Source organism: Bradyrhizobium niftali (assembly GCF_004571025.1).
GTDB lineage: Bacteria > Pseudomonadota > Alphaproteobacteria > Rhizobiales > Xanthobacteraceae > Bradyrhizobium > Bradyrhizobium niftali.
The window spans coordinates 57672-115342 of record NZ_SPQT01000005.1 but is presented as its reverse complement, the minus strand read 5'-3'; the positions used below and the strand labels follow the sequence as shown (position 1 = coordinate 115342).

Below are 57671 nucleotides of genomic sequence, written 5' to 3'. Positions count from 1 at the left end.
CGCAGAACTCGGGCTAATCCTCCGCGTCCTCGATGCTCTTGGCATTAAGCTCGATGCAGACAGCAATCCCTCCGCGGGCCGCGGCGTCCCGAAAACCGCCGTCGATCTGGACGCCATCGTGGCGAAAGCCAAAAAAGGCAAGCCTTAATGGCCGAGCTCATTGCACTCTTGGACGGCAACGAAGTCGGTCGTGTCCGAAGTGATGCACGCGGCCGGCTGACCTTTGTCTATGACAATGCATGGCGCAACGCTGAGGGAGCCTATCCTCTCTCGCTTTCGATGCCGCTTGCCGCTGAGGAGCATGGTCCAGCCGCCATTCAGGCCTTCCTGTGGGGGCTGCTTCCCGACAATGAGCAGGTGCTCGAGCGTTGGGCCAAGAAATTTCAGGTATCAGCGCGCAACGTGTTTGCTCTCATCTCGAACGTCGGTCAGGATTGCGCAGGCGCCGTTCAGTTTGTCACCCCCGATCGACTGGAGGCCCTGAAAACGGGCCGAGATGACAAGATCGAATGGCTTGACGAGCCGGAAATAGCAAACCGGCTTCAAGCCTTACGCGAGGATCATGCTGCCTGGCGTCTGCCCGGCGATACGGGTCAATTCAGCCTTGCGGGCGCCCAGCCTAAAACTGCTCTTGTCCTCAAAGACGGCAAATGGGGCATTCCGTCCGGCCGCATACCGACCACCCACATTTTGAAACCGCCGACAGGCCACTTCGATGGTCACGCCGAGAACGAGCATATCTGCCTGCAGCTCGCGCGAGAACTCGGGCTGCCGGCCGCTGAAACCAAGGTGATGCGCTTCGAAAAGGAAATCGCAATCGTCGTTGAACGCTACGACCGACAAGTTAGCGGGAACGACATTATTCGGATTCACCAGGAAGATATTTGCCAGGCCATGGGCATCCTGCCGACTAAGAAATACCAGAACGAGGGAGGACCAACGTCTGCTGACGTGATCGAGCTCTTACGGACATACTCGACGGACCGCGACGCTGACCTTGAGACGTTCGTCAGCGCTTTGGGCTTCAACTGGCTCATTGGCGGTTCCGACGCTCACGCCAAGAACTATTCCTTGCTTTTGGCTAGCGGCCCGCGCGTACGGCTTGCGCCGCTCTACGACATAGCTAGTATTCTTCCTTACGATCATGTCGACCCGCGGAAGGTTAAGCTCGCCATGAAAGTCGGGGGCGAGTACAAGCTCGACCAAATTGGCTTGCGTCAATGGCAGAAGTTCTCGCGCGAAACGCGGGCTGATGCGGATGTGGTCACTGCTACTCTTATCTCCATGGCTGGGCAGATCCCCGACCTCGTTAACGACATCCGCGCGCGCGCGCAAAAAGAGGGATTGGAGAACGCCGTTATCGAGCGATTGGCAGCGGCTTTGACCAAACGAGCTCAGGACTGCGAACGCGTTCTGAAGGGAACGTAATTTTGGGAGCTAGCAGATCGATCCGCACGGGCAGCACCAGCCGCGGCATGTTGATCGTCGGCCTCGGCATCGATGTCGACAGCGCGATCATCGCGCCCATGATGGCGTCGGTGGCACCGGCGCCGGAAGGCCGGACCGCGATCATCGGCGCGCCGATGATCAGCAGCAGCAGCGGCAGCAACACCAGGCCGGCGCCAGCCATGATGACATGCCTCCGTATTGGCCTGATAGCTCTGGGGAGGCTGATACGGCCCGCACTTGAGATGCTCGAGAACGGGCTGAGTCTCGCTATTAGGGACCCGCTTTCCGAACATCCAAATAGGCCGAACCCAGGACAAAAGGGAAGGATGGGGAGGCTTGGGAAACTCTGGGAGCGATCTCGACGCGACATAGCACGACATGAGGTCGCTTTCGGAAGATCATTGCAATTCGGGCGCAGCAACTATACGCACCACCTCCTAAAAGTACTGAGCTTTTTAGGATTTGCCTGACCAACTTTTGGGGCGTAGCCAAGCGGTAAGGCAGCGAATTTTGATTCCACTCGGAATGCCCGCTTTTGCGCGTTTCAGCCCTACCAATTTTTCCAAAACCTCAACAAGTACAGACGAAATCTGCAAATCCTTGCGCCGAATTCCGATGCAGAGTGGTTTGCAAAAATTTCCGTTTAGTTTCAAGGGCTACCAAGCTGTCGCGGCGGCTCCACGCAGCATAGACGCAGCATGAAATGGAATGCGCTGCGTTCGTGATCAGCTAAAGTGATGAGAAATGAGCAGCCGGACCCGCATCATCAAGAATACGAGGATCGAACGTCAGCATCGGGGTGACGTGTTCGTGGTGCTCATGATGATCGTAAATGACATGAGTATCGTGAATGAGTCTCTTCGGGAGTGGAGCGAGACAACGGAGAAGCGCCGCGTCGGCCGAAAGCATGGCGCTCGAGCATTTTTCGTTCGAGTTCAGATGGCCGATGTTTACGAGGCGCTACTGCTCATCGAGATAATTCGAAAGGACGAGGCCCTAAAAGCCGAAATTGCCAAATGCGAAGACAAGACCCGCGCTTGCTTTGATGAAGTCTGCAAATTCTTCGATACCGACGACTACAAAAAACTTATTCGAATTCGCAACAACGTCGGCTTTCACTACGATGTTAAGCTCGCCGGCCGCGGTCTCAAGGAAATCGCGGATAAAATCCCGGACGATAGTTCTAAAATGTCGCTCGGCAGCGACACTCTCGATTGGTATTTCCAGCTTGGAGATAAAGTGACGGATCGCATTGTGGTGCGACACATTTTTGAAGTGCCTGAAGGCGCTGATGCCAGCGAAGAATCGGACAAAATCGCGCATCGCATTTTCGACGTCGCGGAAAAGCTGGCCGAGTTCGCTGGATATTTTGTTTGGGAACGCACTTCGCTCTGATCCCACCAAAGCCCCTCACCGGTTGGGAAGACCGTTTAGGGCAGCGACACTGCCGCTTTCCGAAGCTCTTCGCCCGACTGCCCGCCCGATTGGCGGAATTCCTGTGGGCAGCCAATGTTCTTATATTGTTCTGTGCAATCATTTCGTGCAAAATGACCGCCATCAGTATCCTGGTTGTTATTTTTTTTGGTCGGCATGGTCATCAAGCGAATTGCAAAGCTCTTGGGCCGAAGATCCAAGCGCTCATTGAAAGCCGAACCAGCCCCTGCGCCGGTCCCTGTTCCGGCACCCCAACGTGCTCTCGCGCGGAGCCAAAACGCGTTCACGACATGGGAATCCGAACTGCGCGCTATCGCGGCCGAGGCTGCGGCTTGGTCGATCGAGACCGGCGGCGATCTCTTTGGTCGGTGGACTGGTTCACCTGTGATCTTTCTGGCTACGAAGGCCGGCCCTAAAGCACAGCGCGACAACGCTCACTTCCGCCTTGACGTCGACTATCTTAGACAACTCAGCGAGCCGCTCGCCGAAGATTGGAATCTTCGTTACTTCGGTGACTGGCACTCGCATCACAGGCTTGGCCTTTCCGAACCCAGCTCTGGCGACAAACGCCGTATTCGACAGCTCGGCGCGCGAAACAGTTTTGCCGGTATGGCCGAGATCATCGTCACGACCGAGGGCTCTCAAGATAGGCCAATCGTTCGAGTACATCCATGGCTCTACGATCTCACAAATGAGGACGAACCAACTGCACTGAGCTTCCGGGTGCTTCCGGGCTGCAGCCCAATCCGTCAGGCGTTGATCGCGGCTAATGCACTGCCCGAGCAGGCGCTCCGAGGTTGGGAAAGCGTTCCGCTCGATCGTGTCCGGCTCTCACGCGAGACCGCGCCGCCTCAAGTAGAGGCCACAAGCGACGTCGATCTGATGACGCGCGAAAAAGCAATGGCTCGGTTCGTCAACGCTCTTCGCGACGCTAGTGGCGCTCCGATCGAAGTGCACTCCGCCGCATTCGGCAACATCGTGGTTGCCGCGCTCAACGAGCCTTTGCATCTTGCTTTCGCGATCGACAGCAAGTGGCCTCTGTCGGTTCTGGAAGTTCATCGCCTTGATCGCAACTCTGGCTCTACCGAGCCGATCGACCTCGTCGACGGCCTGACAGCGCTCGATGTCCAGAAGGCGATTGAGGTCTTTCACGCAGCCAAAAACGAACAGCGAGCCTAATATGTGGACCCAAGGTCAGCGCGACAGGCTCGCAGTCGAACATCAGATCCTTCAGAACGAGGGGTTCACTCAGTTCAGCGTCTATCGCAATCCTTCGGACGATACGTACTACGCGTCAGGCTACGCGACTTCGAACGCGGGTCGGAATTACTTCTTATACATGCCAATCCCTTCAGGATTTCCAGCTCAACGCCCGCCACTCTATATCACCGACCCGATACCGCTTCTGACTTACAATGGGACGCCGATATCAAGCCTCGGCGTCTCCCATGCGATGCATACGCTTACTCCTCATGCCGGCGGCTGGGTCCAAGTTTGCCACTGGCGAGACGCTCGCTGGCATTCTGGTATCGTGCTGCAAAAGGTCTTTTTGAAAGCACTTATCTGGATCGAGGCATATGAACAGCATTTGGCGACCGGTCGCGACCTGGCCGATTTCGTTCGCAGTATGGCGGAAGTAGCATGACCAACGATCCTAATCAGAAGGCAATGATCCGCGACGCGATGCAGGCGATCGCCTCGCGTAAGCCTGGCCGCTCGAAACTCGTCTACGACAAGACGAAACGAACGATTGTGGCCGTCGCCGAAGGCGCGCAAGTGACGAAAGCTCTCAATATCACGGCTGACGACGCCGATATGTTCGGCGTCGTAACACTCTCCTCCGAGTGGTTGCGTGCAAATTGGCCCAACCTTGAACGTGCGGGCTCTTTACCAACCACTTTTAGCTCTTGGGATGATGGCGATGCACTAACGCATTCCGAACTCTGCGTTCAAAAGAGTCCTCAGACCGTGTCGGGGACTGTTTTCCTGGAAAAACCCAGCGGGCCCGAAACTGACCTCGGCATTGGACTAGAACCCGCGCCGAACGGCCGTTCTGGTCCCGGCAAATTTCTATCCACCGACGGCGTGGCCTATATTGGTCGCGTCACAGACGGGAGCTCTAGCCTGTATCACGGCTCCGATGTTGTGTTTGCGGATGTTGAACCGCAGTTGGATACCCGGCGGGCCGGCATCCTCGAAACGACCATCCTTAAAGACAAAACGGTTCTCTGCATTGGCCTTGGCACCGGGGGCGCACATGTCGCCGTCGAACTCGCTAAATGCGGTGTCGGTCGCTTTCTGCTCGTCGACCGCGACCGTCTCTCGGTCGGGAATGTCGTGCGACACCCAGGCGCTATTTCCCAAGTCGGGCGCTTCAAGGTCAACGTCATGCGCGATTTGATCCTCGAGAAAAATCCGAGCGCAAAAGTAGAGGTTCATCGCGTCGCCGTTAGCTTCGACAATCGCGATGTTGTTGCTGAGTTCATTGGCGCGTCCGATCTCGTCATCTGTGGCACAGATAATCGTCAGAGTAAGCTTCTCATCAACGAGCTTTGTGTTTCCGCAAATGTCACGGCCGTCTATGGCGGGGCATTTCGCCGTGCCTACGGTGGTCAGATCTTACGCGTTAAGCCGAAGCACTCACCGTGTCATCAGTGCTTCGTAGCAGCCATGCCGGATGAAGCGTCAGATGTCGAGATTTCATCAGGTGATGATGCCGCTGAAATCGCTTATTCTGACCAGCCCGTTGCAGTCGAGCCGGGGTTATCGCTTGATGTGCTGCCGATCGCAAACATGCTTGCAAAGCTAGCGCTGCTCGAGCTTCTGGCCGACAAATCATCGCCCCTAAATGGGCTAAAGCGCGATTTCGATGCGCCATGGTATCTTTGGCTCAATCGCCCCGAGCCAGGAACCCAATACGCCGATCTCCCACCCTTGAGTGAGAGTAGCGACGAAATGACCATCAATCGATGGTATGGCATTTATTTCGATCGCGACGAAGCTTGCCCCGTATGCGGCGACTTTGTAGGCGGCCTAGCCGCTTCCTACGGCCTCGATCTTTCATCGCTGCCGCCCTTGCCCGTCAAGGAGTGAGCTTTGGAACTCTCAAGCGATTTCAGCCGGTATTTGAGCTCTCTTCAGCCTGACGAGGATGCTGTTGCGGCCGCCAAGGCCGCACATGAAAAGGTGCGTGAGCGTTTACGCACTGACGATGATACGAAGGACGCTCACAAGGACACCTTCCTGTCCGGCTCCTACGCCCGGCATACGGCCATTCACGATATCAATGATGTCGACGTCATCTGCATTGTCGACATCGACCACACGATCACGGAGCCAGAAGTTGTTCTGAGTTGGCTTCAAGGCGCATTATCAAAATACTACAAGGAAACTCGCCTCCAAGGTCGGTCGATCGGCGCCAGCGCCGCCAAAGGCGTATGGCTCGATATCGTGCCAGGCACCCCCAAGGCGGCTGATGATGGACCGCTCTGGATTCCTGATCGCGATGCGAGCCAGTGGGTGGAGGCGCATCCCAAGGGCCAAATCTCGGCCGCGACTGCCAAGAACAAAGCCACTGATGGCTTTTACGTGCAGACCGTGAAGCTGCTGAAATCTTGGCGGGATCGCTTCTCGACGGAGAAATCCAAACCCAAATCCTACATCCTCGAGACGCTCGTCCACCAATCGATCGGCACCCCGACATCCCACGCTCAAGCCGTGGTCAACGTGCTCGAAGGTATTCAAGCCAACTATGGCTGGTATCGAGGGTCGGGTATCGTGCCCACCATCTCCGATCCAGGGTACAGCACAGTAAATGTTGCCAAGCGATGGGAGTCAGGTGATTTCGACGCCTTTCTCGACCGCGTAAAGCCGGCGGCTGAAACAGCGCGAAAGGCGCTCGACAATACGGACGAGACTGAGAGTCGTAAGCTTTGGCGACAGATTTTCGGGTCCACATTTGGCGCGTAGGTAAGATCAATGAGCAAATCGCCTTCAACTCCTGATGCTGACGCTGGCTCCCTGGTTTCGCCTGCAGGCATGGGTGGTATCGTCGGTGGCAAGGGCTTTGACTTCCAAACCCGCTACATCGTCTGTCACTTGCCCCTGTGGATGACGGATGGCGCTTTCCATCAGATCTTCACCGAAGGTACAGGCGATATTGACATCCGGTATGTTGTTGATGCGACCTCGAAACGCAAACATATTCAGATCAAAGATCATGACGTTACGCCGAGCGAGTTCAAGGAGGTCATCGAAACCTTTCGCGCCTTCGATGCGGCAATGCCCGGCATCTATCAGCAATTCACCTTGGCGTGCCCGGGATTCTCGCCGCAGTTAAGGCCCATAGAGACAGGACTTGCCCGCTTGCGCGGCGCTGCCTCGTTCTACGACGATACGAGCGACGCTCTTGCACTTACCAAGAGTGACGTGGATGAGCGCTTACGCAAAAATGGCCTTACTGATGAGCAGATGCAGTTTGTCTACGACAAGGTCGGCATCGAAATTGGTCATGGCGACCTCGCGCATGATGAACGTGCGCTTGATATTTTTGTGGCGCGACTCCTCAAACATCCGGAGTTCGCTGGCAAGATAAGGGCAATGGTGCAGCCCGCCTATGCCGAGCTCTTACGTAGAATTAGCGCTAGCAAAGGCGTCACGCTCGACAAGGCGACTCTTGAATCCATCTTGCGCGCTTCCGTGCTCGCGAACCTTTCCTCGGAACAAAGCGTCACATTGTGGCTTCACAACTGGACGAAAGAAAACTTCGACCCGCCCGCCGACTACGAATTGGACTGGACGGAACACTTTGATAGGTCCTCAAGGCGTGTCCCGCCCCCTAACACATGGAATGACGACCTTGTGCCGCGGCTCGATGCGCTGCGCAAGGACATTATGGCAACGGGTCCGGTTCGAAATATTCGTCTGCGTGGCAAGTGCACCTTGTCGACCGGGGTCGCGCTCGGTGCCGTCATGCCGCTGGTTGGTGGCTGGGTTTTCGAAATTCCTCAACCGCCCGCAAAGGGAGCCTGGAGGTCGGATGCAGTGCCAACGCCTGGCTACGCGCTGCAGACTGAAATTGTTGAAGGAAGCGTCGATGGTTCAGATCTTGTCGTCGGTCTAAATATACGTGGCGATGGGCGTGCCGAGATCATCAGCTTCATTGAATCGACGGGGGAGTTACCTCAGGCTTATGTTTTCATGTCGCCACCAAGCCAGGGTTCTCAATCTATTGGTGGCCCCGAAGATGCGACGGCCATGGCGTTGGCGGTGAGAGATAATCTCGGCGCGATCTTGAAGGCACGGCAGCTGCGCAAGACCAAACTCTTCTTTTATGGTCCTTTTGCGTTGTCTGTATTTCTTGGTCAGCAACTAACTTCGATCGGCCAAGTTCAGCTGTTTGAATACCAAAATCCAGGCTATGTTCCGAGCTGTCTCCTGCGCACCTAATCGACGATGCCAAATTATCTGTATCGCTTTCGCCCACTTTCGCGTTTGCTTGAAAAGAACGAGCTCCGAAACCAAGAGATCTTCTTTGCTAGCCCGGAAAGCCTGAACGATCCGATGGAAGGCTTTCGCGATGTGTTCTGGAGTGGAGACGAGATTGTCTGGACAAATCTCTTTCGCCACTATTTGCTCTGTCTTGAATGGGCGTATTCTTTCGCCTCGATTAGCGCCGGCACGGAGTGTCTTTCTTGGCAAGACGTTCCCGTCTTCGATATCATCGATCGCGCACCGACGCCTCAACAGCGCCTCAGACTCGAAAAGCTAACCTCATCGTTTCTGAACCATAAGGCCATCAAGGCTCTTGTTCAGGTGCTTTCCGGGCGCCCTCATCCTGTCGGCCGCGACGAGCTGACCGCCTATTTTCATCCGGTCCACGCGCTGGCTTTGTGGGTCATCCAACAGAACTACGGCGAATATGGTCTAGGAAAAGAAATTAAAGAGGATCCGGAAGTTGAAGCCTTCCTTGCACGGTCTCTCGCTCAGGCGAGAGCCATGCTTGACCATGTCGTAAGCCTGCCTAAAGGACCGGATTCAGAACGCATCATTGCTGCGATGTTTTTGACGCACCGAAGCATGGTCGAAGAAATCGGATTCCTTCATCGTTATAACAATCGGGCAACGCCGATCGAACCTAATCGCTCTTTCGTCCTATTCGAGTTTCCCAATCAGTACGTCACGCAGCTTGAAACGCTAACATACCCAGACTGGTACACTGCCTGCTTTATGAACGAGTGCCGCAATTCCTCAATTTGGGGGCAGTATGGCGAAAACCACACCGCCGCTTGCCTCATTTTCGATGCCGGCGATGACGACAGACAGCTCTCGCTTCAGTTGGAGCGGATCTACGCCTTCGGCAATGATGGACCTATCAAGGGTTACGTTCCGCACCATTTCCAGAAGGTCGTTTACGGCGAGAAATATCCGACTGTCGATTTTTTCCGATCGCTGGGGCAGCTGCCGATCCCCTTGTTATCGCGCACTTGGTATGTGGGCCCGGCTGGCAAGCGAAGCTCCTGTGTGGATGATATGTTCAACGATGAAAATGCTTGGCGCGATCGCTATTGGACAACCTTCAATCAGAGTGTCGTGGGCAAACTAGAGGCTTGGCAGCATGAGGGAGAACAGCGGCTCATCCTCCACGGAGGTGACTACTCGGATCCTGTGAGCCGTGTCACTCATTACCAATTTAGGGATCTCACAGGCATCATCTTTGGCATTAAAACGCCAATCGAGAAGAAGATCGAAATCGCCGAAATCATCGAAGAGAAATGTCGGGCGGAAGGCCGGACCGACTTCAAGTTCTACCAAGCATACTATCACCGGGATAACGGGTGCATCGAGCACCGAGAACTGAGTCTGCTGAAGTACAAATTTTGACGAAACCAAGCGATTGCAGGACAGACGGTAAGGCTACAGCCGTTCTGCCCAATTAGAAATCTCGGCAAGTATCTGCTCGAACGTCGGCTTGTCTGCGTAATAGAGCGCGCTGCTACGCTCGTAGGCGTCTGCGTATTGTGCTCGCGTTGTTGCGCCGCTCAGGATGAAGGCATCGTTCTCGGCGATGTTTTGGTTTTCGCTGCGAAAGCGTGCCTTCTTGTGGGCTTTGTAAGCATCTGTGCCGATGAAGTCCTGAACCTCTTTGCGTCGGAGGAGTTCGTAGACATCATAGTAGTGGCGCATGAACCCCACCGGATCGCTGCCGTCCGCTTGCTGTTTGCGGAATTTCGTCGAAACGGTCTGGAGCTTTTCAACGAAGGTATAGCCGGCATCATAGCAAGGTACCTCCGTGGCGCGGTTGTCGATGACGTCGACGTTGCTCGCAGCCGCCCTGTCGTAAAGCCACGAACTGATGTCCTTTGGCGTGTTCGGAGCGACCGTGTCGAAGCCGACCTCCAGCAGAACGCCGTCTCTGAGTCCTTCCATGGCCTCGACGACTGTCGTGTAATTCAGCTTGATGCCGGCGCTTCGATATTGCGGCAAGTCGTCGAACTCGGTGTCCCGTTCGACGTTCGAAATGCCGCTAATCCTGATTTTCTGCGTCAGCCAATCGTAGAAATCCTTTCGCGACTTGATGTGGGTTGGTTTGTCGTGGTTCTTGCCGACTCTTACATCCTGGCCGGAAGAGGGCTGAATCAGAATATCGATGTCCTCTGAAAACCGGCTAATGATGCCATGCCCTTTTGAGAGGGACGTCCCGCCCTTCAGCTGAAAGGTAAAGCCGAGCTGCTGAAGACCATAGAGGCAATGCACGATCCAGTAGTCTTTTTCGACCAGCGCTGGATCAATGCCCTTTTCTTCCGCCACAATCCGGATCAGATCCGCCAACTGCGGGTGATTGTGAAGAAAATCATGCGGCATGCAATTCGCTCGCTCTCAGCGCGCGTTCGAAAAACTTCTTCGCCCGTTCACTTCCGTACTCACGCACCGCGCGCTGCAAACGCTTCGGATCGGCGTCAGCTGCGCGCTCCGCTATGCGCTTTAGAACTTCGTCCTTGGCCTCGGCAAGCTGATCGACGTTATTGACGAGATCGACAAGCAGAAACTCCTTCGTCAACGACTTCGGAAAGCGCGGCTTCACGCGGAAGGCATACTTGCGATTACCGAGCTGAAACTCGCCATGACGCTTATGATTGTAGACGACGGTCTTGTCGTAGAGCTGCGTCGTTCCCACGCCGAGGCTGTTGTAGGCGTTGGGGGAGGCCAGCAGAAACGCGTCATCCTTCAAGAACGCGCATACGACATCATTGTCGGATGCCGGAGCTGGTCCGAACACAGTCTCCTTTGGATAAACATAGAGACCGCCCGAGAGCTTGTTGAGCGTGCCGTCTGCAACCAATTGCTTCAGATGCCGATCAACAGACGTAGACCAGCGGGCCAAATCCGCCCGTCGATAGGCTTGGCCTGGCTTTAGGTGGCGTTTGAGTTCTTCAAGCTTCGTCATGCCGGCAAATATAGGCTCAGAAAGGCTCTTCTGCAAGAATTTTCATTGACAATTCATGCAAATATATATGTAAGTTATTGATTTATAAAGAACTTGACGTCAAGCAGATCGCCGGAGTATCGACCGCAGATCGCTCCCAGGCCTTCATTGCGATTGCGGGGACTTTCCACCTGTCCAAATCGGTAGCAGGATGTCGGCTCGACCGAGGGCTGTGAAGGGCGCCGTCCTCAATTTTTTAATGGGACATCTGCCCGCATGGCCGGTTCGACTTTTCAGACCAATCCATTTGATCTGCATAAGCTGCTCGATGATTGCCAGAAAGGCGTCATGCAACTTCCCGACTTCCAGCGTAGCTGGGTTTGGGACGAGGATCGCATCAAGAGCCTCATCGCCTCCATCTCGAGGGCCTTTCCCGTCGGCGCCTTGATGTCTCTTGACACCGGCGGACCGGTCAATTTCAAACCGCGACCGGTCGAAGGGGCTCCTCCCGAGGCCCGCGGCGTTACTCCCCAATCGCTCCTGCTGGATGGCCAGCAGCGCATGACCTCGCTTTATCAAGTCACGATACGCGACAAGGTGGTCGAAACCGAAACGCCGAAAAAGAAGAAGGTCAAACGCTGGTTCTATTTCGACATTCGCAACGCCGTTGATCAGACCGTCGATCGCGAGGACGCTATCATTGGCGTCCCCGAGGACAGGATCGTCCGTGGCAATTTCGGTCGTTCCGTAGACCTTGATCTTTCGACGCCACAGCTGGAATACGCGCAGCTGATGTACCCCGTCACGAAGGTGTTCGATTGGGATAAATGGCAGGACGGGTTCGACGCCCATTGGCGCGGCGATCAGCATGAGGCCGTTCGCGACGAGTTTCGCAAGTTCAAACGGGACGTGCTCGAAAACTTCAAATACTACCGCGTCCCGGTCATCGCCCTCGACCGGTCCACCTCCAAGGAGGCCGTTTGCGTCGTCTTTGAAAAAGTAAACACGGGCGGAAAACCTCTCGACGCATTCGAGCTCGTCACCGCCATGTACGCGGCGGATGGGCATGAGCTGCGCAAGGACTGGTACGGTGATGAGCACACGGAAGGCCGTCATCACCGATTTGTGGAAGCACTGCGGCCGGCTGGTGCCAAAAAAGGCATTCTAGCCGAGGTGAGCAATACCGACTTCCTGCAAGCCGTCTCGCTTTTCTACACGCGCGATTGCCGGCGAATTGCGGAAGCCGATGGAAAACAGGGCAAGGAATTGCCCGCCGTCTCCGGCAACCGGCAGGCCCTGCTCAACTTGCCCCTGGCCGAGTACAAGAAATACGAGAACAAGGTGGAGCTTGGCTTCGTTCAGGCGGCCAAGTTTCTTCACATGCTCCACATTTACCGAATTTATGATCTCCCCTACCAGTCGCAGGTCGTGCCACTTGCCGCGATCCTCGCCGACATCAGCGATGCCTGGGAACACGAGGCGGTGCGCGCCAAGCTGGAACGCTGGTACTGGAATGGCGTCTTCGGCGAGCTGTACGGCTCAGCGGTTGAATCACGCATCGCACGCGATTTCATGGAAGTGCCGCCGTGGCTTCAAGGCGGACCGGAGCCATCGACGGTTAGCGAAGTCGTCTTCCGCGCGGACCGGTTGAAGTCCATGCGGATGCGTCTCTCGGCCGCATACAAGGGTGTCAATGCCCTGCTCATGAAGGTCGGCGCGGAAGACTTCCGTTCGGGCCAGAAGTTCGATCATACGGTGTTCTTCGGAGAGAACGTCGATATTCACCACATCTTTCCGCAGGACTGGTGCAAGAAACGGAATATCTCGCCGAAGATCTACGATTCCATCATCAACAAGACGCCGCTCTCCTATCGCACCAACAGGATCATCGGCGGCATTGCGCCATCCGACTACCTGGCCAAGCTCGAAAGAGGAAGCGACACAACGCCCCCTATCGATGGCCAGCGCTTGGACGGCTATCTGAGAACCCACCTCATCGATCCGTCACTCCTGCGGGAAAACCGCTTCGACGAGTTCATGGCCGATCGCCAACGGCAACTACTTTCCTTGATCGAGCGCGCGACCGGGAAAGCTGCTTACGCCGGCGCCATGCCCGACGAAGGGGTGGATGTCGATAGCGACGAGGAAGACGCCGAGGCAGAATATACAATCGCCGCGGGATAGCTGGGCAAGCGTCTCGCGGACGAGCCTCGCTCGCCACCATGCCCTCCTCCCGAACAGCGATGTGGGCGAGAAGCACGGACTGCCGCCCCTGCTCAAGCCCGCGCCGGCTGCCGAACAGACCGATAGCCAATCGTAAGGAAGGGCCGTCATTCGCGGTTATCCCTTGGGCTCGATATCATGTTGCTTTGCTGTTTTTTACCGGTCTCGTCGCTGCACTCGTTTCGCGTGCCGGCTGCTCCGTCGCTATGCTCACGCGGCCCGTGTGCCCATTTCTGATGTCAGATTGAGCTATGATCCGTCGCGCGACAGCCGTAGTTATCCCACTGGTATGGTCCTCGTGGCAATCGTAAGGAAAGCGGCGGCACGCCGGCGATGGAAAACGCACAGCACGATGATCGTCGGAGCTAATTGGGATATCGGAAAGGAAGACGATGACCGCGATGATAGTGATTGTGATCGGTGTGGTGGGAAGCGTTGCGTCGATCATAAGTTTGCTGTTGCCTATCGAGATCTTTAAGACACGCTACTATCATGCTGCTTACTTGTTTGCCGTGGCAATCCTAGCCGGGATTGCGACTTATGAGGCCACGAAGTACGCCCGCCTTAACGACATCGCTATTGCGTCCGAGCGGCTGGCGGCCGATCGAGCAAGCGGATACACAAGCCGCGGATATGTGAACGCGGTTCTTGCGTTTCTGGAGAAAAACAAGGATCTTTTTCCCGACACCTACGCCCGTGCGCAGGCCTCGTGCAAGGCGTTCAAGTGCGATGATCCTGCCGCGGACGTCGATATGGTCGAGCTGTCCTATTCGTTTGATGGTATCGTGAAAGGGATGGGGGCGATCTCCAAGTAGAACCTTTCAAGTGCCGTATTAGAAGCATGCGCGCTTGGCACATGGGTCGGAGGGCGCGATAGTCATTCTCACCGCCCTGATATGGAGCGGGGCGCCGATCCCGGCGCTCCTAGGCAAGCCCTTACGTCCGGAATGAGCAGAAAGTACTTCTTTGTTTTGATGGCCGCAGTCTGTGTTGGGGGCGTTGTTCTAATCGTTTCGATCTTTTAGAGGCTTCCGAATACAGTCCAAGCTCAGAGATGAGCCAGACTGATGGGGCTGTCGATTCGGCAAAATGGCTAAATCGACGGCGGCGCAGACCATTATTCACGTGTCGCGGAACTGCGGAACTCCGGCGCCGCTCTAAGAATCAGACCGTTTTAGGCTCCTTGATTTCGGAATTGCCTTAATCGTAAAATCGATTTATGGGAAACCGAAATATAATTGTAGCCAATGAGCATCGTTCCTCCTCAATACAAAAAACCGCATGACGTGACGAGTTCAACTGATGGCTCGTCCGAAATGGCGAAGCTGGTTGATAGCCCCAGGTCTAAAAGGCCCAAAAGATTAACCAGAGGGCTGGAGAGGGTTACAAAGCTTTTCAAAAAGCAGGAAGGCAAATGTTATTTGTGTGGGGCCGAGATGAAGTTGCCAATAGACTTCTCCGAACGAAATGTCAGAGATCCGCTCGAGGCTACAATCGACCATGTCATTCCGCGTTCGCTTGGTGGAAGCAACAAAAAGGAAAACATCAAGGCGGCACACGCGGAATGCAACAAACGGAAACGTAATACGCTGCCTCAATCTACCTGAATCCGCGCCTTCACATTCAACGTGTCGATGTGCAGATCCGGGATATAGATGTCCCGCACCTTCCTGATGGGGACGTCGCCGCGAGGGTCGGGACTGCTGGAATGCCGGGCTTCGTCGCCGCGGCCGGCGGGAAGGACAAAGGCTCCGTTGCTACCACCGACGCTATTCAGCAGCTCGGTTTCATCGAGCAGATGTTCGGCAATCAGATGGACGACGCCATTGGCGCACTGAACCTTGCCCCGGACGGTCATCATCTGTGCGCCCAGAATGGTGCGGCGCAGCTTATCAAACAGTGACGGCCAGACGATCAGATTGGCGATGTCGGTTTCGTCTTCGAGCGTGATGAACATGACGCCCTTGGCCGATCCCGGCTTCTGGCGCACGAGGACAAGGCCGGCCACCGAAATCCTCGAGCCATCCCCGGCTGTCTGGAGATCGCGGCATGGGCTGATGGCTCGGCGCGTGAGTTCTTCGCGGAGGAAGGCCAGCGGATGGGCCCGCAACGTGAGGCCATGCGAGCGATAGTCCTCGACCACCTCACGGCCCTTGGTCATCGGCGGCAGGGCGACCGGTGTTTCCGTGATCTCAGGCTGGATGCCCTGCTCACGTTTATCGGCTTCAGCAAACAGGGGAAGCGTGTCCGACCGCAGGGACTTGATCGCCCAGAGCACAGCCTGCACCTCTTCACGGAGGATATGGTGGCCGTCAATCAGACCATCGTATTCCGGGTCGAAACCTTTGAGCCGGCGAAAGACTTCAATCCTGCGAAGCCCTACAAGACCCGGCTCAAATGGCGCGACCTCATGGGTGCCGAACAAAGCAAGCTGCTGCTGACAGACCCGCAAGCAGTGATCCAGGACCTTCTGAAAATCAAAGTCACGACACGGCCGGCGGTGTCCACCAAAGCACGGCGCCCTGCTCGTGGCCGCAATGGGTCCCGCCGCATGGAGGGTTTCCAGAGTTAGTGCACCCGAATGATTGAAGAAGACGAAGCCCTGTCGGTTATTGCCGGCAGGGCTTTTTCTTTGCACATGAGATCTCGCCCGTACCGAGGCAATATCATGCGCCGGGCGCGCTGATGCTGCCTGCCGCTATTAGAAGTGCAAGCGGCGCATGCCGATGACCCGGCGGATGTTCTGCAGCGACGTGAGCACTTCGTGTCTCTTTGCCGTGCCGGGGCCGAACTGGCCAAGAGCATGCCGCAGGTTTGCATCGAGTCCGCAGAGCTCTTCGCGTGTCATGTGCATCAGTTCAGTGACCGTCCAGGATATCATCGTTTCCTCCATCGTCCGGACCGCGCCAATCGCGGCCTTCTGACGGAGGCCCTTGCAACGCAGGAGGCAGGGCACACCTCTGGCGGGAGCGAAGCGGACGAGCGCAAGGCGGTTGGGCCATGCCGAGGCCGATGCGAAGGTGCCAGAGTGGAAGGCCATTGCGCGGCCCACGATCACGGAAATGATGATGGTCTGGCGGGCGCGTCCGCTGATGCGGACTGGGCTCTACAGGCTGCGTCTGCCGGGTCTTCGCCCCGGCCCATTCGGGTAACGATCCCTCGCGCAAGATCCGAGCTTAATCCCTCAAAGCCGTGGCCCGCGAGGGACGCTTACGCAAGTTTCCCAAGGCTGTAACGATACCCGTCATAGTGGAGACTCGTTTTCGCTTATCGGTTCCTTGGGACCCAGAACCGCCAACAATATTGTGTCCTAATTCTTGAGCTGCGATCGAGGTATTTGTGCATAAGTCTGCACGATTTTAGAAAAATATCCTACGTTCCACTTGAACAGTTCCCGGGCGTTCCCAAATCGTTCTTCACTTGTGGGATCACTCGCGCGAGGCCTCCAGCTCATCAGGTTCACCAACGACCGCCCCGTAGGGCGGCCGAACGCGGGAGTATGCCTTGCCTTACGAGATCGATTTTCTGCGTGCCGGCGATAGCAACGGCGACGCCATCATCCTTCGCTGGGGAGCCACGAAGGAAAGCCCGTTCTTTATCAACATCATCGATGGCGGTTTCGCCGATACCGGCGACCAGATCATCGAGCATGTTGAGCGCTATTACGCCAAGCCGGCCAATATCGCCAACGTCGTTCTCTCGCACGCCGATAACGATCACGCGACCGGCCTGATCAAGGTGCTTGAGCATCCGCGGTTCACGATCTCGACGCTCTGGATGAACCGTCCCTGGGACTATGTCGACGAGGTGATCGACAGCTTCCACGGCGCCTATACCCGGGAAGGGCTCATCAAGCGCATGCGCGAGATGCACCCCTACTTGATCGAGATGGAAGAGATCGCCACGCGGCGCGGGATCACCGTCAAGGCGCCGTTACAGGGTGCCGCGATCGGTCCCTTTACGGTGCTGGCGCCGAGCCGCGCCCGGTATGTGCAGCTGATTCCCGATCTCGACAAAACCCCGACCGCCTATGGCAGCAACCTGAAGGGGGGCTTCGGAAGCGCTCTCGCAAAAGCGTTTGTCGACGTCGCCGAGAAGGTCTTGGAGCGGCTCGATTTGGAGACGCTCGACGATAACCCGCCGGCGACATCCGCTTCTAACGAGACCTCGGTTGTGCAGTGGGCCGTGATCGATGGCAAGCGGATTCTGCTGACCGCCGATGTCGGGCCCGAGGGCCTCGCCGAGGCCGCACAATATGCCGAGAAAATCAGCCTCTCGATCCAGCCCCATCTCGTGCAGATCCCGCATCATGGCAGTCGGCGCAATGTGACACCGACGGTGCTCAATCGCTGGCTGGGCAACTATCCGGCGTCCTATCGGGGCGACGCCATCGCCTCGATCGGCAAGAACGCCGATATCTATCCGCGCAAGAAAGTCGCGAATGCTTTCACGCGACGCGGCTACAGCGTTTACGCCACGCGCGATTCATGGATCAATTTCCACGAGGGATACGAGCGTCGCGCGGATATGGGCTATGCCCAGGTCATCCCGTTTACTTCCGATGTCGAGGATGACTAAGACCATGCCCAAGTTTGATAAATACACGCTGCTGGCGCGCCTGCTTCCGGCCGTGATCGCGGTCGCACCTGCATTTGCGCTTGTGTGGGTCGTCATCACCTCCGGAACCGAGTTGAAATTGGTGCACGGTATTGCCGGCACGGCACTCGCCGCCCTCCTATGGGCCTTTGCCGACGCCGCACGGCGGCGCGGGAAAGCCATCGAGCCGAAATTGATCGAAGGCATGGGCGGGTTGCAGAGCATCGTGATGCTCCGGCACCGCGATACGACATTCGATGCGACGATGAAAGCGCGCATGCAGGCGTTTCTCGCCGGGAAAATTTCCGAGGTGGCACCGACTCGGCAGCAAGAAGCGGACAATCCCGAGGCGGCCGACGCATTCTACAAACGGGCGGGAGATTGGCTGCGCGAAAACACCCGCAGCCAGAAGAAGTTCGGCATCCTCTTCAATGAGAATGTCAGTTATGGCTACCGGCGCAATCTTTACGCGTTGAAATGGCAGGCGCTGGCGCTTAACGTCCTTATCGTCGCGGGCTGCCTCGCGCAGTACCTGGTCCGCTGGCCTTTCTCGGCCGATATCGGGCTGGCACCCGTGTTCGTCATCGCCTTCTTGCACGCGAGCTATCTGCTCTTCTGCTCGACACGAGCCGCGGTCTTCGAGGCCGCGCGCATTTACGCGCGTCAACTCCTGCTGAGCTTTGAATCTCCCCATCTACGAAAACAAGAAACGCCAACCAAGCCGCGGGCCAGAAAGGCGCAAGCCGGCTGAACCATCCCATCCAAGAGAGAGCGAGCAGACGGCCATGTCGACCATCAAGAGCTTCGCCGTTGGAAACGGCGATACGTTTTATATCCGGCATAATTCGGACAACTTCACGATCATCGACTGTGATCTCAATGAAGACAACGCCGAGGCAATCATCGGCGAATTAAAAACGCAATCCGCGGATAAAGGCATTACGCGGTTCATCTCGACCCATCCGGATGACGATCATTTCGGCGGTATCGAAAAGCTCGATGCCGAAATGCCGATCGCCAATTTCTATGTCGTGAAGAACAAGGTGATCAAGGATGATGAAACCACATCCTTCAAACGCTATTGCCAGCTTCGTGACGACACCTCGAAGGCGTTCTATATCTACAAAGACTGCTCGCGCCGGTGGATGAATGAGAGCAACGAGGAGCGCAGCACTTCTGGCATTAGCATTCTGTGGCCTGACAGGTCGAACGCAGACTTTAAGGAAGCGCTCGCCGAAGGCGAGGCGGGGACTAGCTATAACAACATGTCCGCCGTGATCCGCTATGAACTCGAGGGCGGCGCAAGCTTCCTCTGGCTCGGCGACCTCGAGACCGCCTTCATGGAGGCGATCACCGACCACATCAAGTTGACGAAAACGACCGTGGTCTTTGCCGCCCACCATGGCCGCAAATCGGGCAAGATCCCGGATGCCTGGCTCGAAAAACTCGATCCGCAGATCATCGTGATCGGTGAAGCGCCGTCGCGGCATCTTCACTACTACACCGGCTATCAGATCATCACGCAGAACAAGGCCGGCGACATCACCTTCGATCTCGAAGGCGATAAAGTCCACATCTATTCGTCGGATCCTAAGTATTGGCATTCGGAATTGGACGATGAGCAGCAGAGCAAATTTCCGAACTATGTCGGAAGCATTACGGTCGAGACGGAGTATACGCTCGAGTCTGCCGCTTAACGCCAAGACATGACGTGATCACCCCAAGACGAGAGAGCGAATATGGCCAAGAACGAATTTTTTATCGAGCAACGGCCCGACGGCCGTTACAACGTGTCGCGCCCGAACGCGGATCGGGCAAGTGCGACAACGAACACGCAAGCCGAAGCGATCGACAAAGCCAAGGCTATCGATCCCAATGCCACGATCCATGTTGAGCGGGTGCGGGATATCGCCTGGACGCGACAAGTGGCGCAAACTTTAGCGTTGTGCCGGCAATCAGTGATGCTGCCGGCTGCGGCCCTGTGAGCATATTGGGCAGTTATCGACTTAAAGGTCATGAACCTCATGGATTACGCGGCATCCGTTGCGCGCATCTTTGATCACCTGGAGAATGACCGCGTCGAAAGCGCGGTGATGGCGTGCCTGCGCATCGCGAGGGCCGCGCAAGACCATTTTTCGGCGGCGCTCTTTCTTCGTGAGCTTTATCCGAATAAGGCCGAAGTGGCACGGGCTCTTGCCGACGAGACCCAGCACCTCAATAAAGAGTCAAAGAGATTTCTCTATGAGCGCTCGCTCGAACGTTGGCTCAGCCTGCATACGATCGACGGTATCGACGATGATGGCGATAAGGACGAGGGCGAGCGCGCTAACGTGCTTATGGTTGCCGTTGGCGAAATGGAGGCCGAAATTGAGCGGTGGCGGGGTACGCTCAGTGATTTGACCGTTCCACCCGGGATGGCAGCCTTCGACACCGCGGCCTTTGCAGCGGCCTTGCCTGCCCAACGCGCCACAATCCGAGCCCGCATTGCGGGGCTTCATACTGTTAAAGCGAGGTTGAAGTCCCGTTGCCTCAACTATGCGATTTCGATCGAGCACGAACTGAATGCCGCAACACGAAATGAACATTTCTTGCATGGCGTGCAAAACGAGGTTCACGGTTACTTCAAAGGCCGGGCGGATGACGTTGTGCAGAAGCTAGTCAAAGCAAGCCAGCTGGCAAGTTCAGCGGACAGTGAAGACTCAGCACTGCTGCTTACCGAGGTGCGTCGCGTGCTCAAAGCGTCGGCGGATCTGTTCTGGCCAGTTAAAACCGAAGAGCCCGTGAAATGTGCCGACGGTCAAACGCGAAAATTGGGCGACCAGCAGCATCTCAATCGGCTTCAGGAGTTCGTACGGGTTCGCCTGCGTAATTCGACGGCGCGCGATCTGTTGGCCGTCGAGCTCGATCATCTCGAAGCCTTCTTTCGTCGATTGAACGATCTTGGCTCAAAAGGCGTGCACGCTGAAGTGACGCAAGCGGAGGCACGACAAGGATTGGTCGGCGTCTATTTTTTTCTATCCAACCTTATCCGGCATCTCACTGCGGTTGGACCCGAGCCGTCGGAAAGCTAGGGCAAGAAGCGCACAAAAGTCCAGCTTTCCGACGATGTTGCCATCATACGTACTTGAAAAATTCAGCTGGAGCGCGTCCGCCGTTGCGGACCGGGCTCTACAGGCCGCGCCTGCCGGGCCTTCGTCCCGGCCCATTCGGGTGACGATCCCTCGCGCAAGGCTGAAGTGCTCCTCGCCGGGGGCACTCGCTGACGCGGCCCGGCGGCAAGCCGCCGTCGTTATCACTGCCGCGTTAGACGGGTGCCCTTTTAACCGGTCTCGTCGCTGCACTCGTTCCGCGTGCCGCCCTCGCTTTCGCGAGGGCGTCGCTATGCTCACGCGGCCCGGGTGCCATTTCACAAGGCGATGCGCTCCGCGCACGCCTCCGCCGATCAGATTTGAGATCGTGTCGTGATGTTGCATCGAAATCGTGATGCAATTTTAAGCGCTATTCGGCCGTTGACAAAATTGCCTATTGCTCGAAACTTCAAACGGCTATTCGAGAGGAAAATTTCATTTTTCGAATTTGGCGACTTCCGTTACAATTGGGAGAAATTCGTAGTGACCCGTCTGATCGAAGCCGCCGCGTCTTCAAGCGTTTTCGATCGCCATCGATTTATCCGCCGGGACATGCTTGAGCCTGGCGATGTCTTGCTGACGCGTGCTGCCACTCTTCAGGGATTTGGGATCGCCACTGCGACAGTTGGCCGATTCTCACATGCCTCGCTCTGGCTCCCCTTTCGGAGCAATGAAGAAAAACTAGCAAACACCGTCCCCGACCACGGTCAATTACTTCTTGCGGAGGCCGATAGCGCCGGCATCGGGTTCTCGCACTACGGACTCGAGATCGTGGAGCTCGTGAACGGTCAAAAGGTCACCGTGGTGCCAGTGTTTGACGTCAGTGCGGCAATCCTGCTTAGGCATCCGTCGCTGAAGGCGCGCGGGCTATCGGCCATTTTCGAGGCGTCTGATCTGCTTCAGAAAGATGAATTCCATCTTTCCTATTCGTCACTGCCACGCCTAGCCGATGCAGTGAACATCCCGAAAGCCATTCGTCCCTTCATTCGACGAACCCTTCGCAAGTACGAAACTCCCGATGAAACCACGCTGTATGGCTCGTTCTGTTCCGAACTGGTCGCAAAGTTTTTTAAATATCTAGGACTGACGCTTCTTGATGACAATCGGCTGCCGGAGAAAATATCGCCGAATGATTTGAATAGATCGCGATTGAAGAGCGTTGCGGATGCAGTGCTATCCCGCAGAGACCTTATCGTTTCGCTGGGGTGGTCTCCAAGAAGGCCGACGGAGATTTATTCACGAGAGAAATCGTTGGGTCCGATCGTACGCTGGCGAGCCCAGAGCTTTCATACCGACAGGCAGATTGCCGGGTTGATCGATCAGGCCAACAAAGGCAGCGACGTCGACCTTCGGAATATTATCAGGACATGCCAAATCAACGTTGCGAACATTTCCGATGCAATTGCGCTTGCGGAGCAATGGAGCGACTGGTCATCGAAAGCTCGGTTTGAGAAATACCTTGAGCTCTTGTTGGCCGCCGAGGCGTTACTCGAAGAAGTGATCCGCCGACGCTACGGTCGAACAGACGTAAGCGAGAGACGGAAATTCAATCTGGCTGAAGCCAAGGTTAAGGACCAAGCGTGTGCGCTCAGTACCGATGCGATGGCGGCTTTTAACCGGACCCAAGGCCTGATGGCAATTCGGCACGTTCGAGTGAAAATGAGCGACAGGGAGGAGTATGAACGTCACCGCCGAAAAATACTCGCGGCTTGGGCTAGCGGCCGCAAGACCCGGGCCCTGGTCAACCCGATGCTGGAAAGATTGCGTGAGTATTCACGGATCGATCCGCCGGTCGACTTGGAAGGGGAGATCGCGGAAATCATCGCTTCGGCGTTTGCCAAGGCTGGCATGATCTAGCCAGACGCGTTCAAGCTCGAAGCGTACTCCTCGCTGGGGGGCACTCGGAAAAAGGGCTCGCCTTCGGCGACCGCTATCACTGCCCCGTTCCCGGTGCCCCTTTGACCGGTCGCATTGCCTCACCCAGAATGTTACTGGACAACTTCTCGCCGATGATTGGGTCGGTGCCATCGAATTGGTTCGGTGGCGTCTATGGCGGGAAAGATCAGCATGGGCGCGCGGCGCGAGGTGGTGTCGGCGGTAACTGAGCGTTACCGGTCGGCCAAACGAGCGGAGAAGGGACGGATCCTCGACGAGCTGTGCGCGACGACGGGCTGGCATCGCAAGCATGCGGTGCGGGCGCTCCGGCGACGCGAGACGGTTGGACCGGGCGAGGTCGAGGCAACAAGAAAGCGAAGACGCAGATATGGCGCGACGATCAAGGACGCGCTGACGGCGTTGTGGGGGGCGTCGGATCGGGTGTGCGGCAAGCGGCTCAAAGTGATGATCCCGACCTTGCTGCCTGCCCTTGAGCAACATGGCCGATTGCAGCTTGGCCAATCGGACCGTGATCGCGTTCTGGCTATCAGCGCCGCCACCATCGATCGCCTGCTCGTCGATGTGAAGATCGTGGCGAGCGGCGGCAGGCGGCGCCGTGCTGGATTCCATTCGGCAATCCGGCGTGAGGTCCCGATCCGCACGTTCAATGACTGGAACAGCCCGGTGCCCGGATTCTGCGAGGTTGACATGGTCGCCCATGGCGGCTCGTCGGTGGCTGGCTCGTTCATCCAAACCCTCACGATGGTCGATGTCGCCACCGGCTGGACGGGGTGCCTACCGTTGCTGACGCCGGAAGGTTCGCTCGTCGTCGAGGCGATCAACCGCGCACAGAGCCTGTTCCCCTGGCTGTTGCGCGGCGTGGACTTCGACAACGACAGCGCCTTCATGAACGATGTCGTCGTGCCATGGTGTCGCGAACAGAAGCTCGAAGTCACTCGCTCGCGCGCCTATAAGAAGAACGATCAGGCGTTTGTCGAGCAGAAGAATGGTGCCGTCGTCCGCCGCCTCATGGGCTATGGCCGCTTCGATGGCGTCGAGACGGCGCGTATGATGGGCCGCCTTTATGCGGCGGCACGGCTCTACGTCAACTTCTTCCAGCCGTCGTTCAAGCTGAAGGAGAAGCGTCGCGAAGGGGCTAAAGTGATCAAGCGCTATCATCTCCCATCGACGCCCTATGAGCGTGCCTTGGCGCATCCTAAGGTGACCGCGGCCGTGAAGAAACGGCTACGCGATCAGTATCGCTCGCTCGATCCGGTCGCGCTGTTGGCGGAGATTCGCACAACCCAAGAAGAACTAGGCAATCGCGTCGATCGTCGTGCCGGACATGCGCGCGGCCTGCAACCCGCTCGCACTAGCATCCTACCAGCGACCGCGGCGACGTTCGCGAAGACGCTCGGCAAGACCGCGACGGTCGGCGAGCCGCGTGCCACGCACCGGCGAACTCGTCGGCCCTATAAGACCAGAGTTCGCATGCCGTCCAAGCTCGACCCGCATATTGCCGCGATCGAAGCGTGGCTCGCAGAGCAGCCGCAGCTGACGGCGCTCGCAATTGTCGGCCGGCTGCGCGAGAAATACCCCGAGGAGTTCGGAAAGAAACAGCATTCGATTGTGCAACGTTTGTTGAGGGCGCTCAGACGGAGGGCTGCCGAACGGTTGGTCGCCCAGGGCCCGCTCGACGACGCCACGACCGCTGCCCCATTGCCCGGGGTTATGGACGGCTCGGGCTATGTAGGGCCCGACCCGCCCACAGCCCCTCTCGTCGAGCAAGCCGGGAAAGCCATCTGGCGCGACCGATTAATCGACATCGGATCGTCATCGGCAATGGCGCCATCAGGGTAACATTCGCAGATGCGGCAATACGCCGGTCTCGTCGCTGCACCCGTCCGCGTGCCGGCTTCGCCGTCGCTATGCTCACCCGGCCGCGGGTGCCATTGCAGTGGGGTGATGGGCCGTTGGCGCACGCCGCGCTCTGTGGATCTCGCCGAGCGACTTACTAAGTGAGTGAGCGAATAACCGCTTTGCGGAGAACAGGAACGAATCCTACTCTCGACAAAAGTCCGAAATTTCAAGTAGATAAAAGTTACGATTGTATCTCCCTCCTTGCTTGGTACTATTAGTTGATGACTGGATCACGCAGGCTAAGGGGCGTTGCGGCAGTCGCGCTTGTCGGCGCATCGCTGACGGCGGGCGCGGCAGCTGTTGATCGATATCGCGATCACCCCGCTACGGCCGTCACCGCTCTCCGCGTATGTGTTGAACAGGAATTTCGGCGAACCGGCTTTCAGGTTCTACATGCCGGCGGCACTTCGTTTGATGGGTTTGTAACTGGTCGTACAGCCGGCGGACCAACTGTAACGGTTGCCTTTGAGAAGCCTAGTTCAGCCGCCCGTTTGTCGTTCGACGATCGCTCGCTACCGCTCGCTGAAGTATCAGGTAGCTTTAGCGCCATACAAGAATTGTCAGTACAAATCCGGGATGAGTGCAGCGAATTTCTTCTACGTCAGCAGCCCGATCTTGCGCCCCGCTAACGCGTTGATGCCGTGACCTGACAGCCCTTCGTCAATAAATTGGCGTGCGACATCTAACGCGAACTCCGGGGCGGCACCGAGCCGATCATACAGTTTGAGCACAAATTCACTGCTGTAAGAGCCTTGTCGTACCGATCGGAACGCCAGCGCGAAATCAGAATTCAGACCGCTCCACGGAAGGCGAAAGAATTTGTCGCCCGTCGTATAACAGACGTGGTCGGCCGGCAGCCAAAACGCGGTCTCCTTGGGCGTCACCGCGAGCATGACCGCAAAGCGCATCATTGACAGTCTGATCTCTTCGTCGCGATTGTGCGACTTGCGAAAGTTATTCGCTCGAAGAAAATGACGGAGCGCCATCAGCGTCTGTCCGGTCCGAGCAATGTCGTCAAGCCTGACGCCGAGGATGCCGCTGTATGTTTGATAAGCCATCGAACCGACAAGCGTGGCGCGAAGTCGAAAAAGTCCCGCTCGCGCGAGTTCGCTGACAACGAGACCTTCCATATGAGGCGGAGCCGGGTAGCCCGCCCGCCTCAACTTCGCAGCCAGCTCTCGACGCGCGCGATATCCGATCTTCGTGCGCTGAAACGCTTGGGCGCGCTTGGCGATCTCCGGATCGTCGGCCGGCCCGACGTATTTGAGGGCCGTCTTCGTCGGTCCCTGGCCGCCGGAGGTCTCATAGGCCTTGTAATAGTAGTATTCGCGATTGGCCCGCTTCTGTTTGAGAAAGGTCCCGTTCTCCGGGAAATTCTCATCGAAGTCGGCGTCGGTCGCCTTTTGAAACCAGGTCGGAAAACATGACTTGGTCGATGTTTGAAAACTGCTTCATGGGTCATTGTTACAATTTTGGCGAAGTGGTAACAAAGGGGTCTTTTTGAATCCATTATGCCGAAATGGTAGCAAGCCCTTGTGTCCATTTTGGCAAAATGGTAACAATAGTAAAATCAATGGTTTACCCGAAATTTGTTCCAGGTCTACTGTTCTGGAACCTTAGCTCCGCCTCATTCGCCTCCCTGCGGATGAGCTCGGGCACGAGGCCGGACCGAGGTCCTCTCCGCCGTCTGGGCACCCCGGGCGGAGCCGCCCGACGCGGCGGTTCTGGAAGGCCCCGCCAGCCGGGGGCCGGCGCGCTTTGAGGTAGCAGCTGCTGGATGATCCTTTCGCGCACGAACAGCCTCTTGAGCCAATCTGTAGGGCTAGCTGTGGAGCCTCAAGAGGTTGTTCCCGGCTAAACCGAGTCGGCTGATGGGTGTGTTGGCCTTCAGGCTACCATGCGGCCGATGCCAATTGTAGCGATGGAGCCAGTTGGGCAGTTCGGCCGTTCGCTGGTCTGAGTTCTGGTAGGCTTGCGCATAAGCCCATTCGCGAAGCGCGGTTTGGATGAAGCGCTCGGCCTTGCCGTTGGTCTTGGGCGTATCAGGCCTAGTGAAGATTTGGCGCAGGCCGAGGCGTTTGCAAGCTGCTCGGAAGCTCTCTGAGCGGTAGCACGAGCCATTGTCGGTCATCACACGCTCGACAGAGACTCCGAGCCTGGCAAAGTAAGCGACGGCGGCCTCAAGGAAAGCCACAGCACTTTGCTTGCGCTGATCGGGCATGACCTGCACGAAGGCGACGCGCGAAGCATCATCGATGCAGACATGGACGAACTCCCAGCCGATGCCATGGTGGCGGTTGATCGCGCCAGGATACCGCCCGGTGATGCGATGTCCCACCGAGCCGATCCGGCCGAGTTTCTTGATATCGAGATGGATAAGCTCGCCAGGGTGCTCGCGCTCATAACGGCGGATCGGCTCGGCGGGCTCCAACGCGGCGAGCCTATTCAGCCCGAGCCGACGCAGGACGCGGCTGACGGTCGCCGGAGAGATCCCGATCTCGGCCGCGATCTGCTTGCCGGTGTGGCGATTCCGGCGCAAAGCCTCGACTGCGGCGCATGTGGCGGGCTGGGTTTGGCTTGGCGATGAAAGGGGCCTTGAGGAGCGATCACGCAACCCACTCATGCCTTCCGCGCGGAAGCGCTTGACCCATTTGGCCACCGTCTTCGCCGAGACGTTAAATTTCAGCGCGGCTGCGGCCTTGGTCAGGCCACCTTCGATAACGCTCCGCACCATCGCCTCTCGACCTTTCGGGGTCAGAGGCGCATTCTTCTGGGTCGGTTCTCCCCTCGGAATCTGAAGATTCAGCAACCTCAGCTTCCTCGGTCAGGGCCGAATGGACAACCTCCTGAAAACTCACAGCTAGCTGCCGCCACAGCAGCTTCGAAACGATCGCGGGTCGAAGCTGCCAGCCGCCCTAAGCCGAAGTGCTCCTGCATGCCGCGGATGATATCCTCGTCTTCCTCGAGGCCAGCGGTCCGCAGCATCCCAGCGAGACCCGCCAATTCGGGAAGCGGAATGTCACTATGATCGCGTCCCCCAGCGCCCCTGTAAGGAGCCCTGTCCTGCGTCGCGGCATCCTGAGGCCAAACAATCTGCCGCTCGCCGTCCTTGGACATCGGAAACCGATTTCGTCCGAGGGATGAGGCGACGATCTTTTGCACCGTCTCACCCGAGCGCATGAAACCGTGTGCACGCGCAATGCGATCTACAATCACATCGAAATAGATTGGGCCTTCGGTATCGACAACATGATCGATCATACTACGGAGTGTCCCGCGGTAGCTCGCGTCGTAGAAGCGCTCCCGATCAGGGGGCGCCACATTTGCGGGATCGGCTTTGACATACGTGGCCGTCCCTCGATCGGGCTCCCGCACCTCGGTCATCGGTCCACGAGCGTAGACCTTCGTTTCCCCGACAGGCGCTCCGTCGTCGTTTACCGATTCCGGCGAGACTTCGGTTTGCTCAGATTCGGGGGCCGCCTCTGCGACCGACGTTTCGGCGCCGGCCGGCTCGCCGGTATCATTAACGGACGGGATGCTCTCCGGCGGAGGCGCTGGTTCTTCACTTATCGCGGGAGCTCGCCAAGAAGCACGGTCGGCTTCGAGATCGGCGACCAGCCTTGCGTGGATCTTTTCCGTCGCAGTAGATGAATCCATCCACCATTCCGTGCTCCAGATCCGCCGAATTCGCCAACCAAGTTCCGTAAGCACCATTTCGCGCAGACGGTCGCGGTCGCGGGCGGTGGCCGATCGGTGGTAGGCGGCGCCGTCGCATTCGACGCCGGCAAGATATCGCCCGGGGAAATCCGGATGAACGACGCCGAGATCGATCCGGAAGAAGGATACGCCCACCTGAGGATGAACCTCCCAACCCTTCTCTTGGAGGGCCCGCATCACAGCGTCCTCAAACGGCGATTCCGCGTCGCGCCCGGTTGGCGAGAAGGCCTCGGCGATAGCCCGTGCGCCGTTCTCAGCGAACTCGAGGAAGTGTTTGAAGTCGACTACACCTTTGGCGCCGGTCCGCCCGAGATCGATCTGCTCGGGCCGCAATGTCGCGAACACCAACAACTCGCGCCGCGCACGAGTGACCGCGACGTTGAGGCGGCGGTGGCCACCCTCGCTGTTCAGCGACGAGATCTGAGCTGTGACACGTCCAGTCTTGTCCGGTCCGACCGCCACCGAGAATACGATCACATCCCGCTCGTCGCCCTGCACGTTCTCGATGTTCTTGACGAGGATCGGTTCCCTGGACTGGTTGCGATCAAAGTGCGGCTCCAACGATGGGTCAGAGCGGCGGGCTTGATCGAGCAAGTTCTCGATCAGCCGTTGCTGTTCGCCATTAAATGTGACGACGCCAATTGAATGGGAAGACGTTTTCATGCGCCGGACGACCTCGGCCACCACGGCTTCGGCCTCCTTGCGGTTTATCTTGGCGCCGCCTCGCTCGTAGACGCCGCCTTCTACGTGAATATAGCGGACCGCGGTATCGCGCGTCACGGGCGAGGGGAAAGTCGTCAGCTCACCCCGATAATATTTGACGTTGGAGAAAGCGATTAGACTCTCGTGACGGCTGCGGTAGTGCCAAGACAGCCGCATGCTCGGAATGTTCGAGGCAAGGCATTCGTCAAGTATGCTCTGTTGGCTCTGGACGGTCGAACCGTCGTCATCTTCGTCATCGACGCCACGCTGTCCGACGTTCGTAGGGGGCAGCTGCTCCGGGTCGCCCACGATCACAACTTGAGTGCCGCGCGCAATCGCTCCGATTGCGTCCCATACCGGGATCTGAGAGGCCTCGTCGAAAATTACGACATCGAAGGGTTTGGCGTCTGCGGGTAGGTACTGCGCAATAGAAAGCGGGCTCATCATAACGCATGGGGCGAGCTGGGTTAGCACCGTCGGGAGGCGGCCAAACAGCTGCCGAAGCGGCATGTGCCGAGCTTTCTTATTGATCTCGCGCGCGAGCGTGCCCCATTCCGGATCCTTGCCGAAATTGGTCTGAGTTGGCACCCCCGCCCCAATGCGTGCCTTTACGATGTCTCTGGCGAGTTCTCCAACCCGCTTGTCAGCGGCGATGAACGCCTCAATCGTGGCTTCGTGCTTTTCCGCAAGAAAGCCACTTAGAACCTCGTCCTCGTTGACGATAGCTTCGGCAATCCAGCGCGCATAAGAGTAATCGAAGACGCTCGAGAGGGCCGTCCCATCTACGATTCCGTTTTCGACGGCATCGACGAGAGGGGAAAGTCCCGCTGCGCGTGCCGAACGAGCAGCCCAACGCCAAGTGGCCCATTGCGGAGCCTTGATGACGTTTGATCTCCAATTCGCGGTTCGTTGGAGGAGGGCCTCGATCCAGCCAGACTCGAGCTTGACGATGTCCTCCGGGTCATCAAGGCCGATGCATGCACCCAGCTCTTTGGCCGTCCGGTGCATACTCGGAAATGCCCTGTACATAGCCTCGAATGCATGGCGGACCTGTCCGCTCGGCCGGAAGCGAGGGTTGTCGCGAAGCAGCATATCTTGGATATGCAGGAGCAGCTGATGCGGCTCCATGCCATCGATAGGATATGCATCGACCGCATCGCGTACGCTTGTGGCCCAGTCGATCAGCCCTTGGAAACGAGACACCTCGCTCTGCGGCCCGCGCCAAAGGCGCTCCATGCCCCTGAAGCGAGGTTTCGTATTCTCGATTTCGCGCAGCAAGCCAGCGAGCTCTTGCAGCACAACAATGTCTCGACCGATGTCCTCAGGCACCTCGTCCGGGCAATATGGCTTCAGAGCCAATCTGACCTTCTTTTTCCGGCCGCTTCGCACGAGAACATTCGACGCGCATGCATCCGTCCAATCACGCTCGAGCGATGGCAGATCCAGCAGCGCCGCCCTGAGCTCGTATTGGACGGAAAGCTGCGAGTTTTTTTCGTTTAACCGGCCTACGACGTCGGCAAGGTCGTGCAACGCGTTCACGCGTTCTGGTGCGTCGGTCGAGAGCAAAAGCGATCCGTCCGCAGCGTCGGCGTGCAGCAGCAACGAGACGAGCTTGATCAGTTGCGGCAACAGACCGTCGTTGCGAGCGGCACCATCGAGCCCAATCGACAACACCAGATCGTCGGCAGCCGTCCTAACTTCCTGGAGGGCGAGATGGAGACGGTCGACCAGCTGCTGAAGCGACTGTGCCCACGCAGGACTCCATTTGGTCTGCTCGATGCCTTTGAGTGGATGATTGACAGGATCACCCACGGCTTCGAGGGCGGTGCGAATATCTGAGCAAATCTCGCGCATGCGAACGAGATCTTCGGGGGTATGTACCGAACCGATAGGCCATGTCAGGCCGACGTCTGGAAACCGATCGCGATCGGCGACGACCCGTCCGAAGGCGTCGTATGCTGTCATTCCATTGGCGCGGCGCCGGTGTAGCGCGGAAACAAGCTTGTTCAGTTGGTCGCGTCGCCGCTTCAGCTCGCTAGCCGCTGCCGACCAATGTTCCTCGGTGACGCGATTGCGCTCGCGCCAGGCGGTGGCCAGCTGCTCCAGCACATTAGACTTCTGGGCTTTGGTCGAATGAACCTCGAGACAGTAATTACCGAGACCGATCGCCTGCATTCGCTGTCTTACGACTTCGAGCGCAGCAGTCTTTTGCGACACGAAAAGAACTGTCTTTTGATGAGCGAGGCAGTTCGTGATCATATTCGCGATAGTCTGGCTCTTGCCCGTGCCCGGCGGGCCGAAGAGCACGAAATCGCCTCCACGCTGCGCGGCGAGCACGGCAGCAACTTGGGAGGAGTCGGCCGAGAGCGGCGTGAAGAGTTCGGCCGGATCGATGACTTGGTCGATGGTGCGCTCTGCGACAAAGGCGGCGCCCGAGCCGTCATAGGTGTGGGTGGGGGTGTCTATCAGATGCCGGACCACCGAATTTCGCTTCAGGATTTCGGTGCGGTCGACGAGATCCTTCCACATTAGGTACTTCGTGAAGGACAGCGTCGCGAGCACGACCTGCTCGGTAACCTCCCAGCCTTTGATACTCTTGATATGACGCCTGATTGTCTTCCAAATACCTGCAACATCGACCCCAGTTGCGTCTTCGGGCAATTCTCCTTCGAGTTCGGGAATCGAGAGGTCAAAATCCTGCTTCAGCATCTGCAGCAGGGTCGGATTGAACCGAGCCTCATCCTCGTGCAGCGCGAGGCGAAAGCCGGAGCGCACGCTCTTGCGCTCAAGCTGGACCGGGACAAGGATCAACGGAGCGCGGTAGGGCCCGGCGCCATCCTGGGGTGTCCACTTTAGGAACCCGAGGCAGAGGTACAGTATGTTGGCCCCGCCCTCCTCGAAGGCGAGGCGGGTGGCCCGGTAGAGGTCGGTTAGCCGACCTTCGAGTTCGGTCTCCGGAACGGCGGTGTGGAGTTCGCCGCGGACCATGGCGTCAGAGATGAAATTTTTGCGGGCGTCGTCCTGCAGCCGCTGCGCGAGCAGCGCGGTATCGCGGCCATCGCTGCCATCGAGCACGCTGGCTCTTCCGAGCAATTTGAAGCGGTCTCCACCTGAGAGCTTGTCCTCCAATGTCGCCGCATCAGGGCACTCGATCCCGACGGTGGATTTCGAGTCCTTGAAGTTCAGCAGGCGGTTCCTCAGCGTAAGGTCTAGAAGATTGCGTTTCCAAACCTCTAGCCGATCCAGGCTCCGTTCTGAAACGTCTTCCCGTGGTTTGTCGAGATTCTCTTCAAATTTTGGTATTTCGCCAAGTTCATTCGGGACAGACGGTGCGCTAGAAGGGGTTATGGTCGGCTCGCCGGACATCGATAGATCGAGTGGCCGGATCTTAGCGCTTCGTGCACGCTTGACGTCGATGGCAAGCTCGAACTCGGACGTTGCCTCCTCGACGATCAACTTGGCGCCGGCATCGACAGCTTGTTTGAAACGCCCTGGATTTGACCCGGTGAGGATCGTCGTCTCCACCAGGACCATCTCATCGAGCTGCACGCGCTTGCGCAACATCTGTGGGTCATCGATTACAAGGCTTGAGAAGTCCTCGTCAACAAGCCACACGCCAACGAAAGCGTGACCTTCAGTTAGGACAAGCACAGGATTGAGGCCGGCCTGCTCGAGGCAGGACGCATAGAGGAGAGTAAGATCCAGACAGGTTCCGACCTTACGAGACAGGATTTCGCTGGGGCCTCGGATCTGCTGGCCCGACCGTTCAAAGCTTTTCGGGGGGAGGACGTAGGCGATTGAGTGTGAAACCAGAGCTGCCCAGACGGCATCGGCTATCTCCCAGGCGCGGGCCTTGGTCTTCTTGTGATAGCCATCTATCGCATCATGACGGCCTGCTGCCGCCAGCTTACCCGAGGCTTCCCGAAGGAGGACATCGATGGTGGGATCCGTCGGTCTAACGAAAGCGGCCAGCAGCTCGGGCGCGGCGTTGACGCCGCCCCAGTGCGAGGGAGGGAGCAGATTGAGCTCGACTGCGCTCTCGATAAGCGTTTCACCCGCGGATTTTACGCGAATGCGCAACTGCGCTCGCCTGGACGCGGTTACGCCGGCCAGGAACGCGGGATCCAGCTTCAGGTCCGGGCTGCGGATATGATGAATGGCGCGATCGGCAACGTATTGGATCTGTGACACCGCGGGTGTCAGAAACGGAGGCTCCGCTGTGAGATGTACGGAGAGTTCTGAAAGATCGCGCCCCGTGCCGTTCTCGATTGCCAATTCGCGGACTATTGGGACAGCGTTTTGATAGAAGGCGATGTTGACGTTGTCCGCAGCCGTGCAATTGATTTTCAGTCCGCCAGCTGGTTCCTTGATTTCAGCCCGCTCCGCCATATTGTGCGCCCCCAAAAGAAAATTCGGCAACTGCAGACCATGTTCGGCCAAGAACAATCATGCGCAAGCTAGACTTGACTGGGCTTGACATTATGGTGGCCGCCTAAAGAATCGCCCTATTGCTTCCCGGCGTCTTCTACTCCTTTGGCGCAGGTGTAAAGTAAGTCCTTCGGATGCGCTAAAGAACCTAGGGAAATCCCCAGGGCTAGTCAAAAGTCTCGCAGTCGGGCCACACAATTAATATCGGCCATTGCCATTGCCATTGTGATTGCGAGCGCCCGAGTTCACTGGGGATGCGCTTCTTAATACAACGAAGTCGCAACGGTGGCCGTGTCGCAAGCGCTAATGATCCATTCTCAATGCGTGTTCGATCAATACCCGATTTCCGTGCAGGGTCGCCCCCTCATCGCCAATTGAGGCAGATAACCCAATGAACCCCCGCCCGGCCTCACGTGGCTTGTATCCTATCGCACCCAACGCGATGACCGCTAAAGTTTCGGTCTGTGCGAATGCCTGTAATCTGCTGCCGCACTTTCTAAGAGCCTCCCTGGCATCGGCCAGTCTTTTTTTATCGCCTCGACCTGTGGGTCTCGTGGCCTGAACATATTTGAGCGTAACTCAATAGGTAGTGCGCTTACATTGCCGAAATGTATGAGGGTCTCTATGCATTCCTTCTTTAGATCGAAGAACGCGCGAACAGGTTTGCCGACGAACTCCGCAGTGATCCAGCCAATGACCGCTCCTAAGGCGCCCAGTGCGACCGGTTCAAGCCAAGCAAAAAAGTCGCTCACTGTACGCAGACCTCAAGCCGAAAGGCCGGTGCAATTCTGCCGCTTCCTATGCGGTTGGTAGCTGCTGTCATCAAAAGAGCCCCAAAAGGCGCAATCAAGCGCAACTAGCGGACGAGTGCAAGTGGTCCGTTAATCGTGGCGGACAGTCCATCCGGACTGATCGCTTCCTCCTCGGACCAACATGGCGACTAATAACTGATCTGATTTACGGCACGGATCATCCGTGCGACCGATTCGGATTATCCATGACCTCGCGGCGGACCGCGTGGGCATTGCAAGTGCATCCTGGGTTCGGCTGATGCGAATGAGCACACAGGCGACCGCACTGCCGGCTCGAGCAAACTGATCTGACTTGCTTCTCAACAATGCGCGTCGGTTCTAATGGCCGATGGCTATGTTCACCGTCTAGGTGACTGAACACGCACTTGGGCGCTTATTCTAAGCTGTGCCGTTGGTTAACTCGCTAACGCCGAAGACGGCACTGATGGCAAGGTATCGTGGCTGGGATTTTGCTCTCACGACGGCACATCAGGCCGATACGAGCCATGGAGCGCCGTCCGCTGCGTCTTTTGTCGTGGTAATCGAGCGCGATGGCAAGCGGCTCGCGGTCCCCCCTTCCTCACGGCGCTCGGTATTCGGCCATAGCAGGGCACTCAGCAGCCTGCTCGGGGAGCCTGCTACACGGGGTCAGCCAGATTTGTCCTCGATCCCCTTGGGATCAAGGTTTCGATCGCATCCCGAATGGCACGCGCGCTGACGAGGCGCGCGCGACGTCGGCGGAAAGTTGAAGGTGGCGGCGCCGAGACACAGGCCGACGGGCAACCCATCGCTCATAAAGTTTTGAGATACTCAACAAGCGCTCGGCGCTCGGCTTCGGTCAATTCTGGTCCGATGACGCCAGGCGGCAGCTTCGTTAAGTCGGTTTCCTTGCCCTCGAACGAATGTCCGCGATTGCTGTTGCCAAGCAGCGACACATCAAAGTTCGTAAGGCCGGCCGCACAGCTCTCGACCGCCTTTGCTTTTGTAACAAGCCCGACCTTGACCGGGTCGAACGCACGACTGCCGACGCAAAACGACCTCGGCCGCTCGGCTTGCGGCACCAACATGTCTCTCAGTGTCGGAACGGACCCATTGTGAAGATAAGGAGCCGTAGCCCAAACACCGTCCAATGGGCGAGCCCGGTACTGAGGCTCAAGGGCGAGTACTGTCTCGTCCTTGCCGTTGTGGCTCGCACGCGCCCCGACATAGACCCGCTGGTTTTGGCAGTTCTTCCGAGGCCCCCACATTTGCCGCTTGGTCTCTTCAGAAGTGCCGTTCGCAATGACCCATTGATCGATCGTTTTGCCGACCACGTCCATGAGCGCGAGTACAAACAGAGGATCTACGCCTTTATCTGCCAGAAGGCCACAACCTCCGGCTTTGTTGAGGTCATCTTCAGGATTTAATCCGAGTGACTCGGGTAGGTGAACGCGCCGCGTCGTGAGGACGTTAGATTGTTGGCGGTCGGTGCCGATCGCCGAGACCGGCATCTGGACGACGTTAAAATAATGCCGTCCGCCGACCTCTACCCAATTCTTCTCGCTCTTGGCTGAGCGATCGGGGTTCTCTGCGCGCCAGAATGAGTCTTCCGGCCACTTTTTGTCGAAGGCAGCATCGTTCACCGGGCCTCGGTGGCATTCAAAGCAGTGAGCACGATAAAGATCGCGACCCTGTTCAACGAGCTTTTCATCGATCGCCCAGGCCGGGTCACCGCGGAATTTCTCCTGCGCGTCCTTCCATCGGGGAGCCACGAGCCCGGTGAATTTTCTGCCTCCTGCATCTTCGGACGAAAAGGGATCCGTGCCGCGCAGAAGCTCTTCGAACCGCGCGATGTCGGAGAGACGTATGGATGAGGCAAAGAGCGGCCTTCCGGGCGCGGCAGCGGTCATATTGATCTTTGCGCTGACACCGAGCGCTTCGCCTGCATTGCGAACGAGTTCGTTGAGAACAGATGCGTCATACTGTGCCCAAAGGAAATACGGCGTGTCCCAGATCGGTGGAAAGCTCACGGGGGCATCGTGGCGCGCGAAGTTGCCCTTGAGGAGTGGCTCGGACAGTTCGCCGGTCAAGGGATCGAGTAGATTGCTATAGAAAACCTGGTTCCCGATCCGGTTCAGCGCATCAAGTCGACCGAACCCTTCATCGAGATCCGCCACTCCCTGTCCCGTCAAAAGTCTATCGGTCTCTGCCTTTTGCTTCTTGATTTTTTGGAGCTAGCTCAAGATCGCTTCGAAGCTGATTTCGATCGACGCTCTGCCCTTTGATCTGCTCCAGCTTGCTGGCGAAACGCTCGAAACGCCATGGCAAGATCAGCGTGTAGCCGATAGACAGCCCGACGGCTCTTTCAACCTCGCCAAGATTGACCATCGCCGGCCCGCCGTCGAACCGTATGCTGACATTCTTGTATTCGAGATGGCCCGTATGACAGGCGGCGCAGGTTAGCCCGATCTGATCTTCATACGGGACGCCAGTCGCCGGATCGACACCGCCCTTGAGGATGGCAAAGCCGACCGGCAAAGCATTCGGGTTCGCGGGCGCGCTTGGAGTCCAACCGGGGTTGGCTATGTCCCCATTCGGCGCATCGTCGTGATAACCGTATGCGGGCGCAATACCCGCGAAGTCCTTTGAGCCAGGACTGGGAATGAAGCCGAGGCGGCGCAGGTAGTTCTCGTCCGTTAAGCTTGTGTAAGAGAAGGACAGCTCCGGGCGTTCCAGGGCCAAAAACCACTGATAAGGGACAGGGATGGTCGCTGTCCCCTGCGATGTGTGGTGAAACCAGTAACGCTGGCGGGCGCTCCAATTTTGCGGGAGCCAATAAGCGCTTTCAATTTTTGATGGCTCGGGCAGGGTCGCAGGCAGTAATTGAGCGACGAGATTGGCATCGTTCTTGATCTTAAGGGCTGCGTCGCGAACCTTCTCCGGGGCGAAATACACCAGGCCGGCCGCCACGATCACGACAACGACGGTCGCTAATAACAGGCTGGTGATATGAGGCCAGCGCATCAACCAGGAATAAAGACGAGAGCCAAAAGAAGGTCTGCCCATAGCAAGGACTCCATCCATCTTTTTCATGCGTCCAGCCGACCCGGCAGGCTACCGGAAACGGCGACGGCGTCTGTTACTTGTTCAGCAATTGGCTATTGATGAAGGCGACCACATCGGACGTCTCGGCTGCCGCGCGCCTAGTTATCGTCGCCGCTGCCGGGCCGCCGCGCAAAAAGGATGGAAACCAACCGAAGTTGCGAACATTCCAGTCTTCTTTCGGCCACACCGCGCGGTTGACGCCCAGCACTGCGAAATTTGGAATTTTCCTGGCGAGTGGCTGTGCCGTCTCGCTGTGACAGCTCACGCAATCGGTATTGAAGAAGTGGCTCTTCTTTGTATCGGCAATGGTATTGACGATCTCGACGATGCGGCTGTTGGGCACGTTACCATCGATGAACTCGGAGGTCGAAACACCCTTACGATCGCCTTGGGGCAACGGCGGATTTTGCAATGCCGCGTGTCGACAGGTGACCGGGTTTTGATTGTTCGTGCCCGGTTCCGGGACCACGTGCTTTCCGCCGACGGCGCTGAACATCTGTGCCACGTGCATGCCATCAAGCGTCGGGGCGGGGACTGGGATTAGGCCTGCTTGCGGGACCCTTAACATCGACACGAAAATCCAGGGTTCGGGTGGGGCGATGCCCATCACGGCCATGGTGTTGAGGCGCTGCGGCGAGAGGTGCTTCTCAATCAAAGCCTTGAGTGCATCGCGGAACGCTCTTGCCGATGCTCCTACAAGACCCGGATGCACATTCAGATCACCGGCAGTCGACACTTTGACATTGCCAAACTGTCCGGCCCCAAGCTGATCGCGCAAGGTCGCGACGTCACGAAGGATCGCCTTGAATGCTTCGTCGTCCGGTTTGGATCGCGGGAACGGCGCGCAACCGTCGAGAGGCGGGTCCGGGGCGAGAGTGAAGCTGAAGATAAGGTGGCCTGCAGTGTCATGAACTTTGAAGCCGTCCGGCCCGTTGGTCACCGGCTGGATAATGAGCCGGATCTGTGGTTGTCGGCCAAACTGCGCGATGATCTCCGGCGACAATCCTGGCGCGCCCGGATCGATCCGGATGCCGGCCACAAACCAGGCGCCAATCTTTTTCACGGCATCGGGAAACTGAATGTGCCGTGCACCCGAATCCGGCACGCCCGGATGCTCCGGATTTTCGGCGTTGGCGATAAAATGCGCGAAATCCGCGTCGGAAAACAGCCGCTGCGGCGATCCCGGAGGGCCCTCAAGATCGGACACGGCGATCAGATTGGCGAGGTCGGCCGCCGACTTCGGCGGAGGAAAAAGAATGGATACATCATTGGCCGCAAGCGGCCTCGACGCGGCTTGCGCGGGAGCCGTTCCTACCTCCAAAGCTGCGACGAACATCAACCCCGCCGCTAATAAGCTTGCGAGCCGTCGCGGAAACAGAGATCCGTTGATTTGACCCCTCGCGATCATTGGAAAATCCCCCTGTAAGAGCAAAAATTTATACATCAGCTGTCGAACAACTACATCTGGCCGCTACGCGCCTCGCGAAGGGCGGGCGGCCGGATCAAACCCTTCATTCCTCACCGTAGAATTGGCTTTGCAACGTCTTGAGTTTCGTCGGATGCAACGCCTCCTCGATACAGCCGAGGAACATCTCACTGCGTGCATTGACCCGCGCGTGATCGGCTGGATGCGTCATATCCGTTTGCAACGCGCGAACCGTTGTCCAGTCGTTCGCACGATCCTTGAGCAATTCGAACAGCGTTCGGCGGTTGTCCGGCGGAGATAACTGGCCGTCCTTATACCGGTGCAGTCGGAAGTGAGCGAAGGTAACCTTAGCCGAGATCTTCGCATCAAATAGCGCGTCGGGTAGCGTTAGCAGATCAAGTCCTTGCAGCTCGCGTAGCTGCACCATCTGATCCTGCGCTTCCTGATACTGCTCACGGCCGACCAATTGATACATTCCTCGCGGGCGAAACAGCCAGCCGTCGTCCGTTCCGGGCCGGTTGCCAAAGTCGTTGTCATCGTAAGCGAGCACGAAATTGGCCAGTTCCTTGGGACGATTAAGCAAAGAGTTCACGTCGACCGCGGGCTTGTTTGCGGCCAGGAGCCTTGAGTTGTTCTTGTCAATGCGATCGCGCCATTTCTGCGGGAGTTGAGAAAACGCGCTGTAAGAAAAGTTCTCGCTGCTGCGAGTAAAATCGGCGCTATCGTAAGAGACGGATCCTAGAATATAGGCAAGGATACGGGGATCCGTTTCCTCGACGCGATCCCATTCCTGCAACAAGGCTTTGACCTGCTCGGCCTGATAGTAGGCCATATAGCTCTTGCGATATGGCGGAACGGGTTGAGGGGCCGGGGAATGATCTTTGCGCGATTCACTCAGCTGTTGCTCGTAGGCGGCGACTTTTTCCTGATATTCCTCATAACCGCGCTGTTGCAACCAATTGCTCTCATAACAAGCAAGTAATGGCTGCGGCTTGATCTTTGGAGTTGGTTGATATTCCTTCGCTAGCTCGTCGGCGTAGGCAGCCCGTGCAAGTTTGGCATCCTTCAGCGTTTCAAATGCGGTCGCGACCGATCCATTCAGAAGATGGAACAACTTCACCTGCAGGCAATCTGCATTGCTCTGCCTTTCGCGGGACTGATCGAAGTCGTCCTTCGGCACGCAGTCCCAAAAGCGGCCGCTGCTCAATGAGATGATATCCTCGGTCTTCTGGGACAGTGTCCAGCCGAGTGGAAGGCTATAAAACAATCCTGTTATGTCCGTCCGGCCGAACGTTGGAAAGCGCTGAACACTGGACGTCATTTCGGCGTCCGGCCGACGGTCGATGCTGGTTGCATGATTGAGGGCCACATAGGTACGGGAGGTCCGCGTGCTTAGAAGCGCGCGTACCGGCTCCATGAGCTCTCCGAACATGAATGAACCATGATCGCCGAACTGCCCGCTGACGAGGGACAGCAGGTAAATCCTGAATTTCGGCGCATCGGAGGTGCCCTTGATGGCGTTAAGCTTCTCAATCAGGTCGAGCGCGGTCTCAATCCCAGAGTTCTCCACATATCCGCCGTCCACCAGGCGCGCCTGCGGATGAGAGGTTATGCAGTCATTTTTGACTGAGACGGTCGCCGCTGGCGTCACCCACGGAAAACGTGCGCTCGTGAAAGCGGCCGTGCTGAGCGGAATACGCAGCGAGTGGCTCTTGACCGTTTGGTCCGTCCCAGTGCCCGCACGTTCAAGCGCTGCAAGAACACACAGGTCCGTGTCTCTGGGGTGCAGCGAATCGAAATCAAAGGGAGAGATGACGGCCCGTTTGCCGCTGCCGGCATCCGTCGTGTTGAACAACAGGGCGGGCATGTTGTTGTCGGGCGCCCAATGGGACTGGAAGTCAGCCCTTAGCAGATTGGATTGATTGCTGCCGCCCTCGCTGCTGCCGAGGACTCTGTCACCGGCGTTCTCCAACGTGTATTCGAGGAAGCGCGCGCGATCGAAGCCCGGGATCGCGAACGGTGAAAACATCTGAGTGAAGTCAGTAAATAGAAAGCCGGCAACCAAAGGCGACAGAAAATCTGTTGTCAGGACGTTTGCTACGCGCTGCTCGACCGGCCCAGGAGCATCAATATCTTGGACCCGTCCAACCCCTGCCAGAAAATCCGCGATTTTGGGGCATGTTTTTGCGTCGACGGCATTCGGATCAAGGGACGCATTTTCGGCGTGGAGCGCAGCGGCGAAGATTGCCGAACCGACGCTGCCCCCGGACACACCGCTTATCGCAAACAGATGTTGGCGAAATGCCGGACAGAGATCCTGCATCCGCGCAAGAAACCGTGCCGCATTATTGGCGGCATAGATTCCTCCGCCTTGAGCCGCCACAATGAAGACGGGATATTCGCCGAGCCTCTTGGCTTCCTCTACCCGCGGTTTTTGTAAAAGCCACTCGCGGAATGCGGCGGCTGCGGACATGCGCGCCTTTTCCGGGGAGCTGTTTGCTTCAGAGACGTTACGCAGTTCGTGGTCGTCACCTCCCAACAAGGAGGCAAGCAGAAACAACCCACCGAACACAACCGGAATAAACGGAAACGCAAATCTGATGGTCAGGAGAGCAAAATGGACCGTGAGACCAAGGACGCAAACGGCAAAGAGAGCGATCACGCCGAACGATCCGACAAATTGTGCGAGCTTATCAGGCAGCATAAGGAATGCTGCTGTCAGCAGCACGATGCCGCCGATCGAGAGCGCGAGAAACCTGTAACGGATGAAGTAAGCGTTATTAGCGCGGCTCGCGAGATCAATCGAGCGATCTCTTGATCCAATTCGCCAAGTAAATGCCACGAAACAGACGAGCATGATTAGCATGGCAATCGCGAGGATGAACAGCACGTTCCTCTCAAACGCGAGCGCCTGGTCTTGAATGCGGAAGATACTTCCGACTTGCTCGACCTCGCCAACCTTTCGCGTCGGCCGCGAGGCGAATTGACCTGCTGTGGCCGCGATGATCGGCAGTGCTCCAAGCAGCACGGGAGCAAGTCTTATATAGAAAGCCAGGCGCCCGGAAGGCTGGGGGATTTGCGGCAGGGATGCGGTCGTCAGCTGAAACGCGCTTGCCCAAATCGCTATCGCAATCGCGCTCAAGGCAGCGAACTCCTTGAACGTTACCCAACCAAGGTCGTCGGCGGCTATCCGGTAGAGCTCCTGAATCTGATCTGGCAGGTAGAGCAACATCGAGATAGCTACCGACAGAACAATTATCCATCTAAGGTTGCGCAGCAAAGTAAACAGCTGCTCGCGCACAGTCATCGCGTGATCTCCTCTCATATCGATGGAGGTCGCTGGCAAGCCACAGAAAGGGGCTCGGGTACCAGGCATTCGCGCCAGCTCACATTGAAAGCATTGAGCCCAAGCATACGGGCGACTTGAAACAGATTGAATTACGGTCACGCTCTTAGGTAGCGCATTAAACATTGTGCACTTGCCTACAGGAGTGCTTCGGGTTTGTCGATATCTTCAACATGGCGATCGCGGAGTTTTCCTCCGAATGGTCGCGACCTCCGCATCGTCGCGCAAATCGGCTACCGACGTGTCCGGTTGGGGCGGCTGATAAAGCTGATCGCGAGCGCTCAATAGGAACCGCATCGTTCGCTTGCAGCCATAACACGCGCTTACCCGCCACAGGGCAAGGAGGTAGTCCGCGACGACTCTGGGATCGAGCGGCCGCGACGTCTTGCGGCTTCAAAACGAGAGCTCGCGCTCTTGTTCATCGCGAGTTCCGGCTGAAACGCAAAAAACCGGCGCCGCCGCGACTCTAGTCTATGGGGATACGGAAGTTGGCCAGCGCGGTGTATTGCGCTCCTGCCGCCGCATCACTGAAGAATAACAGCGATTCCAGGAGCGATGCTCATGTCGAGAATGGGGTGCTTGCGACTAGACGTCATTCTCAGGTGTTCGAGCTTTCGTCGCGGATGTGAAGAGTGAGCCACAATTGCGTTGCGGACACGTTCGAGGTAATTTCTTCCCGAGTCCGATAGGAAGGGTAGTGACCGGGGGCCCGGCTATGACCGATCCAATCGTAAAATCGACGAACATTGGCTCTCGAACGAGACTCGCGGCCGTTGCTCGGCTCATGGTCCGTTCGATATTTTTCGTCTTGCCACTCGCTTTCACATGGCTGAAGCTCCGCAATTTGTCCTCGTCAGAGATCGCGCAGCTGATCTCTAACGCGTCTGCCAGCGGGATCGTCTGGAAGACCGCCCTCGTCGTCTATTTCTTCGCGTGGGTGTGGGGAACGCTCTGGGATGTTGGGCTGCAGGAGCGGGTTTACTTGGACGCACCGAACAAAGGCAAGATGCCCTTGCAGGCGTTTGGAATGGCCTTTGCGATCCTCATCGTTGGTGCAGCCTTGGTGTGGGTGGACACATTCCTACAGTTCGTCGGGGTCCTAGCGCTGTTTACTATTGTCGACCATGCCGCGTGGCAATACTTGGTAACTTTTCTTCAGCCCATGATTCAGCACGCCCGCCAAGTATACAGTCACCCGTACGACGCAATAGCGTTGGAGCAGTTGCGATTGGTCGAGAACCAAGTCTGCGGCACCTGGAAATGGCGGCGGGGAGTTGTCGGGCTCGTTTGGATTTTTGTTATGCTGGCGCTTGCCCTAGTGATGTCGACAGAAAGTTCTGTTAGGGCTGGACCAGCCGAAGTTACTTGGGGATTTATCCAGGCGGTGAGCATCCTGATCTGGGTGTTGCTAATGGAGAGTTGGCATTGGTACGTTCGCATCGTGACAAGGGTCGGTGTGGACACGTTGGAGCATCTGAGGGACGGATACGGGGTGGTGCCTCTTTCCGCATTGGACATGGCGCGGCGGCCGAGCAGCTAACCAACTGCAAGATTCGGACGTCCATCGGGTAAAGGCGATGTTGAACATCGCCCAAAAAGATTATTTCGCCTCGGGGGCGGCCTACGAGGCCGCAATTTCGTTCGCGTCTGAACGGGCTCCTTTGCCGGCTTCCTCTCGCGCCAGCTGCGGTAATCAAGATCGGGCAATCGAACATCTGCAGAATAGTCGCTCGCCCCCGAGTCCGCTTTTGTCAAACTTGAGCTCGCGCGTGTGCTCCAATATCAACCTTGCTTGATGACGCTGAAAATCGCCTCAAAACAATCCAGGACAATCCACAAGCGTTAATCGCGCACGCGACGCATGCATCTGGATTGGCTCGAAGCCGCACCGCAAGCCCTGATAGATTCATACACTGAGCGCCATGTCGGCCATGCTCGCAGGCATTTTCCTCTCCTGCGAGACGCATTCATCGCCGCGTGTGTCAGACTCTTTCTGAGCACGTCTTCGATCGCGCGGGCGACCGCTGCTCAGCCCTTTCAGACAAGCGTTGCACGCGGCTTCAGTCGTCTCGCAATTATCGTTCGATCGCTCTTTCTTTCGCTGACGCCCGCGACGTCCTTACATCGACGACACAGTCGATCTCGCTCGGCGGGACACTTTCCGATCTGCAAGTTCTGCGAGGAAGTTGGGCGTTGTACCGATGGCGAAATGCCTGATGGGTTGAGCGCTGGGGCCGAACTGCTTCAGATAACCGGTCGCCACCTGGAGGGATGTGCTCTGCTCCACGTGGCGTCTCGCCCGCCACCACTGGAAGGCCGACCGGCAACCTGGAAAGGATGTTCACTGACACTCCCTTCCGGCGATAAATCCGTAGAACGTGTGGCTTCCAAGATTGAATATCTTTTGCTCCCGCTTGCTCGGTGGATCATTGGCGGCCTGGTTGAACTGCAGCGGGGCGCGTGTCGAACCGGGGCCGGCCGCGGGCAAAGCGGCCTTCATCACCGCGGCAGCAATCGAGACGACGTTTTTCAGGACGGCTGTTTCGAGTGCGTCGAGATCCTTTTCGAGGGCGGCCTTTGTCTTGAGAACGTCGCCGTTCATGACCAGTCTCCAGCGAGGAGTGTCGTAGCCCTTTACGCTTGTCTTGATGGCCTTGATGATCGTGCCGTCGCCGAATGTCGTGTTGAAACACTTCTTGCCGTTCTGCGTCGTCATGCGCGCGTAGTAGGCCATGTTGACAACGCACAGACCGATGGCACGCTTCTCGTCGTCGCTTGCGTTCGCGCCGGTCGTCGCTTCCGAGAAGATCGCGCCGACCACAAGCATCTCGTCGGTTTCGGTCGGCAGCGGAAATTCGATCTTCCCCATGGCCTGTCCTCCGTCATGATGCGTCTTCAGTGGACGCACGCCCTTAAACTATGAAAAGCGTCGACGTTCTCATCCAGCAGCAAAGCGGTCCATCTCTCGATTCTGAAACTGCCGGGCAACGAACGACGTCTAGAATAATTGCTCCAAAGGAATCTTCGCATTGCCGCGCGCGACGAAGCGACCCTCTACCCCCGGGGGTGCGGCGCGGCCGTATCTCGCAAAGAGGCGTACCACGGCATCGAACTGATAGACCCGGATGTAAGTCCATAGCGCGCTCCGAGCGTCATCGGACAGGTGGCCGATCTTGTCATCGGGGCGGGCCGTCTCCCCCAGAAGAGTTAGCCAATACGAAAATAATTCTCCGAATTCGCGAGCGCCGATCACGCCGTTGACGATGAGATGCTCGATCGACTCCAGCTGCACGAGAAAACCGTCAAACGCAGTGCGTATCGCTCGATCTCTAGCCGTAAACGATTTTTTCTCTGTCCCCTCCTGCTCCGATCCGCGCCGTGTGTCGACCCAGTGTTGTTTCAAGGCGTCACTCAACTCGGAAGCCGCAACTTCGCCGGCGCCCTCGAGATGGGCCCGTCCGTGATCGAGCAGCTGCATTGCGAATTTCACGTTCGGGTCATCGTAGAACTCTTTCATATGTTCGACGGCCATGACGGCACGTTCCCGTCTCCGGGCACGGTCGGCCTCCTCGCTGTTCCTCCGATATTGATAAAGAGCAAATGCAAACCCCGCCGCGGTTAGGCCCAGTCCAATGAAGGATGCTGCGTTCGAATCCGGCATCTTCAAATCTCAGTAGGGCTTGTCACCGGTTGCGGGGGCGGCCGTAGTGTACGCTTTGGTGCCAAGATAGGTCACGTGGCTGACCAGCAGAACCGCAGTGAAGGCAGCGCCCGGATCGGGAAGGTGGTCCAACCCGCTCAGGATGCTGTCCGGAGATATCGCACGAAGCTGTCCGGTCAGCATCGCGAAATATCCGAGCACCAGGGTGACTGTCAGCACGACGTTCTGCAATCTCGATATGTCGACGTTGCCCGCATCCGTCACCTTCTCGCCCATGAACACATCGGCGATGGATGCCAGGGTAGGATCCGCCCGCGTCTCGAGCCCCGAAGGCGGCGCCGTCAGAAAATCACCGCGACCCGCGAAATCCTTGGCGTCTCTGGCAGATCCTCCCACTGTCGTGACATCCTCGAGCCCCTTGGTCTTGAGGATGAGCGCCGAGATCATCGGCGCGGCAAAAGCGATGCCTAGGGCGGCCGCAATCGATGCCGGGATTTGCGGAAACGCGACCGGCGCCCCTAGCCCCACATTGTATAGGGCGATTGTAGCGAAGCCCCCGAGCGCGACGATGGTCCACAGCGTCACCTGCGCGCGCGCCAGCGATACACGGTTGCGCTCGTCGACCCAGATGCCGTCAACTCGGCCCTTGGTGCCTAGACCGAGAGCGATCGCGAGCCCTGCGATCCCGATCGTGGTCAAGAACAGCTGCAGCAGAATTGACCTCGTTCCGGCGACAAGCTTGGCTCCAAAGAGCATCGCTACGGAGTTGTTGAGAAGACCGGCATCCGCCTTCACAGGAACGAGATTGCCGGCGCTACGCGCGATCAATTCACAGGATGCGGCTTGATCCGCGGCGGCGGCAGCAGCATCGGCATCGGTAGTTCCTGCCGGCTTGTCCTCGGTGGGCGGCGCCGCCAGCCCTACGTTCAGGCATTTGCGTATCAACGCGATTGTCGCGCCGACGTCGCCGAACTCTCTGACGTCCTTTTTGGGAGCTGAACCGTTCTGCGAAGGTGCCGGTGACGCACTCGGTGCAGCTGTAGGTGCCGCCGTCGGCGCAGCCGTGGGGGCGGGTGTTGGTGTTGCCGTGGGGGCGGGCGTCGGCGTAGCCGAGGGTGCCGCCGTAGGTGTAGCAGTGGGGGCAGCCACAACTACCGCAGCCGCTTGTACGGCAACGCCCTTTGCTTGTGCCTCCTTCGCGCGAGCTGCCTCGGCCTCCTCAACCTTGCGCGGCATAACGTATTTGTCGCCTTCCTGAAGAAAGCTGCATGCGCCGCGCTTCCACTTCGGAAACAGTTTCTGATCGTTGATGCAGTTATTGGCCAGCTTGAAGACGATGTCGTATTGGAAATCAGCGGTTGCCATCTCCATGCGGATTGCGCCATCTGCCTCTCCGGTCCGTTTTGCCAGAACGCCGCCGAAGACGAAGAGAATCGATGCTGCAATGCCAATGCCCCATGCGATCCTGCGCGTGGGCATCGGCACGGTCCATTTTCTGATGGCAAGGCCAGTCGAACTGTAGGACGACACGTAACCCATCAGACCGGCGGCCGGTGGATCTTTCAGTTCATAGAGGCGGAATCGCGCGCCGGCTTTGCTGGAAAACTCTCCAGCCTGGGTCGCGGTCGGCTGAAAAATCCAGGACGGCGGCGCCTGACCGGCGTCGCCCGCGTTGAAAAGCAATCTGCCGTCGGCATCGATCTGCCACAAAGCCGCCTGCTGCGGCAGGCCCTGGCCGCCGTATTTTTCCTCGACGACCCTTCTGACGGCCTCCTTCATGCGGGTGTAGTTCGCAGTCTCATCGGTGCCGACCGAACTTCCCGAGCGCTTCATTTGTCCGAGCAATCCAAGCGGCCGCGCTTTCATCGCGATGTGGGCAAGATCGGACCACAGCCGGTCCAGTGCCTTGTCGGGCTCGTCACCCAGACCGCTCAGTCCGCTGGACTCGCCCCAAACAAATGATGAAATCAATTCAATATCACTGTCAGCCATTGGCTATCTCCCCCAAGCGATCGACTAACGTCGCCCGCGCTTCGCTTCACCTCCGCACTCCCTAGCCAAGCACTATGATGTATGATTAGATGAATTTTGCAATCATAACGCGAATGAAATTTTTAAGCGTGCAGTGCAGCAGCTTTTGAGGCGGATCGGAGGGGCCCGCAAGCAGTTCACCATTTCATTTTTTGTCAGTTCATTTTTGGGGCGTGTCCAATGACAGGGCTGAGGGCATTTGGCGGACCTCTTCCGGGCGGGCTGAGCTGGGAGCTTCAGCTTGAAGGAGACATCGCTTCAGGGGCGCCGGGCAAGATATTCGAGTACGACGGCCCCTCGCCGGAAAAGCTGAACCGCGCGGTATTTCAAATCACGAAGGTCATCGTCAAGGCTGACGTGACTGAACCTGTCAGCGTCGCGTTAGCCAAGCCGATCGACGTTCCGGCCGGATTGATCAAGGAAGACAAGACCGGATTTCGAACGGAGGCCGAACTCAACGGCGAGCTCACCACTGCGCTCAACGCCGCCAAAGCGAGTCTCGTGCGACAGTTTGCCGCTTTGTTGCACGAGGCCCAGCGACGCCTTCAGGTCGTCGAGATTTCGGCGACGGGGGCTGTTTTTCTGGGCGTCGCGTCGCCGTTCGGAAGCGGCAATGCCTTTGCCGGCGGATCAATCAAGCTCAGGCTGCTCGACGAAAGCATGCTTGAGCAGAATCCGCCGCAGATCAAGTTCAGCGGCAGGTGCGAGGTGGTCGGCGGCGCCAGCCTTTCGATTGGCGCCGTCAAGCGATCGGTATCGCTGGTGTGCATCGTCGAGATGGAGACCAGCGCGACATTGCGCATCGACGTGGACGATTTCAACATCAGCCTCCCGGAATTCGAGCTGCCTTCACTCAATCTGCCGTCCATTCACAGTCCGCTGAAGCTGAAGAGCGGGCTGAATGGACTCGCCGGCGCCTTCCACCGGCTGGTGAGCAAGGTTGAAGCGGCGAAGATCGAAGCCAGCTTCGAACAGGATCCTGCTCCGGGGCCGAACGAGGAAGCGCGGCTGGCGCTGCGCGTGAGACCGGGAGGCGCGGGCGGCATCGACTGGGCCGTCGTGACACAGGATCTCGCCGAGGGCGACTGGGCCGATGCCCTGATCGAAGGCAAGCTCGCCAAATTCAAAGCGACAATCAAGCAGAACAAGGATGGCGGCGCGGCGCCGGTGGCCACGTTCGAGGCGATGCGGTTTGCCTCCACGGCGACCAAGCTCGTCGTCGACGCAACCATCACCGTCAGGGATCCACTCGAGGTCCAACCCGGCACGTCTCGCTTCGGGCCACTGGAAGTGTCCTGGGAAGGTCTGACCGTCGTGCCGTCAGTATCGACCGGCGGTGAGTCGTTGTGGGTCGATGTGAGTTTCCGTCGTCTCATTGTCCGGGTTCGCGACGAGCCCACAGCATTTCTCGCCTTCTCCGGAAAGCTCAAGCTGTCCCCAAAAGGCGCCCAGATCACGGAATTACGTCTGGTGGAGCCGTATCCGATCCAGCTGATCGCCGACGCGGCCGCGGCCGTTGCACGCGAAGCGGCTCCGATCGTCAAGATCATGTTCGAGCTGGTCGCCTCCGCCGCCAAGCAAGCCGAAGAGATCATCGTAATCATCGGGAAGATGGCGGCCGCGGTCGCGCGGGCTGCCGTGCTTGTCGCTGGTGAGATCGTCGACAGCGTTGCCGACCTGGTATCCAAGATTCTGTCCGGCATCGCCGAGCTGATTGGAGCGGCGCTGAAAGAACTCAGGAATCTCAGCAAGGACACCCCGAATCTCGTTGTCGAAATCCGGATCGCGACCGACCCGATCGAGCTTAGGCAGGTCTTGATCACCTTGCCGCCGGTCGCGGAGCCGAATCCGGCGACGGGCAGGAAGATCGCGGGCGGTGCGCTCGGCGTGCAGGTGGACATCGACAACGGCTGGCAGCCGGGGCTGTTGATCGACTTCGTCAGCCAGCCCGGCGCCTATCTGACGCTGACGCACGATGTTGTGGCTGCGGGCGCGAAACTGACCGCAGCGAGCCTATCGACCGATCTATGGCTGAAGAGCACGACTGCTGGAGCAAGCACCACAAAACCGGTGCGCGACGCCGACGCGGGCACCGGAGACCGCGCGGCAAAGCCGCTGCTTGAGCTCGACTTGAACCTTCTGGACAGCGCGAATGCGGGCAGCCTCGTCGTTGTCGTTGCCGGACTCAATCGCGGCAACCCGATATTTCTCCAATGTCTCGATGGGGAAGTTACCGACCTTCCACTGCCTGTACCGTCGGCCAGCATCAAGGCCAAAACGGTCTCCGGTGCGTTCGTGCTCAAACCGATTCAGGACAAATTCGACGTCTCCGTCCAGTTCGACAAGAAACGCATCTTGCCGTTGCTGGGCATGGGCGAGCCCGGCATGGAAACGAGCGGTCCGAAACCGCCGAGCTTTCTCGACAAGCTGCAGAACTCACTGTCGAACGTCATCTGGGTCAAAGACACCAACACGAAAGCCAACATTTCCGGCCCGAATCGTTTTGCGGAGGTCGACCTCATTCTGGGTCTCAAGGCCGCCGGCGTTGAAACCGAGGTCACGCTGCAGACCAAGCTCAGCCTCGACAATTTCGACGTCACTGTCGAGGCGGGGAAGCTGTTTCCGATCAAGTCGCGGCGCATCGAGGAGCATGCGCTCGGCCTTGTCTGGGTGGTCGAGCAGAAGAAGGAAGAGGAACGCCTTGCCGACACGCCGGTCGACATGTTCCAGCTGGGTTTCACCGGTGGCCAGAGCGGCTTCGAGCTGAACACGACGAACGCCCGGATGGAGCTGCGTTTCGATGGCCTGTCCTCCGACGGCAAAGGTGTGGTGTTCGACGTCGATATCTTCAAGATCAGCGCCGGTGGCCTCGATCTGAAGGCCAGGGTCCGCGACGCTGCCGTGCAGATGAATGGGATCGACGTGCCGTTCCGCTTCACCGGCGGCTCGCTGGAGATCAAGGCCGGTCGGCTGGTCTCGGCATCGATCGCCGGGCGAGGATCGCTGCCGCCAAAGCTGATCGGCGATGCCGACTGCACCGTGGCGCTGACGTTCGGAGAGGACGCCAAGGAAGGCATCGTGTTGCAATCGGGCAAGGTCGAGCTCGACAAGAAGGGAGACCCGATCGTCTGTCACGCGTCGCGTTTCACGCTCACGATCACCGACCTCGACATCTCCTTCGTCAAGGACAACGGATATCACTTCTACTATCTCGTGACGGGTTCGTTGCGGTTCACGCCGAAATCGGGCGAGTTCGAGAGCGGGCTGCTCCAGTTCCTCGATGGCGTCGAGATGAACCTCGAGCGCACGCCCTTGTCTGCGGATCCGCGGGTTCTGCTCAAGCACATCTCGTTTCAGAAATCGCTCAATCCCAAGAAAACCTTCAGCCTGTTCAATCTCTTCTCGTTCGAAATACGGGGTTTCGGTTATCATCCGGCCTCTCCGAAGTTCGGCGGCGACCCCGCGGTCAACGTATCCGGCCAAATCAAGTTCGTCGAAATCGGCGACATCATGCAGCCGAAGATCGACTTTCACGGCTTGTGGATTGCGCCGCCCGCCAAGGGCCAGTCGCTGCCCCGCATCAGGGCGGACGGGCTGGGTGTCGATCTGAATCTCAAGGGCGCGATCCACGTCCGCGGCGCCGTGCTGGCGGTCGATCCCGGCACGACCGTGGAAGGCACCGAGCTGGCGCCGCCCGGCTACAACACCTACGGCTTCCTGGGGGAAGGTGAGCTGGAGATTCCCGGATTCGGCAACCTTGCCGCAAGCCTGGGTTTTCTCGAACTGGAACGGGAGGATCATCCGGGCGAGCGGCGCAAGTCGTTCTTCTTCTATGCGGAGAAGCGCCAGATGGCGGTCGAAATACCGGCCGTCGTCTGGACCTTCTATCTGCGCGAGGTCGGCTTCGGTTTCGGCTTCCGTTACACGCTCGAGGCGCTCGCCGCAGCCGATCGGGCGACTTCGATTCCAAAGCTGATCAGCGCGCTCGACGACATCTCCAAGCGGCAAGGCGACCTTCACAAATTCTCCGCCTGGCGCCCCGAGGTCGAGGGCGATCACGTCACGCTGGCGCTGAAGGGCGCGATCCAGGCCTATCCGGCGGAGAAGAGTTGGAAGGAAGAAGCGGAGGAAGCGGCAGAAAATCCATTCCTGTTCGATCTCGTGGCAGCCATCCGTTCCGACTTCACCCTTTTCATGGGGCTGCGCGGCTGGCTCGGCACCAACTACATCGACTACCTCAAGGACAAGGACAAGCTGCGGAGCAACCCGGGCCTCCGCGGCTACCTGTACATTTCAGCGCCGCACAAGCGGCTGCTTGCCCGCGGCATAGGCGACAGCCAGGGCTACATCGGCAATCGCATCCCGGCGCTGGCAAAATCCGGCGATTCTGAGCCGCCGCTGCGCAGGGCGCTGCGCTCGATCGACTGGTCAGTCACCCTGTTCATCAAGCCCGGCCTGTTTCACTACGAAATGGGCTGGCCCGACCAACTCGTGGTCCGCCTGATGAACGAGCCCAACATGCGCGTCACGGTGCGCGGCGGCATGATCTTCCGCGCGGCCGATGACGGGCTGTTGTGGGGCTACAACATCGAGGCCGATGCATTTTTCCGTTTCGGCGGGGCGCTTCAGATCGGGCCCGTCGGCGTCGCGGGCGAGGCGACCCTAGACGCGCATCTGGTCGCGCGGGTGATCTGCTATCTGTCGTGGCGGATCAAGGGCTCGCTGATTTATGGCTTGATCGCTCTGGATGCGTCACTGGCGATGTCGATCCGTGCCTGGCTCGAAGTCGACCTCGGCTTCAAGTCCTTCACGATCCGCATCAGCTTCTCGCGCTCGCTGCAGCTTTCGGCCTCGGTGGAGATGGTCATCTCGACTGAAGGCGTCGGTGCCCAGGTGCATGCGCGCGTCGCAATCTCGGCGTTCGGCTGCACGCTCTCGGTCAGCATCGGCTTTACCCTTGGCGCCACCCAGCTCGCGGAAGCCCGCGCCCGTGTGCAGCGCTTCATGGCGATGTCGATCACCGCCGAGGAGCCCGATGCTGCGCCCGTCGCGGCGAGCAGCAGCGGCGACCAGCGGATCGAAAGCGACGCTAAGAATGCCGAAGCTCCCGCAATGGCGCCGCCGCAGGAACAGGTGGTCAAGCCGAATCCGACCAATGCGTCGCTCAAGCCGTCGCAGTACCGGGCTCAATTCGGCGCGGCGACGCAGCCGACCGACTTTTGGCTGGTGCTGCATCGGGTCGGAAGTGGCGATGACTGCTATGCACTGCTGGTGCCGTGCGAACCGGGGAAAGAGATCACGGACCGGTCCAGCTTTTACGCCGCGCCGACGGAGTTCAAGCCAAAGACGGGCGAACGTTCGGAGGATGCGCCCGCTTATCAGCTGCGGGGGCCTGCGGGTGACTGGAATCAGCCCGGCGTCGAGCGTTGGGATGCTGCCACCATCACCTGGCAGCCAGTCAAAGCGGATCCGGCCGATCCTACGACAGCCGGCATCAAGGTCAGGTGGAACAAGCCGGTCCAGACAGAGCAGCCGACGGGCACGGGTCCGGAAAAGTTTACGCTCGCCCATCTGTTCGACGAGTGCTTCCTGACCGACACGGAATGGCGAATCGGCGAGGATGGCGGGCCCTACCGAGTCACGCTGGCGGCGTGGTGTGAGCCGCCGTTGCGCCGGCATGACCGAGCCGAAGACTCCGAAGGTGTCACCGAGCAGGAGCGGATCGCGGCGCGAGACACGGCGCAGCGCGCTCGCGCCGCGACGGCTGCGGAAAATCCTGTCGTCGAGGCCGTTCATCTGGCGCGTTCGACAGTGCTCTCGATGTTCCTGGAGCAATTCGTCGCGCTTCCGGACACCGGTCTGCGCGACGAGGCCTTTGCCCATGTCTCCCATCTCGGGCTGGTGTTCCGCGGCAAGGCCACCGACCTGGCGCGCCTCGCGAACCTCCACATCGAGAAGCTGGAGCGAGACGACAAGGACGAAACCGCCAAACCCGTAGCGAAGTCGGGCAAGATCACGATCTTCAACGGGAAGGACACCTGGTTCGAGGAGCAGGACCCGATTCTCGCATCCGGACGCTCCACGGTGGCGCCGGATGGAATTAAGCTCGACTGGCGGCTGCACTTGGCGTGGTCCGACGGCGATCCCGAGCATTTCCTGCACCATTACGAGATCAGGCGCACGATCGAAGGTCAGGAATTCACACCGCGGATCATGAAGGTCAAGCCCGCAGCCACCATCGGCGGATGCGAAGGCGGTGTCGTCAAGCTGATCCGGCCTGACTGGCAATTCACCGACGACCTCGCTGACATTGCCGCCGATCTGCGCGCCGCGCTGCTGCCGGCACGCGATGAATCCCAGGCACTGCAGGCCGCGATCAATTGGGTCAATCTGATCGGCGGGGACGATTCGATATCCGTCACCTACACGGTGATGCCGGTCGATATCGCCGGTACGCGCGGCTTGCCCAAGAGCTTCTTGGTCGACGTGGCCAAGCCGCGGCCTCCGATCCGCCCAGCGGAAGCTGAATTGCGATTTGTCGTTACTAAGATGGGACAAGGCGTGAAGGGGGACGTCCCCTGGACTTCGGATCTTGCTCCGAAGGGCAATGTCGGGGTCGTGATGGCGCTGCGAGATCCGTTCCGTTCGGAGAAAGATTGGAGCAGCGGCTCCCTGCGCGTGGTGCGCAACTACCGGCTCATCGCCGATCCCGAATCGATACGTCCTTCCGGACATTACGGCACCGATGGCTTGACCGACCGGCGTCTGGGTCCGCCTTCGGGCGTTGGGCCGACCGCCGACGAGCTGATCTGGATTGTCAACTTTAGAGACAAAGATCGCGATCTGTTCCTTGACGTGCGCCGCGGCGGTCCCAACAATACCGACGTTGATTGGATAGAGCCTGACCACGACACGCTTGCCAAGTTTCCGCTGTGGCGGCGGCTCGACGGTCAGACGATCAACGAATTCGACTTGAAGTTCGACAAGAGACCTCCGGTCCGCAAGCTCAACCCGGAAGACAGAGATCCGGAAGGCATTGGCAGTAGCGACGTCTTCTTGGGCAGCCTGTGGCGTCGCGAGAATGGAGATAGGGAGCGCATCGCGACGCGCTTCTCGCTGGAGACGTTCCATACGGTCATGGACGACAGCGATCCGAAGCAGCCGAAGATCGTGGCGACCTTCAATTCAAAGCGGACTCCTGTCGCGATCGAAGTGCGGGTCCAACCCCTCGTTGACGACGGTTCGGGGCAGAACGTCGGTCTGATGCGGCCGGAAGCGTTCGAGTGGCCTGTCCATCTCGACATGCCGCCGCATCTTGCCGGACAGGTTCGCGCCGAATCCGGCTTTGCCCGATTCCGCGTTCCGCCGGTCGGTGCGGTCGGCGGCCTTGACTCGCTGATCGGAGGCGAGCCGCCGGCGCTGGTGCGCGACGCCGACCGGCGCGTGCTGACCCGGATTTCCTTTGCAGCCTCGTCCGGATTTGATGCGAGTTCGGCGACCGGCATCGACAAGATCCACCAGACCGCAGTCGCCGGCTACGACGTGCATGAACTCGACCTTGATGATCTGGCGCGGCTCGATACCAGCACGGTAAAGCTCGAGGAGAACGCCAAGACCTGGCGGCGTGCCCGCCGTGTTGCCCGCGTTGAAAGAGTTTCGCCCGAAATGGCGCGCCTAATGCCGGATCACAACAGGGATTGGCAGGGTTGGCAGGCGCATTACCCTAGCGAAACCTGGCGGCTGCTGAACCGCGGTCAGGGGCGCGACAGGCAATCGCAGCCGATCCGCGCGCCGTGGTATTCGCCGGCTGAATCGACGTTGCATTTCGCCGAACGGGTGCCGCGCATCCGGCTGATGCCGACCGCTCCGGAAGGTGCGGTCACGGATCTGATGCGGAATGGACGACCATTCGCCGTCAGGGCGCAGCTTGTGGCTGCAGCGGGCAGCCGCGCGGAAAAGACCCTGCTCTCGATCGCGCCCTCGCTCGAAGTGGCGTTGACCGGCTGCGGGTGGGAGCGTACGGCTCTGGCGGCTGGCGAAGGTGATCCGGACCGCCTCGCTTTCTATCCGAACGTTGGCCATTGCGAGTTTGGGGCCAACAGCGAAGATCAGAGGTTCTCGGCTCGATTGCTCCGGGAGGCGCTGCTCGGGTTCGGCTGGAAACCGTCTCCGGCCATTGTTGAAATATTCACCGAGGATCGTACCGCACTCGACGGTTTGGCCGTTGAACTTACGGGCCACACATTAATCCGCGGCGCGCACATTGAAACCGGCAAGTGGATCGAGCCGCTTGACTTTAAGACATTCCGTCATCCGCTGCTCGAAGAGGTCATCGGCGAACTTGAATACCAGCTGACGCAAACGGCGTTGTACCGGCGATATGTCGTGACGCCCCAAAGCGTCCAGCCGGGCGATGCCAAGGATTTTGCCGGCTTCCTCTCGGCAACGATTGCCGAGAAGGATCCTTATGGCTGGGCGGCCCTGCATCAGCTCGGGCTTGCCGTGACGCTGAGACTGTATGACCGCGATCAGGACCGCTTCGTCCTGCCCTCGGAGCTCCTCGGCCGGATCGATCCGGTAATGAAGGAGGCCGCCAGACGGTATCGTTCCGTGTTTGGTGACGACAACGCCTTGGGAGACCCCTTCGTGGACGTACTGCTCAAGCCCGGCAGCGATCGGCTGGCGGGGCCGTTCAACGCCGTTCTCTCGACATCGAGCGTCGAAGACGAAACGGCGGGCTTGAATCTCGACGATGATGGACTTGCGATGGCGCAACTGTCACTGCGCCCGCGACGGGCGAAGTGCTGGAAGTACTATCTGCTCGGGATGGGGTGGTCCAAGGGGAATTGGCCATCGGCGCAAATCGCGGCTGGCAATCCAAAGTCCAACTCCAAGATCTGGAAGACCATCAGCATTGCCGGCTACGAACTGTGCTTCGAAAATCAAATCGGCAAGCCCACATTCGAGGTGCTGCGCGTAGCCGACGGCAGGATTGTCGAGGTGAGGCCACCGGAGACGGCGCCAGCGGGGACGCCAGGCCAGATGGAATCGGCGCCCGCGAGCCTGCAGACCACCGCCTGGCCGAAGGGGCGGGTGCTTTCGACCAAGCTCGATCCCGGTCTCAGCCTGTTCTTCCGCGTGGCGGCGGACGAGACGATCGATCTTGCCACAGCCCTCACAGTGAGGGCGCGCATTGTCATCACGACGGCGACAGGCGACAAAGCGGTCGACAGGAAGCAGACGTTCGTCCTCTTCAAGGATCTGAGGCAATTCATCATCGATGAGAGAAAGGACTTCGATCCGCCAGCGGATGACCCCGTTGATTTTCCCGCCAAGCCCTTCGCGGATGAACATGACGACGTGCCGGGTCTGGTCGAACTGAAGTCACCCGCCGCCGTTTCCGAAAGGGTGACGCGCCGCTCGCCGTTCGAGCTG

Annotated in this window: 37 protein-coding genes (2 of these 37 cut by a window edge); 21 read left to right on the top strand and 16 right to left on the bottom strand. The window is 58.3% G+C overall.

Annotated elements, in window-relative coordinates; genetic code table 11:
• Positions 1-148 carry the 3' portion of a type II toxin-antitoxin system Y4mF family antitoxin gene (locus tag E4K65_RS12760; RefSeq protein WP_027564960.1) on the top strand. Its footprint begins 140 nt before the window's first position, so 148 of the gene's 288 nt are visible here — the last part of the coding sequence; its start codon lies beyond the left edge, outside the window; it ends in the stop codon at positions 146-148.
• Positions 148-1428, top strand: coding sequence for a type II toxin-antitoxin system HipA family toxin (locus tag E4K65_RS12755; protein ID WP_135174452.1), 1281 nt, complete (start codon positions 148-150; stop codon positions 1426-1428). The genes E4K65_RS12760 and E4K65_RS12755 overlap by 1 nt, the downstream gene beginning before the upstream one ends.
• On the opposite strand, the gene E4K65_RS12750 is transcribed toward E4K65_RS12755, so the two are convergent.
• Positions 1358-1630, bottom strand: coding sequence for a hypothetical protein (locus tag E4K65_RS12750; RefSeq protein WP_135174451.1), 273 nt, complete (start codon positions 1628-1630; stop codon positions 1358-1360). The two genes, E4K65_RS12755 and E4K65_RS12750, sit on opposite strands and share 71 nt — an antisense overlap.
• Positions 1631-2193: 563 nt before the next feature.
• Between E4K65_RS12750 and E4K65_RS12745 the strand changes: the two genes are divergently transcribed.
• From E4K65_RS12745 to E4K65_RS12715, 7 genes are all read left to right on the top strand, one after another.
• Positions 2194-2844, top strand: coding sequence for a hypothetical protein (locus E4K65_RS12745; RefSeq protein ID WP_135174450.1), 651 nt, complete (start codon positions 2194-2196; stop codon positions 2842-2844).
• Between the two features lie 174 nt (positions 2845-3018).
• The gene (locus tag E4K65_RS12740; RefSeq protein WP_135174449.1) at positions 3019-4062 is read left to right on the top strand and encodes a hypothetical protein; all 1044 of its coding nucleotides are present in this window, start codon (positions 3019-3021) and stop codon (positions 4060-4062) included.
• Between the two features lies 1 nt (position 4063).
• Positions 4064-4528, top strand: a complete 465-nt coding sequence (locus E4K65_RS12735) for a hypothetical protein (RefSeq protein ID WP_135174448.1) — start codon at positions 4064-4066, stop codon at positions 4526-4528.
• Positions 4525-5976 (top strand): HesA/MoeB/ThiF family protein, encoded by a 1452-nt coding sequence (locus tag E4K65_RS12730; protein ID WP_135174447.1) that lies wholly within the window; start codon positions 4525-4527, stop codon positions 5974-5976. The genes E4K65_RS12735 and E4K65_RS12730 overlap by 4 nt, the downstream gene beginning before the upstream one ends.
• A 3-nt stretch (positions 5977-5979) precedes the next feature.
• Positions 5980-6852: an SMODS domain-containing nucleotidyltransferase gene (locus E4K65_RS12725; protein ID WP_135174446.1), complete on the top strand. Its 873-nt coding sequence runs from the start codon at positions 5980-5982 to the stop codon at positions 6850-6852.
• Positions 6853-6861: 9 nt separating this feature from the next.
• Positions 6862-8331 carry an SAVED domain-containing protein gene (locus E4K65_RS12720; protein ID WP_135174445.1) on the top strand — a complete coding sequence of 490 codons (1470 nt, stop codon included), beginning with the start codon at positions 6862-6864 and terminating at the stop codon, positions 8329-8331.
• 6 nt (positions 8332-8337) lie between these two features.
• Positions 8338-9765, top strand: a complete 1428-nt coding sequence (locus E4K65_RS12715; protein WP_135174444.1) for a DUF2971 domain-containing protein — start codon at positions 8338-8340, stop codon at positions 9763-9765.
• A gap of 33 nt (positions 9766-9798) precedes the next feature.
• Here the strand turns inward: E4K65_RS12715 and E4K65_RS12710 are convergent, their stop codons facing one another.
• Positions 9799-10746 (bottom strand): nucleotidyl transferase AbiEii/AbiGii toxin family protein, encoded by a 948-nt coding sequence (locus E4K65_RS12710; RefSeq protein ID WP_135174443.1) that lies wholly within the window; start codon positions 10744-10746, stop codon positions 9799-9801.
• Positions 10736-11365, bottom strand: coding sequence for a hypothetical protein (locus E4K65_RS12705; RefSeq protein ID WP_235885603.1), 630 nt, complete (start codon positions 11363-11365; stop codon positions 10736-10738). Before E4K65_RS12705 ends, E4K65_RS12710 begins: the two co-directional genes overlap by 11 nt.
• 219 nt (positions 11366-11584) lie before the next feature.
• Here E4K65_RS12705 and E4K65_RS12700 point away from each other — a divergent pair, with 219 nt between their 5' ends.
• The 3 genes from E4K65_RS12700 to E4K65_RS12690 all read left to right on the top strand — a co-directional run bounded on the left by E4K65_RS12700 (position 11585) and on the right by E4K65_RS12690 (position 15138).
• Positions 11585-13492 (top strand): GmrSD restriction endonuclease domain-containing protein, encoded by a 1908-nt coding sequence (locus E4K65_RS12700; RefSeq protein ID WP_135174442.1) that lies wholly within the window; start codon positions 11585-11587, stop codon positions 13490-13492.
• A gap of 431 nt (positions 13493-13923) precedes the next feature.
• Complete coding sequence (locus tag E4K65_RS12695; protein WP_135174441.1) at positions 13924-14346, top strand: hypothetical protein; 423 nt, start codon at positions 13924-13926, stop codon at positions 14344-14346.
• A 432-nt stretch (positions 14347-14778) separates the two neighbouring features.
• The gene (locus tag E4K65_RS12690; RefSeq protein WP_135174440.1) at positions 14779-15138 is read left to right on the top strand and encodes an HNH endonuclease; all 360 of its coding nucleotides are present in this window, start codon (positions 14779-14781) and stop codon (positions 15136-15138) included.
• On the opposite strand, the gene E4K65_RS12685 is transcribed toward E4K65_RS12690, so the two are convergent.
• From E4K65_RS12685 to E4K65_RS12675, 3 genes are all read right to left on the bottom strand, one after another.
• Positions 15126-16169 carry an OB-fold nucleic acid binding domain-containing protein gene (locus tag E4K65_RS12685; RefSeq protein ID WP_209312058.1) on the bottom strand — a complete coding sequence of 348 codons (1044 nt, stop codon included), beginning with the start codon at positions 16167-16169 and terminating at the stop codon, positions 15126-15128. The genes E4K65_RS12690 and E4K65_RS12685 overlap by 13 nt on opposite strands.
• A gap of 63 nt (positions 16170-16232) precedes the next feature.
• Complete coding sequence (locus tag E4K65_RS12680) at positions 16233-16412, bottom strand: hypothetical protein (RefSeq protein ID WP_135174438.1); 180 nt, start codon at positions 16410-16412, stop codon at positions 16233-16235.
• A gap of 578 nt (positions 16413-16990) precedes the next feature.
• The gene (locus E4K65_RS12675) at positions 16991-17281 is read right to left on the bottom strand and encodes a hypothetical protein (RefSeq protein ID WP_135174437.1); all 291 of its coding nucleotides are present in this window, start codon (positions 17279-17281) and stop codon (positions 16991-16993) included.
• A gap of 27 nt (positions 17282-17308) precedes the next feature.
• On the opposite strand from E4K65_RS12675, the gene E4K65_RS12670 reads away from it, so the two are divergent.
• The 7 genes from E4K65_RS12670 to E4K65_RS47160 all read left to right on the top strand — a co-directional run bounded on the left by E4K65_RS12670 (position 17309) and on the right by E4K65_RS47160 (position 24990).
• The gene (locus tag E4K65_RS12670) at positions 17309-18109 is read left to right on the top strand and encodes a ComEC/Rec2 family competence protein (RefSeq protein WP_135174436.1); all 801 of its coding nucleotides are present in this window, start codon (positions 17309-17311) and stop codon (positions 18107-18109) included.
• Between the two features lie 4 nt (positions 18110-18113).
• Positions 18114-18878 (top strand): hypothetical protein, encoded by a 765-nt coding sequence (locus E4K65_RS12665; RefSeq protein WP_209312057.1) that lies wholly within the window; start codon positions 18114-18116, stop codon positions 18876-18878.
• Positions 18879-18912: 34 nt separating this feature from the next.
• On the top strand, positions 18913-19824 hold the full coding sequence (locus E4K65_RS12660) for a ComEC/Rec2 family competence protein (RefSeq protein ID WP_135174435.1): 912 nt from the start codon (positions 18913-18915) through the stop codon (positions 19822-19824).
• A 42-nt stretch (positions 19825-19866) separates the two neighbouring features.
• The gene (locus E4K65_RS12655; RefSeq protein ID WP_135174434.1) at positions 19867-20112 is read left to right on the top strand and encodes a DUF2188 domain-containing protein; all 246 of its coding nucleotides are present in this window, start codon (positions 19867-19869) and stop codon (positions 20110-20112) included.
• Positions 20113-20142: 30 nt separating this feature from the next.
• Entirely contained in the window at positions 20143-21198 is a 1056-nt protein-coding gene (locus E4K65_RS12650) for a hypothetical protein (RefSeq protein ID WP_135174433.1), read from the top strand.
• Between the two features lie 390 nt (positions 21199-21588).
• Positions 21589-23112: a C40 family peptidase gene (locus E4K65_RS12645; RefSeq protein WP_135174432.1), complete on the top strand. Its 1524-nt coding sequence runs from the start codon at positions 21589-21591 to the stop codon at positions 23110-23112.
• A gap of 192 nt (positions 23113-23304) precedes the next feature.
• Complete coding sequence (locus E4K65_RS47160) at positions 23305-24990, top strand: integrase catalytic domain-containing protein (protein WP_167770763.1); 1686 nt, start codon at positions 23305-23307, stop codon at positions 24988-24990.
• 656 nt (positions 24991-25646) lie between these two features.
• On the opposite strand, the gene E4K65_RS12635 is transcribed toward E4K65_RS47160, so the two are convergent.
• The 7 genes from E4K65_RS12635 to E4K65_RS12605 all read right to left on the bottom strand — a co-directional run bounded on the left by E4K65_RS12635 (position 25647) and on the right by E4K65_RS12605 (position 42505).
• On the bottom strand, positions 25647-26180 hold the full coding sequence (locus E4K65_RS12635) for a GSU2403 family nucleotidyltransferase fold protein (protein ID WP_135174431.1): 534 nt from the start codon (positions 26178-26180) through the stop codon (positions 25647-25649).
• Positions 26181-26872: 692 nt separating this feature from the next.
• Positions 26873-27844 (bottom strand): IS481 family transposase, encoded by a 972-nt coding sequence (locus E4K65_RS12630; protein ID WP_283813828.1) that lies wholly within the window; start codon positions 27842-27844, stop codon positions 26873-26875.
• A gap of 17 nt (positions 27845-27861) precedes the next feature.
• Positions 27862-33909: an anti-phage protein ProA gene (proA, locus tag E4K65_RS12625; protein ID WP_235885602.1), complete on the bottom strand. Its 6048-nt coding sequence runs from the start codon at positions 33907-33909 to the stop codon at positions 27862-27864.
• Between the two features lie 1570 nt (positions 33910-35479).
• On the bottom strand, positions 35480-36844 hold the full coding sequence (locus E4K65_RS48665; RefSeq protein WP_235885601.1) for a di-heme-cytochrome C peroxidase: 1365 nt from the start codon (positions 36842-36844) through the stop codon (positions 35480-35482).
• Between the two features lie 19 nt (positions 36845-36863).
• The gene (locus E4K65_RS48660; RefSeq protein ID WP_135174430.1) at positions 36864-37760 is read right to left on the bottom strand and encodes a hypothetical protein; all 897 of its coding nucleotides are present in this window, start codon (positions 37758-37760) and stop codon (positions 36864-36866) included.
• 46 nt (positions 37761-37806) lie between these two features.
• Entirely contained in the window at positions 37807-39108 is a 1302-nt protein-coding gene (locus tag E4K65_RS12610) for a hypothetical protein (protein ID WP_235885600.1), read from the bottom strand.
• Between the two features lie 175 nt (positions 39109-39283).
• Complete coding sequence (locus E4K65_RS12605) at positions 39284-42505, bottom strand: hypothetical protein (RefSeq protein ID WP_235885599.1); 3222 nt, start codon at positions 42503-42505, stop codon at positions 39284-39286.
• A gap of 754 nt (positions 42506-43259) precedes the next feature.
• Between E4K65_RS12605 and E4K65_RS12600 the strand changes: the two genes are divergently transcribed.
• Complete coding sequence (locus E4K65_RS12600) at positions 43260-44084, top strand: hypothetical protein (protein ID WP_135174429.1); 825 nt, start codon at positions 43260-43262, stop codon at positions 44082-44084.
• An 801-nt stretch (positions 44085-44885) separates the two neighbouring features.
• Here E4K65_RS12600 and E4K65_RS12595 read toward each other — a convergent pair.
• From E4K65_RS12595 to E4K65_RS48190, 3 genes are all read right to left on the bottom strand, one after another.
• Entirely contained in the window at positions 44886-45413 is a 528-nt protein-coding gene (locus tag E4K65_RS12595; protein ID WP_135174428.1) for a hypothetical protein, read from the bottom strand.
• 129 nt (positions 45414-45542) lie between these two features.
• Complete coding sequence (locus E4K65_RS12590) at positions 45543-46076, bottom strand: hypothetical protein (protein WP_135174427.1); 534 nt, start codon at positions 46074-46076, stop codon at positions 45543-45545.
• 138 nt (positions 46077-46214) lie between these two features.
• Positions 46215-48197: a hypothetical protein gene (locus E4K65_RS48190; protein WP_209312056.1), complete on the bottom strand. Its 1983-nt coding sequence runs from the start codon at positions 48195-48197 to the stop codon at positions 46215-46217.
• A 219-nt stretch (positions 48198-48416) separates the two neighbouring features.
• Here E4K65_RS48190 and E4K65_RS12580 point away from each other — a divergent pair, with 219 nt between their 5' ends.
• Positions 48417-57671: the 5' portion of a hypothetical protein gene (locus E4K65_RS12580; RefSeq protein WP_135174426.1), read on the top strand. 2346 nt of this gene lie beyond the right edge of the window; the window shows 9255 of its 11601 coding nt (coding positions 1-9255); its start codon is at positions 48417-48419; the stop codon falls past the right edge of the window.

Coding starts and splice junctions, on each gene's coding strand:
- E4K65_RS12755 (WP_135174452.1), top strand. CDS start 148: ATGGCCGAGCTCATTGCACTCTTGGACGGCAACGAAGTCGGTCGTGTC.
- E4K65_RS12750 (WP_135174451.1), bottom strand. CDS start 1,630: ATGGCTGGCGCCGGCCTGGTGTTGCTGCCGCTGCTGCTGCTGATCATC.
- E4K65_RS12745 (WP_135174450.1), top strand. CDS start 2,194: ATGAGCAGCCGGACCCGCATCATCAAGAATACGAGGATCGAACGTCAG.
- E4K65_RS12735 (WP_135174448.1), top strand. CDS start 4,064: ATGTGGACCCAAGGTCAGCGCGACAGGCTCGCAGTCGAACATCAGATC.
- E4K65_RS12730 (WP_135174447.1), top strand. CDS start 4,525: ATGACCAACGATCCTAATCAGAAGGCAATGATCCGCGACGCGATGCAG.
- E4K65_RS12720 (WP_135174445.1), top strand. CDS start 6,862: ATGAGCAAATCGCCTTCAACTCCTGATGCTGACGCTGGCTCCCTGGTT.
- E4K65_RS12715 (WP_135174444.1), top strand. CDS start 8,338: ATGCCAAATTATCTGTATCGCTTTCGCCCACTTTCGCGTTTGCTTGAA.
- E4K65_RS12710 (WP_135174443.1), bottom strand. CDS start 10,746: ATGCCGCATGATTTTCTTCACAATCACCCGCAGTTGGCGGATCTGATC.
- E4K65_RS12700 (WP_135174442.1), top strand. CDS start 11,585: ATGGCCGGTTCGACTTTTCAGACCAATCCATTTGATCTGCATAAGCTG.
- E4K65_RS12695 (WP_135174441.1), top strand. CDS start 13,924: ATGACCGCGATGATAGTGATTGTGATCGGTGTGGTGGGAAGCGTTGCG.
- E4K65_RS12690 (WP_135174440.1), top strand. CDS start 14,779: ATGAGCATCGTTCCTCCTCAATACAAAAAACCGCATGACGTGACGAGT.
- E4K65_RS12680 (WP_135174438.1), bottom strand. CDS start 16,412: ATGATATCCTGGACGGTCACTGAACTGATGCACATGACACGCGAAGAG.
- E4K65_RS12675 (WP_135174437.1), bottom strand. CDS start 17,281: ATGCTCAAGCACCTTGATCAGGCCGGTCGCGTGATCGTTATCGGCGTG.
- E4K65_RS12670 (WP_135174436.1), top strand. CDS start 17,309: ATGAACCGTCCCTGGGACTATGTCGACGAGGTGATCGACAGCTTCCAC.
- E4K65_RS12665 (WP_209312057.1), top strand. CDS start 18,114: ATGCCCAAGTTTGATAAATACACGCTGCTGGCGCGCCTGCTTCCGGCC.
- E4K65_RS12660 (WP_135174435.1), top strand. CDS start 18,913: ATGTCGACCATCAAGAGCTTCGCCGTTGGAAACGGCGATACGTTTTAT.
- E4K65_RS12655 (WP_135174434.1), top strand. CDS start 19,867: ATGGCCAAGAACGAATTTTTTATCGAGCAACGGCCCGACGGCCGTTAC.
- E4K65_RS12650 (WP_135174433.1), top strand. CDS start 20,143: ATGAACCTCATGGATTACGCGGCATCCGTTGCGCGCATCTTTGATCAC.
- E4K65_RS47160 (WP_167770763.1), top strand. CDS start 23,305: ATGGCGGGAAAGATCAGCATGGGCGCGCGGCGCGAGGTGGTGTCGGCG.
- E4K65_RS12635 (WP_135174431.1), bottom strand. CDS start 26,180: ATGGAAGGTCTCGTTGTCAGCGAACTCGCGCGAGCGGGACTTTTTCGA.
- E4K65_RS48660 (WP_135174430.1), bottom strand. CDS start 37,760: ATGAAAAAGATGGATGGAGTCCTTGCTATGGGCAGACCTTCTTTTGGC.
- E4K65_RS12610 (WP_235885600.1), bottom strand. CDS start 39,108: ATGTTCGTCGCAGCTTTGGAGGTAGGAACGGCTCCCGCGCAAGCCGCG.
- E4K65_RS12605 (WP_235885599.1), bottom strand. CDS start 42,505: ATGACTGTGCGCGAGCAGCTGTTTACTTTGCTGCGCAACCTTAGATGG.
- E4K65_RS12600 (WP_135174429.1), top strand. CDS start 43,260: ATGACCGATCCAATCGTAAAATCGACGAACATTGGCTCTCGAACGAGA.
- E4K65_RS12595 (WP_135174428.1), bottom strand. CDS start 45,413: ATGGGGAAGATCGAATTTCCGCTGCCGACCGAAACCGACGAGATGCTT.
- E4K65_RS12590 (WP_135174427.1), bottom strand. CDS start 46,076: ATGGCCGTCGAACATATGAAAGAGTTCTACGATGACCCGAACGTGAAA.
- E4K65_RS48190 (WP_209312056.1), bottom strand. CDS start 48,197: ATGGCTGACAGTGATATTGAATTGATTTCATCATTTGTTTGGGGCGAG.